Annotated in this window: 46 protein-coding genes (1 of these 46 only partly in view); 17 read left to right on the plus strand and 29 right to left on the minus strand. The window is 67.1% G+C overall.

From position 1 onward, the window contains the following. Positions 1-211: 211 nt before the first annotated feature. The gene (locus BLW48_RS26345) at positions 212-2116 is read left to right on the plus strand and encodes an ATP-binding cassette domain-containing protein (protein WP_093178398.1); all 1905 of its coding nucleotides are present in this window, start codon (positions 212-214) and stop codon (positions 2114-2116) included. 95 nt (positions 2117-2211) lie between these two features. Beyond that, positions 2212-3927, plus strand: coding sequence for a phospholipase D family protein (locus BLW48_RS26350; protein WP_093178399.1), 1716 nt, complete (start codon positions 2212-2214; stop codon positions 3925-3927). Between the two features lie 8 nt (positions 3928-3935). On the opposite strand, the gene BLW48_RS36090 is transcribed toward BLW48_RS26350, so the two are convergent. The 4 genes from BLW48_RS36090 to BLW48_RS26370 form a co-directional block, all read right to left on the minus strand. Then, a complete protein-coding gene (locus BLW48_RS36090) occupies positions 3936-4853 on the minus strand; it encodes a copper chaperone PCu(A)C domain-containing protein (RefSeq protein WP_371127571.1) in 918 nt (305 codons plus the stop codon). Between the two features lie 29 nt (positions 4854-4882). Continuing rightward, on the minus strand, positions 4883-7171 hold the full coding sequence (locus BLW48_RS26360; RefSeq protein WP_093178556.1) for a TonB-dependent receptor: 2289 nt from the start codon (positions 7169-7171) through the stop codon (positions 4883-4885). A 116-nt stretch (positions 7172-7287) separates the two neighbouring features. Beyond that, entirely contained in the window at positions 7288-7659 is a 372-nt protein-coding gene (locus BLW48_RS26365) for a DUF2946 family protein (RefSeq protein WP_093178401.1), read from the minus strand. Positions 7660-7668: 9 nt separating this feature from the next. Then, the gene (locus BLW48_RS26370) at positions 7669-8823 is read right to left on the minus strand and encodes a TraB/GumN family protein (protein WP_256330935.1); all 1155 of its coding nucleotides are present in this window, start codon (positions 8821-8823) and stop codon (positions 7669-7671) included. Positions 8824-8992: 169 nt separating this feature from the next. Between BLW48_RS26370 and BLW48_RS26375 the strand changes: the two genes are divergently transcribed. Continuing rightward, positions 8993-9406 carry a VOC family protein gene (locus tag BLW48_RS26375; protein WP_093178403.1) on the plus strand — a complete coding sequence of 138 codons (414 nt, stop codon included), beginning with the start codon at positions 8993-8995 and terminating at the stop codon, positions 9404-9406. A gap of 1 nt (position 9407) precedes the next feature. Next, positions 9408-10583, plus strand: coding sequence for a toxin-antitoxin system YwqK family antitoxin (locus BLW48_RS26380; RefSeq protein ID WP_093178404.1), 1176 nt, complete (start codon positions 9408-9410; stop codon positions 10581-10583). 21 nt (positions 10584-10604) lie between these two features. Here the strand turns inward: BLW48_RS26380 and BLW48_RS26385 are convergent, their stop codons facing one another. From BLW48_RS26385 to BLW48_RS26395, 3 genes are read right to left on the minus strand one after another with little or no spacing between them, the layout of a single operon-like run. Further along, positions 10605-11579, minus strand: coding sequence for a Bug family tripartite tricarboxylate transporter substrate binding protein (locus BLW48_RS26385; protein ID WP_093059945.1), 975 nt, complete (start codon positions 11577-11579; stop codon positions 10605-10607). A 33-nt stretch (positions 11580-11612) separates the two neighbouring features. Continuing rightward, positions 11613-11825 carry a DUF2783 domain-containing protein gene (locus tag BLW48_RS26390; RefSeq protein ID WP_093178406.1) on the minus strand — a complete coding sequence of 71 codons (213 nt, stop codon included), beginning with the start codon at positions 11823-11825 and terminating at the stop codon, positions 11613-11615. After that, positions 11822-13555, minus strand: a complete 1734-nt coding sequence (locus BLW48_RS26395; protein WP_093178407.1) for an FAD-dependent monooxygenase — start codon at positions 13553-13555, stop codon at positions 11822-11824. The genes BLW48_RS26390 and BLW48_RS26395 overlap by 4 nt, the downstream gene beginning before the upstream one ends. 89 nt (positions 13556-13644) lie before the next feature. Here BLW48_RS26395 and BLW48_RS36030 point away from each other — a divergent pair, with 89 nt between their 5' ends. Next, positions 13645-14421: a helix-turn-helix transcriptional regulator gene (locus BLW48_RS36030; RefSeq protein ID WP_093178409.1), complete on the plus strand. Its 777-nt coding sequence runs from the start codon at positions 13645-13647 to the stop codon at positions 14419-14421. A gap of 39 nt (positions 14422-14460) precedes the next feature. On the opposite strand, the gene BLW48_RS26405 is transcribed toward BLW48_RS36030, so the two are convergent. The 3 genes from BLW48_RS26405 to BLW48_RS26415 form a co-directional block, all read right to left on the minus strand. Beyond that, entirely contained in the window at positions 14461-15717 is a 1257-nt protein-coding gene (locus BLW48_RS26405) for a HipA domain-containing protein (RefSeq protein ID WP_093178410.1), read from the minus strand. Beyond that, positions 15714-15956 carry a helix-turn-helix domain-containing protein gene (locus tag BLW48_RS26410; RefSeq protein WP_093178412.1) on the minus strand — a complete coding sequence of 81 codons (243 nt, stop codon included), beginning with the start codon at positions 15954-15956 and terminating at the stop codon, positions 15714-15716. Before BLW48_RS26410 ends, BLW48_RS26405 begins: the two co-directional genes overlap by 4 nt. A gap of 163 nt (positions 15957-16119) precedes the next feature. Beyond that, positions 16120-17196 (minus strand): fumarylacetoacetate hydrolase family protein, encoded by a 1077-nt coding sequence (locus BLW48_RS26415; RefSeq protein ID WP_093178413.1) that lies wholly within the window; start codon positions 17194-17196, stop codon positions 16120-16122. Between the two features lie 141 nt (positions 17197-17337). Here BLW48_RS26415 and BLW48_RS26420 point away from each other — a divergent pair, with 141 nt between their 5' ends. Next, positions 17338-18528, plus strand: coding sequence for a DUF3108 domain-containing protein (locus BLW48_RS26420; RefSeq protein ID WP_093178559.1), 1191 nt, complete (start codon positions 17338-17340; stop codon positions 18526-18528). A gap of 147 nt (positions 18529-18675) precedes the next feature. Further along, a complete protein-coding gene (locus tag BLW48_RS26425) occupies positions 18676-18954 on the plus strand; it encodes a BTH_I0359 family protein (protein ID WP_176929076.1) in 279 nt (92 codons plus the stop codon). Positions 18955-18978: 24 nt separating this feature from the next. On the opposite strand, the gene BLW48_RS26430 is transcribed toward BLW48_RS26425, so the two are convergent. Genes BLW48_RS26430 through BLW48_RS26445 form a run of 4 tightly spaced genes read right to left on the minus strand, consistent with a single transcriptional unit; the run spans position 18979 to position 23134 of the window. Further along, on the minus strand, positions 18979-19512 hold the full coding sequence (locus BLW48_RS26430; protein WP_093178415.1) for a spore coat protein U domain-containing protein: 534 nt from the start codon (positions 19510-19512) through the stop codon (positions 18979-18981). Then, positions 19476-21788, minus strand: coding sequence for a fimbria/pilus outer membrane usher protein (locus BLW48_RS26435; protein WP_177142414.1), 2313 nt, complete (start codon positions 21786-21788; stop codon positions 19476-19478). The genes BLW48_RS26430 and BLW48_RS26435 overlap by 37 nt, the downstream gene beginning before the upstream one ends. Before the next feature lie 37 nt (positions 21789-21825). After that, positions 21826-22593, minus strand: coding sequence for a fimbrial biogenesis chaperone (locus tag BLW48_RS26440; protein ID WP_177142415.1), 768 nt, complete (start codon positions 22591-22593; stop codon positions 21826-21828). Positions 22594-22624: 31 nt separating this feature from the next. After that, positions 22625-23134, minus strand: a complete 510-nt coding sequence (locus BLW48_RS26445) for a Csu type fimbrial protein (protein WP_093059963.1) — start codon at positions 23132-23134, stop codon at positions 22625-22627. Between the two features lie 303 nt (positions 23135-23437). Here BLW48_RS26445 and BLW48_RS26450 point away from each other — a divergent pair, with 303 nt between their 5' ends. Further along, positions 23438-24307, plus strand: a complete 870-nt coding sequence (locus BLW48_RS26450; RefSeq protein ID WP_093178419.1) for a ChaN family lipoprotein — start codon at positions 23438-23440, stop codon at positions 24305-24307. Between the two features lie 68 nt (positions 24308-24375). Here the strand turns inward: BLW48_RS26450 and BLW48_RS26455 are convergent, their stop codons facing one another. The 5 genes from BLW48_RS26455 to BLW48_RS26475 form a co-directional block, all read right to left on the minus strand. Next, positions 24376-29703, minus strand: coding sequence for a beta strand repeat-containing protein (locus BLW48_RS26455; RefSeq protein WP_093178421.1), 5328 nt, complete (start codon positions 29701-29703; stop codon positions 24376-24378). 72 nt (positions 29704-29775) lie between these two features. Then, on the minus strand, positions 29776-31173 hold the full coding sequence (locus BLW48_RS26460; RefSeq protein ID WP_093178422.1) for a CsgG/HfaB family protein: 1398 nt from the start codon (positions 31171-31173) through the stop codon (positions 29776-29778). A gap of 15 nt (positions 31174-31188) precedes the next feature. Continuing rightward, positions 31189-31707 (minus strand): hypothetical protein, encoded by a 519-nt coding sequence (locus tag BLW48_RS26465; protein ID WP_256216883.1) that lies wholly within the window; start codon positions 31705-31707, stop codon positions 31189-31191. A 385-nt stretch (positions 31708-32092) separates the two neighbouring features. Beyond that, complete coding sequence (locus BLW48_RS26470; RefSeq protein WP_093178424.1) at positions 32093-32641, minus strand: methylated-DNA--[protein]-cysteine S-methyltransferase; 549 nt, start codon at positions 32639-32641, stop codon at positions 32093-32095. A 125-nt stretch (positions 32642-32766) separates the two neighbouring features. After that, positions 32767-34101 carry an omega-aminotransferase AptA gene (locus BLW48_RS26475; protein WP_093178426.1) on the minus strand — a complete coding sequence of 445 codons (1335 nt, stop codon included), beginning with the start codon at positions 34099-34101 and terminating at the stop codon, positions 32767-32769. Between the two features lie 69 nt (positions 34102-34170). On the opposite strand from BLW48_RS26475, the gene purU reads away from it, so the two are divergent. Beyond that, on the plus strand, positions 34171-35037 hold the full coding sequence (purU, locus tag BLW48_RS26480; protein WP_093178427.1) for a formyltetrahydrofolate deformylase: 867 nt from the start codon (positions 34171-34173) through the stop codon (positions 35035-35037). Between the two features lie 51 nt (positions 35038-35088). Here the strand turns inward: purU and BLW48_RS26485 are convergent, their stop codons facing one another. The 4 genes from BLW48_RS26485 to BLW48_RS26500 form a co-directional block, all read right to left on the minus strand. Continuing rightward, positions 35089-35460 (minus strand): YXWGXW repeat-containing protein, encoded by a 372-nt coding sequence (locus BLW48_RS26485; RefSeq protein WP_093057657.1) that lies wholly within the window; start codon positions 35458-35460, stop codon positions 35089-35091. A 133-nt stretch (positions 35461-35593) separates the two neighbouring features. Beyond that, entirely contained in the window at positions 35594-36913 is a 1320-nt protein-coding gene (locus tag BLW48_RS26490) for an SGNH/GDSL hydrolase family protein (protein ID WP_093057658.1), read from the minus strand. Between the two features lie 65 nt (positions 36914-36978). Next, positions 36979-40272, minus strand: coding sequence for a carboxyl transferase domain-containing protein (locus BLW48_RS26495; protein ID WP_093178560.1), 3294 nt, complete (start codon positions 40270-40272; stop codon positions 36979-36981). Between the two features lie 13 nt (positions 40273-40285). After that, complete coding sequence (locus BLW48_RS26500; protein ID WP_093178429.1) at positions 40286-41899, minus strand: AMP-binding protein; 1614 nt, start codon at positions 41897-41899, stop codon at positions 40286-40288. A gap of 85 nt (positions 41900-41984) precedes the next feature. On the opposite strand from BLW48_RS26500, the gene BLW48_RS26505 reads away from it, so the two are divergent. From BLW48_RS26505 to BLW48_RS26515, 3 genes are all read left to right on the plus strand, one after another. Next, positions 41985-42674: a TetR/AcrR family transcriptional regulator gene (locus BLW48_RS26505; protein WP_093057660.1), complete on the plus strand. Its 690-nt coding sequence runs from the start codon at positions 41985-41987 to the stop codon at positions 42672-42674. Between the two features lie 25 nt (positions 42675-42699). Beyond that, the gene (locus tag BLW48_RS26510) at positions 42700-43959 is read left to right on the plus strand and encodes a branched-chain amino acid ABC transporter substrate-binding protein (protein WP_093178430.1); all 1260 of its coding nucleotides are present in this window, start codon (positions 42700-42702) and stop codon (positions 43957-43959) included. A gap of 381 nt (positions 43960-44340) precedes the next feature. Next, the gene (locus tag BLW48_RS26515; protein WP_093178432.1) at positions 44341-47559 is read left to right on the plus strand and encodes a bifunctional cytochrome P450/NADPH--P450 reductase; all 3219 of its coding nucleotides are present in this window, start codon (positions 44341-44343) and stop codon (positions 47557-47559) included. Between the two features lie 22 nt (positions 47560-47581). On the opposite strand, the gene BLW48_RS26520 is transcribed toward BLW48_RS26515, so the two are convergent. Further along, a complete protein-coding gene (locus BLW48_RS26520) occupies positions 47582-48226 on the minus strand; it encodes a DUF1444 domain-containing protein (protein ID WP_093178433.1) in 645 nt (214 codons plus the stop codon). A gap of 191 nt (positions 48227-48417) precedes the next feature. Between BLW48_RS26520 and BLW48_RS26525 the strand changes: the two genes are divergently transcribed. From BLW48_RS26525 to BLW48_RS26545, 5 genes are read left to right on the plus strand one after another with little or no spacing between them, the layout of a single operon-like run. Then, on the plus strand, positions 48418-50712 hold the full coding sequence (locus BLW48_RS26525) for a type VI secretion system Vgr family protein (protein ID WP_093078954.1): 2295 nt from the start codon (positions 48418-48420) through the stop codon (positions 50710-50712). Next, complete coding sequence (locus BLW48_RS26530) at positions 50705-51877, plus strand: DUF2169 family type VI secretion system accessory protein (protein ID WP_177142416.1); 1173 nt, start codon at positions 50705-50707, stop codon at positions 51875-51877. Before BLW48_RS26525 ends, BLW48_RS26530 begins: the two co-directional genes overlap by 8 nt. Next, complete coding sequence (locus BLW48_RS26535) at positions 51874-52221, plus strand: PAAR-like domain-containing protein (RefSeq protein WP_093078957.1); 348 nt, start codon at positions 51874-51876, stop codon at positions 52219-52221. Before BLW48_RS26530 ends, BLW48_RS26535 begins: the two co-directional genes overlap by 4 nt. Next, positions 52221-53390 carry a colicin D domain-containing protein gene (locus tag BLW48_RS35670; RefSeq protein WP_218137524.1) on the plus strand — a complete coding sequence of 390 codons (1170 nt, stop codon included), beginning with the start codon at positions 52221-52223 and terminating at the stop codon, positions 53388-53390. Before BLW48_RS26535 ends, BLW48_RS35670 begins: the two co-directional genes overlap by 1 nt. Beyond that, positions 53387-53629, plus strand: a complete 243-nt coding sequence (locus tag BLW48_RS26545) for a hypothetical protein (protein WP_093078958.1) — start codon at positions 53387-53389, stop codon at positions 53627-53629. The genes BLW48_RS35670 and BLW48_RS26545 overlap by 4 nt, the downstream gene beginning before the upstream one ends. A 56-nt stretch (positions 53630-53685) precedes the next feature. On the opposite strand, the gene BLW48_RS26550 is transcribed toward BLW48_RS26545, so the two are convergent. The 5 genes from BLW48_RS26550 to BLW48_RS26570 form a co-directional block, all read right to left on the minus strand. After that, the gene (locus BLW48_RS26550) at positions 53686-54465 is read right to left on the minus strand and encodes an esterase/lipase family protein (RefSeq protein ID WP_093178436.1); all 780 of its coding nucleotides are present in this window, start codon (positions 54463-54465) and stop codon (positions 53686-53688) included. Positions 54466-54554: 89 nt separating this feature from the next. Continuing rightward, positions 54555-55190 (minus strand): TetR/AcrR family transcriptional regulator, encoded by a 636-nt coding sequence (locus tag BLW48_RS26555; protein WP_093057664.1) that lies wholly within the window; start codon positions 55188-55190, stop codon positions 54555-54557. 22 nt (positions 55191-55212) lie between these two features. Further along, positions 55213-55647, minus strand: a complete 435-nt coding sequence (locus BLW48_RS26560; protein WP_093078959.1) for a phasin family protein — start codon at positions 55645-55647, stop codon at positions 55213-55215. 52 nt (positions 55648-55699) lie between these two features. After that, complete coding sequence (locus BLW48_RS26565) at positions 55700-56254, minus strand: hypothetical protein (protein WP_093057666.1); 555 nt, start codon at positions 56252-56254, stop codon at positions 55700-55702. 160 nt (positions 56255-56414) lie between these two features. Next, on the minus strand, positions 56415-56949 hold the end of the coding sequence (locus BLW48_RS26570; protein ID WP_093057667.1) for a WS/DGAT/MGAT family O-acyltransferase. It continues 1154 nt past the right edge of the window; only the last 535 of its 1689 coding nucleotides appear in the window; the start codon falls outside the window, past its right edge; its stop codon occupies positions 56415-56417.

The following is a 56949-nucleotide window of genomic DNA, read 5'->3' on the forward strand; positions in this document are numbered from 1 at the left end:
ACCACCAACAATCAACGCCCCCAGAGAAGCACCAACTGCCTCGAACACCAGTGGCATTCATCAGCGAAGCCCACGAGTATATGACAGATTTGGGGGCGTGCAAGACTAGCCCAAAGAAACTTGAAAAGGGGCCTCTTCGAGCCCCCTCCATACAGAGCCCATCTCCCTGCCGCCAAGCCCTGACATTGGCTCCTCCGATAATCCGCGCCACATGGCACTCATCACACTCCTCGACGCCCAACTGGCGTTCGGTCACGTCCCGCTGCTGGATCATGCGGACTTTTCTCTTCTCGAATCAGAGCGCATCGGCCTGATCGGCCGCAATGGCGCTGGCAAGTCTTCCCTGCTCAAGATACTGGGCGGCCTGGAGAAGACCGACGACGGCACCCTCCAGTTGCAGCAGAACCTCCGGGTGGCCTATGTGGCCCAGGAACCTCTTCTGGATATGGATGCGGACGTCTTCACCGCAGCCAGCCAGGGCCTGGCCCCCGTCATTGCCATCCGCGATCTCTATCTCTCCGGCGCGGACGGCCTAGACTTGGACGCGCTCCAGTCCCAGATCGAAGCCTTCGACGCCTGGAACTGGGAGCAGCGCGTGGAAGAAACGCTGCACCGCCTGCACCTCGATCGCGACGCCCGCGTCGGCTCTCTCTCCGGTGGCACTCGCAAGCGCGTCGCCCTGGCGCAGGCTCTGGTGGCCGCGCCAGACGTCCTTCTTCTCGACGAGCCCACCAACCACCTGGACCTCGACTCCATCGAATGGCTCGAACAGCTGCTGATCGACTTCAAGGGCAGCGTCGTTACCGTCACCCATGACCGCAGCTTCCTGAACCGCGTCGCCACCCGCATCGTGGAGCTGGACCGAGGCAAGCTGGGCTCCTACCCCGGCAACTTCGAGCAATACCTGCTGCAGAAGGAAGAGCAGCTCGCCCAGGAGGCGGTCATCAGCGCCAAGGCCGACAAGCTCCTGGCCCAGGAAGAAATCTGGATCCGCAAGGGCGTGGAAGCCCGCCGCACCCGCAGCCAGAGCCGCATCACCCGCCTGCAGGAACTGCGCGCCAGCCGCGTCGCCCGCCGGGAAGTGCAAGGCAGCGTCAACATGGACGTGGCCTCCGGCCAGTCCAGCGGCAAGATCGTGGCCGAGCTCACCGAGGCCACCAAGTCCTTCGGCGAAAAGACCGTCATCCGCAAGTTCAGCGGCACCATCCTGCGCGGCGACAAGGTCGGGCTGCTCGGCCCCAACGGCGCGGGCAAGACGACCCTGCTGAAGCTGATCCTGGGTGAGCTCGAGCCCGACAGCGGCAAGATCCGCCGCGGCACCAACCTGCAGGTGGCGTACTTCGACCAGATGCGCGACAAGCTCGACCTCGACGCCACCCTGGAAGACTTCATCAGCCCCGGCAGCGAGTGGATCGAGATCGGCTCGCAGAAGAAGCACGTCAAGAGCTACCTCTCGGACTTCCTCTTCTCCCCCGCGCGTGCCAACTCCCCCGTGCGCTCGCTCAGCGGCGGGGAGCGCAACCGCCTGCTGCTGGCGCGCCTGTTCGCGCGCCCGGCCAACGTGCTGGTGCTCGACGAGCCGACCAACGACCTCGACATCGACACCCTGGAACTGCTCGAGAACCTGCTGCAGGACTACGACGGCACCGTGTTCCTCGTGAGCCACGACCGGACCTTCCTCGACAACGTGGTCACCAGCACCATCGCCTACGAAGGCGACGGCAGCTGGCGCGAGTACGAAGGCAGCGTGCAGGACTGGCTGATCCAGTCCAAGCGCGCCCGCGAGATCGCCGAGCAGCGCGCGGCCGCGGCACCCGCCCCGACGCCAGCCCCCGCACCCGCCCCGGCCGCGGCGGAAGCCTCCGCCCCCAAGGCTGCAGGCGCCCGCAAGAAGCTCTCCTATAAAGAGCAGCGCGAACTCGACACCCTCCCCGCCCAGATCGCAGCCCTCGAAGCCGAGCAGACGCGCATCACCGAAATGCTCGAACTCGACGGCGGCGCCATCTACGCCAGCGACGCGTCGCGCGCCGCCGAGCTGGCCGAGCGCCACGCCAGGATCGACGACGAACTGCTCTCCGCCCTGGAGCGCCAGGAAGAGCTCACCGCCGGACGCTGACACCCGTCGGCGCCGATCGTCCGCCCGTCCGACGCCGGGCGGGCGCCGACTAGGCTATATATGCGGCTCACCCTTCCAAGCCCCGGGAAAGCCGCATGCCTTCTTCCTTCCAGACGTTCTTGCGCCGATCCACTGCGCTTCTCGCGCTGCTGATCCTCGGTGCCTGCGCACAGCTGCCCCAGAACGTCGACCGGCCCGTCTCGACCGCTCTCGCCTCACCAGCCGCCGGCACCGCGATGGCCGACCTGGTGCAGCAGCGCCGGCAGACCGACAAGGCCCGCTACGAATCCGGCTTCCTGCTCCTGGGCGGTCCGCAGGCCGCCTACGGCAGCCGGCTCGCGCTGATCGAGGGTGCCCAGAAGACGCTGGACCTGCAGTACTACGCGATCCACGCCGATGCCAGCACCGGCCGCCTGCTGCGCGGCCTGCGCTCGGCGGCCGAGCGCGGCGTGCGGGTGCGCGTGCTGCTCGACGACTTCCACACCACCGGCCGCGACGCATTGGTGCTGGGCCTGGCCTTCATCCCGAACATCGAGATGCGCCTGTTCAACCCGCTGGCCGGCTCGCGCGACTCCACCTTCAGCCGCCTGCTCAACTCGATCGATGACGCCTCGCGCATCCAGCAGCGCATGCACAACAAGCTGTTCCTGGCCGACAACGTGCTCGGCGTCACGGGCGGGCGCAACCTCGGCGATGCGTATTTCGGCAACGCGACAAACGGCAACTTCGTCGATGTCGACGTGCTGGCGGCCGGACCCATCGTGCAAGACCTCTCGCGCAGCTTCGACAGCTACTGGAACAACGAGCGCGCCTACCCGGTGCAATCGCTGGTCACGCGCGAGGAACTGCAGGCCATGCGCGACCGCGCGCGCAAGGCCGACCAGGAGCTGGTCGAAGAATCTGCCAGCCAGCAGAAAGCCTCGGACAACGCCCCTCCCACCGCCGAACAGCGCGCCCGCGCATGGGACGAGAAGCCGCTGGACCTGCGCACCGCCACCTTCGTCTGGGCGCCGGCCGCGATGCTGGCGGACAAGCCCGGCAAGATCCCCGCCGACTCGGGCCCCGAAAGCGCGAAGGCGCCGGGCCTCGTGGTCAGCCGGCCCGGCGACAAGGCCGGCACCTCGCCCGGTGCGGCCTCGCTGGAAGCCGCGTCCGATCTGGCCGCCAGCGGCGACACCGTGGTCGAGGGCCTGCTGCAGCTGATCGGCCAGGCGCGCGCCGACCTGCTCATCATCTCGCCCTACTTCGTGCCCGGAAAAGACATGCTGCAAGCCTTTTCCGCAGCCCGCACCCGGGGCGTGCGCATCCGCGTGCTGACCAACTCGCTGGCCTCGAACGACGCGCCGGTGGCGCACGTGGGCTACGCACGCCACCGCGAGGAGTTGCTCGGAATGGGCATCGAGCTCTACGAACTGCGCAGCGAACAGGCGGGCTTCGGCAACGTCTTCGGCTCCTCGGGCGGCAGCAGCGCCACCGGCGAATCGCGCGCGATGCTGCACTCCAAGGTGCTGGTGATGGATGGCCGTCTGCTGGTGGTCGGATCGATGAACCTCGACCTGCGATCGCAACTGCAGAACACCGAGATCGCGCTGCTGATCCGCAGCAACGAACTCTCGCGCGCCGCGTCCGAGCAGATCGAACGCGGCATGCGCGAGCGCTCGTGGCATGTCGAGCTGGTCGACGGCTCCCTGCTGTGGCGCGCGCCCGAGGGCAGCGGCCTGAAGGACACCACCACCGAGCCCGATGCCAGCGCCACGCTGCGACTGCTGCTCAAGCTCTTCGGGCCGCTGGCACCAGACCAGCTGCTTTAGAAAAAACGTCAGTGCTTGTGCTGATGGGCCGATCCGGCCGCATCGGCACCTTCGGGTGCCCCCACCGGCAGCGTCACGTCCAGCGCGGTCTTCACGCCCTTGGCGTCCTCGAACTTCAGCGTCATCGGCACGGTCGCGCCCTTGGCCAGCGCGCCCTTCAGGTCCATCATCATCACGTGATAGCCGCCGGGCTTGAGCTCGACGGTCTGGCCCGCGGGCAGGTCGAGGCCGCCGGTCAGTTCGCGCATCTTCATGGTGTCGCCTTCCATCTTCATCTCGTGCACTTCGGCAATGCCGGCGGCCGGGGTGGAGATGCTCACCAGCTTCGCGCCGGTGGGCGCAGTGAGCTTCATGAAGGCACCGGTGCCGCTCTGGCCCGGCACCGACTGGCGCACCCAGCCGTCGCGCACGTCGACCGTGGCCACGCCCTGCGCCACCACGTTCAGCTTGGCGGCCGGGCTCTTCAGGCCGGCAGTCGAGCTGCCCGATGCTGGCACCTCGGCCCAGTCGGCCACGCCGGTATCGCAGGTCTGCAGCACCTTGAACCACAGCGTGCCGGGCGTCGCGGGCACCTTGCCGCGCAGCACGAACTCGGCACGCTCGCTGCCGGGCAACGCGTTCTCGGGCTTTTCTGCCGTCCAGCGCACTTCGCCATCACCGTCCTTTGCGCTCTTCTGCACGTCGAGCTTCCAGCCCTTGCGCTCCTGCGCGTCGCTCAGCACAAAGCCCTTGGGCAGGCGCACGGCGAGGCCGGTGGTGGCCTTGGCACCTTCGCAGGCGTGGCCGACACGGAAAGCGGCGTTGTAGTCGCTACCGACGGTGGCACCGCCCGGCGGCAGGGTGACGTGCGCCACGGCGGCGCCCATGCCCGCCAGCATGGCGCAGGCAGCGGCGGTCTTGAGGGCGGTCATCGAAGTCTTGTTCATATCGTGTCCTTGCAGTTGGAGTGAAAGAGTCAAAGGTCGAACTTGAGTTCGGCCACGTAGGTGTGCTGCGGGTACGGGTGGAAGGCCCAGTACTTGTTGTTGTTCAGGTTGTCGATGCCGAAGGACGCGCTCCATTGCTTGTCGATCCGGTAGCGTATGCGCGCGTCGACCACGAAGAACTTCGAGAAGCCCATGTACGCGAAGCCGTTGGGGTCGCTGTTGTCGAGCGTGCCGTACTGCTTGCCGCTGTAGCGCGCGCCGACGGTGTAGCTCCAGCTGGCGTCCGGCCGGTAGGTGGCGAGCAGCGTGGCTCGCACCTTCGGCACGCGCGGCTGGTCGTGGCCGACGCTGGCGGGAAAGCCGCTGTTGGCGGTGATCTTCGAGCGGGTAAGCGTGAGGCTGCCGCCGAGGTCGAGCCCCCGCACGCCCACATCGACCGCATTCATCGCCACCTCGAGCCCGCGCGTGCGGATGGCGTCGACGTTCTGCACCGTGCTCACGAGGTTGGTGAGGGCCTGCGTGTAGAGCGCGTCCTTCGTGTTCTCGAAGAACAGCGTGGTGCGCAGCACGCCGTCGAGCCCCCAGCCCTTCAGGTCGCGCTCGGCGCTGAGCTCGGTGGTCCACGAGCGTTCGGGGCGCAGGTTCGGATTGGTGTTGATGATCTGGTTTCCGCTGATCGAGCCCTGGTAGAGCTCGCTCACCGTCGGCATGCGCACCGCGCGGCCGGTCGAGGCCTTGAGGAGCCAGTCGGACGTGGCCTGCCAGGCGATGGCGGCCTTGGGCGAGTCGTAGCTGTTCTTGCGCGGCGCAAAGTTCAGCAGCGTGGCCGCGCTGCCGAGCTGGCCGCCGTAGGCTTCCCAGCGCTCGTGGCGCAGGCCGAGCGTGGTCTTCCAGTCCTTCGCGAAGCGCCAGGTGTCCTGCACGTAGAGCGACTGCAGCCGGGTGTTGCCGTTGAAGGCCGAGAACGGCGAGACGGGCGATCCGTTGATCCAGTCGAGCGTGTTGCCGACGCTGGTGCGCAGGCGCGCCGTGTCCTGCTGGAAGCCGAAGTCGACCACGTGCGCGCCCACGCCCTCGGCCGAGCCGGTAGGCCGCCAGGTGCCTGCCACCTTGAAGGTGTTCCAGCCGGAGCCGCCCATGTCGGTGGTGCGGCCCGGCCCGCCGCTGAAGGCGCCCGGCAGCGGCGTGGTTGGCGTGCGCGAGGTGTCGCTCGAATAGTCGAACAGGCTCGCCGCCACCTCCCAGTCGAACACGCCGCCGGTGTGGCTCTTCACCGAGAGGCCGTGCATGTAGTGCGTGAGCGCAGTCTCGGTCGGTGCGAGCGCGGCGCTCGGTGAATCGAGGTTGTAGGTGCGCCCGCCGATGTTCACGCGGCCGCCGTACACCGGCCGCCCGAGCGCATCGCGCAGCCAGGTGTCGACGCCGCCGTGCGTGGTGTTGTTCCACGCGCCCAGCGTGTAGGTGGCGCGCACGGTGGGCGAGAAGTCGTACGCCACCTTGAGCTTGGCCTGCTCCTGCGTGGTGTCGTAGATGGTGGAGCCGCCCACCAGCCACCACGGCTGGTTCGACGGGTTCAGCCCCAGCACCGCGCCGGTCACGGGCGTGCCTGCGCTGCCGACCGTGCCCGCGCTCACCAGCCGGTTGCCGAACACCAGCGCCTGCCCCTTGCTGTGAGTACGCGAGGCGCTGAGCCACCACGACCAGTCGCCGCTGCGGCTGCCCAGCGACAGGTCGAGCTGCTGGCCGGCCGGGGAGGAATGGCTGTTGTACAGATCGAAGTTCGACACGAAGCCGCTGAGCTTGATGTGCGCCTCCAGCTGCGTGGGCATGCGCGTCACGTAGTCGACCACCGCGCCCACCGAGTTGCCGGGGTAGGCAGCAGAGAACGGTCCGTAGAGCACGTCGACCCGCTCGATTTCTTCGGGCGACACCATGCCCCAGCGCGGCGCGTAGGTGGCGCCGTTGCCCAGCGGGTTCGACAGCATGATGCCGTCGGCGTAGACCAGCGAGCGTGCGCTGTTGCCCGTGCCTGAAGCGCGGGTGGCGAGCACGGCATGGTTGAAGTCGCCGATGTAGCGCTTGCGCACGACCAGGCTCGGCAGGTACTTGAGCGCGTCTTCGCTGTCGGTGGCGTTGACGGTTTCGACGATCTGGTCGTGCGTCACGCCTTCGATGGTGGTGGGGATCTGCGCCGGCAGCGAGGTCGGCCGGCCGCCGCTCACGGTGACGGTGCTGAGCGAACGGCCACCGGTGCCGCTTTCAGGCGCTTCGGCGGGCTGCTGCTGCGCCAGCGCAGGCGCGCCAAGAGGAAATGCCATGGCGATCGCCAGGGCGCGGGAATGCTTTTTCAAGAGGAACCTTCTCCACGAAACTTCAAGCCAGACAGGCCGCACACGCACTCGGTCGTGCGTATGCAGCTATGGTTTTGAGAGCGTCAGGAGAAAGTCGGGGGCCCGCGCGCCGGCAACGGCGCCGCGGTGGCCGCGGCCAGGCGCGCGGCGGGAATGGACTGGACCACGCGGCCCAGCGGCAAGGGAAGATCGAAAACCGGAACCGCCATGACCGGCGGCGGCGCACCGGTCAGCACGCACAGCGGGCAGTCCATGTGCGAGGCGCCCATTTCCTGCGCGCCGTCTTCGGTATGGACTACCACCTTGATCGAGCCGGCGCTGGAGCACACAAGCTCCATCGACTGCGGATTCACCAGCGGCGACGCCACCGCCACGCCCAGCGACATCACGAACCACAGCAGCACCCAGCGGCCGACGAGGCCGAGGAAGCGGGTGTGGGTTCGCAGCGCGTGCATGGCGGGCGATTATCTGCGCACTTTGCCCTTGGCGGCAGGGGCCGCGCTCTTGGCTGGCGCTTTGGCGGGGGCCTTGGCGCCCCTGGCAGCGGGTGCCGCCTTCGTCGATTTGCCACCCTTCTGCACCGCCTGCCCGCGCTGGCCCTTCACGGCCTTGCCGCCGCGCACGGCCCTTGGCGCGGGCGATGGCGCCGCGAGCGCGGGCATCGGCTGCGCCGTCTGCGCCTGTGCGTTGGTCAGCACCGGCGTCACGGTGAAGCCGCGCGCAGCCATCAGCGTGGGCAACCCCTGCGGGCCGATCATGTGCAACGCCCCGACCGCCGCGAAGACGCCCTTGCCGCCGGCGTGCAGGCGCTCGATGCCATCGGCCAGGTTCGGGTTGCGGTCGTCGAGCAGGCGCTTCATCAGCCGCTGCTCGGCAGGCGTCTTGAGGCAGTCGCACCACTCGGGATAGCTAGCCAGTTTGGCCGCGTCGCTGCGCGCCCAGACATCGGCCAGTTCCTTGAGCTGGCCGCGCAGCTTGCCGGACTCCAGCTCGTCGAGTGCCGCATCGACCTGCTCGGCTTCTTCGGCTTCGGACTCGCCCGTCAGCACCTTGATCTGTTCAGCCGCGTTTTCGAGCGCGACGATCGGCTTGCTGCTGTTGCGGGCGGAGACCGCCAGCGTCTCGTCCACGCCGAATTCCGGGTACAGCCCGTCGGCACGCCCCGCCAAGCCGGCCAGCGCCGTGACCTGCAGGATCGGCTGCAGCTTCGACAGCGTTCCCGGCGGCACGCAGGCTTCAGAGTTCTGGCGCTCCAGCCGGCGGGCGCGCTCGCCGCTGAGCATGCGCGCCAGCAGCTCCGGGTCGGCCGGCCGGGCCATGGCGCGGGCGGTGGCCTCGTCGCGCAGGTCGAGCTCCAGCGCGAGGGTGTCGCTCTGCGCCAGCGCCTTCTGGATGGTCGGGCCGGGCCGCACCCAGTCGCCGCGGCCGACGTGGATGGTGCCGTAGAGCCACGAGGTGCGCCCGTCGCGCTCGATGCGCCAGAGCACCCCGCGGTCGACGCCGTTGCGCACGCCCATGCCCGGCTTCTCGAGGCTGGCGATGGCCGATGGCGGGCAGGCGGCATGCGCCGCCGCGAAGCTGAACACACAGCACGCGCCAGCCAGGATCTGGCGTGGCATGCGCCGGAAATCCGGCGCGGAAGGAAGAAGAGAGAGGATGTCGCGCATCCGCGCGATGACATGCATGCCGCGCATCCGCGCGGCGAGGACCCGGAGTATCCGCAAGGCTTGCTCCACGATGAAAGAAAGTCCGGCATTCTCACAGCACCGCTGCCCATAATCCGAAACCATGCAGAGCATCTTCCACCTTGCCTTCAACGTTCGCGACCTCGACGGCGCCCGCCGCTTCTATGGCGACGTGCTCGGCTGCGCCGAAGGCCGCAGCACCGACACCTGGGTCGACTTCGACTTCTTCGGCCACCAGATTTCGCTCCACCTCGGCGAGCCCTTCGCCACCGCCCGCACCGGCCGCGTCGGCGACGTGATGGTGCCGATGCCGCACTTCGGCCTCGCGCTGGCCCTGCCCGACTGGCAGGCGATGGCCGCGCGGCTCGAAGCCGCCGGCACCGAGTTCGTGCTGAAGCCGCAGGTGCGCTTCGAGGGCCAGCCGGGCGAGCAATGGACGATGTTCTTCTTCGACCCGTTCGGCAACCCGATCGAGATCAAGGGCTTGCGCTCCCTCGAAACGCTGTACGACAAGTGAAATGACCCCGCGCCGGATCGCCCCTCGCGGCGCCGCCGCACTCTTCGCACTCCTCTGTGCCACGGCGGCGCACGCGCAGCTCGACTGCGAGCTCAACGGCCGCAGCGTGAACCCGGCCAACGGCAGCAGCACCGCCGGCAAGACCGGCCTGCTGCGCTGCAAGGACCACGCAACCGGCGAGCTGCAGCGCGAAGAGCAGATCCAGAACGGCGTGTCGATGGGCCTGGTGCGCATCTACGAGAAGGGCAAGCTCGCCAAGGAGCACAGCCTCAACGCCAAGGGCAACCTGCACGGCCGCGCCCGCGAGTTCTCGCCTACGGGCCGCGTGCTGCGCGACGCCACCTACGACGACGGCCAGGAGCGCGGGCTGGTGCGCAACTTCTACCCCGACGGCAAGCTGCGGCGCGCCATCTTCTATCCCGACACCGGCAGCGGCAGCGAACGCGCGTCGGTCGAATTCACCGAGAACGGCCAGCTTTCGGCCCTGCGCTGCGCGGACGCGCCCACGCTCGCGCCGGTGGCGGACGACGCCAAGCTCTGCGGCTTCACGGGCACCGGCCCGTCGCAGGTCGACCTGTTCGACGCGCGCGGCAGCCTGCGTTCGCGGCTTTCTTTCGTGTCGGGCAAGCGGGTGCGCTCGCAGAGCTTCTACGACAACGGCAAGACCGCATCGCTGGACGAAACCGTGGGCAACCAGCGCACCGAGCAGAACTACTCGTCCGAAGGCATCAAGCGCCGCGAGACGGTGTACCTGCTGGTCGAGCGCGCGAGCATCCGCGTGCGCGAGCAGGCCTTCTCCGAAAAGGGCACGCTGGTGCGCGACCAGCGCTGGAACAGCGCGGGCGAGCCGATCGTCGACGACGGCTACTACCTCAACGGCCAGCCGCGCAGCAAGTCGGCATACAGCGGCAGCGGCGACGCGCGTGCGGTCGAGATCACCGAGTTCTACGACAGCGGCCAGCGCGCCGCGCAGGGCCGCTACGAGATCGCGGGCCGCAACCGGCAGATTCCGGTCGGCACCCACCAGCGCTTCAGCGAGAAGGGCACGCTGCTGGCCGAGTCGAGCTTCGACGCCAAGGGCCGCGTGACGCGCGAGCGCACCTGGGACGAAAGCGGCGAATTGCAGCGCGACGACGAAGTCCTCGAAGACGGCTCGCGAAAGGCGTTTACCCGCTAGGGCAAACGCCGGTTGCCGGCATCAGTCCAGCTTGATGCCGGCCTGCTTGATGATCGGGCCCCAGCGCTTCGACTCCGCGCGCGACAGCGCCGCGAACTGCGCCGGCGAGCCCGGCATCGCTTCCATGCCGAAGTCTTCGAAACGCTTCTGCACGGCGGGCGTGCCGAATGCCTTGTTCAGGTCGCCGTTGAGCCTGTTCACCACCGCGGGCGGCAGGCCGGCCGGGCCGAGGATGCCCTGGAACGCGAACACTTCGGTGTTGGGCACGCCCACTTCGGCCAGCGTCGGCACGTTGGGCAGCAGCTTGCTGCGCGCGCCCGAGCCGATGGCCAGCACCCGCACCTTGTTGCTCTGCATGATCGACAGGCCCGAGGCCAGGTCGAGGAACATGCAGGGCACCTGCCCGCCCATCACGTCGGCCATGGCCGGCGCCGCGCCGCGGTACGGAATGTGGGTGATGAAGGTGCCGGTGCGCACCTTGAACATTTCCATTGCCAGGTGGTGCGGCGAGCCGTTGCCGGGCGAGGCGTAGTTGACCTTGCCGGGATTGGCCTTCACGTAGGCCAGGAACTCCTTGAAGTTCTTCGCCGGGAAGTCCGGATGCACCACCAGCGCGAGCGGAAACTTGCCGATCGCGCCGATGTAGGTGAAGTCTCTTTCGGGGTTGAACGGCAGCTTGCTGAACAGGTGCTCGTTGAAGGCCAGCACCGCGTTGTCGGCCGAGAGGATCGTGTAGCCGTCGGGCTTGCTCTTGGCGACCAGGTCGGCGCCGATGTTGGTCGAGGCGCCGGGGCGGTTGTCGACCACGATCTGCTGGCCCAGCGTCTGGCGCATCGATTCGGCCAGCACGCGCGCGATCACGTCGGTGCCGCCGCCCGCCGGATAGGGCACAACCCACTTGATGAGCTGCGCGGGGTACTCCTGCGCGTGGGCGAAAGGCGTGGCGGCCACTGCGGCGCCGGAAGCGAGCGTGGCGAGAAGGGTGCGGCGATCCATGGATCAGTCTCCAGTCGTTTGTAATTTGGAAGGTCAGGAAGCGGACAGCGATGGTACGGGCAGCGCGCGCAGCGCATCGGCCAGCGCGGCGCGGCACCGCGCCTCGTCTCCGACCTGCTCGAACAGCAGCAGCGCGAGCCGCGCGAGGAACAGCGATTCGCGCTCGGCGCCCGCCTCGGTGATAGCGCGTGCGCACTCGGCATAGAGGCGGTCGCGGGCGTCGGGGTTCAGCGGTGTCGTGGTCATGCGAGGGGCTCCTGGGCCGCGCGGGCCAGTGCAGGTTGCAGGGCGCCGGGCGGCAGGCGATGCCAGCGCGCGGCCACGTGGCCATCGGGACGCAGCAGGTAGACCGCGCCGTCTTGCGCGCCGAGCGCTTCGAAGACGGCGGGAGATGCATGCGCGTCGGCGCCGTCGACGCCCGGGGCCGCGATGCTACGCACGACGAAGGGCAGCGCGCCCTGCAGTGCCTGCGCAATGTCGGCTGCAGGCAGCGGGGCCACATCGGGCCGCAGCACCAGCAGCGTGAAGGTCGGCGCGATCCAGTCGGTGAGGTGGCCTTGCGCAAGTTGTTGCTCGGGCATCACCTCGCCCGGCAGCGGACCCCTCGGCAGTTCGTCACCCTCGCTAGACAGTGGCGAATCGGCATAGCGCACGGCCTGCGTCTGGCGCGGATTGATGAGCTGCGCAATGCCGCGATGCGCTTCCGACAGCGACAGCGCCGCCTCGCGCAGCAGGTCGAAGCCCCGCGACGGCGGCGACATGAACTCGGTGCTGCGCATCGCGTTCTCGGCGTTCACGTGGAAGGCCGCGATGCGCTCCTGCGAGTACGAGTCGAGCAGCGCCGCATCTGACAACCCCCTTGTCACGAACGCCAGCTTCCACGCGAGGTTGTCCGCATCGTCGAAGCCCGAATTGAGCCCACGCACGCCGAAGATCGGCATTGCATGCGCAGCGTTGCCCGCGAACACGACGCGGCCGTGGCGATAGCTGTCGAGCGTCATCGCGCCGGCGCGGTAGACCGAGGTCCACACCGTCTTCCACGGCAGGTGGCCTTCGCCGATGGCGTCGAGGTGGCGCTGCACGAACTCGGCCACGGCCGGCGGCTGCAGCGCTTCTTCGGTGCTCTGGCCGGGGCGCAGCTGGTAGTCGATGCGCCAGATGTCGTCGGGCTGGCGATGCATCAGCACGGTCGAGCCGGGGTTCCACGGCGGGTCGAACCACGCGCGACGCTCGGTGGGGTGGCCGCTGTGCAGCTCGATGTCGATGATCACGTAGCGGCCTTCGTAGCCCGTGCCCTCGAGCGTGAGCCCCATCGCCTTGCGCACGAAGCTCTGGCCGCCGTCGCAGGCTGCGAGCCACTGTCCGTGCAGCCGGTAGGCGCTTTCGGCGTTGCGCACGTCGAGCGTCACGCCCTCATCGCTTTGCGCGAGACCGGTGAGCTCGGTGCCCCAGCGGATGTCGATGAGCCCCGGCGTCTGCTCGTTGCGGCGGAAGATTTCTTCCAGCAGATAGTGCTCGGCGTAGTACTGCTCGAGGTTGATCATCGGCGGCAGCTTTTGCTGCGCGTCGTGCGGCATCTCGAAGCGGAACACTTCGGCCGTCTTGTAGAAGCTGCGACCGCCAGTCCACGGCAGGCCCTTGGCCATGAAGCCGGGCAGTACGCCGAGCCGCTCCATGATTTCAAGGCTGCGCCGCGAGATGCAGGCCGCGCGGCTGCCCACGCACACCGTATCGTCGGCTTCGAGGATCACGCTGCGCACGCCGTGGTTCGCGAGCCCCAGCGCGAGCGCCATACCGACCGGCCCACCGCCCGCGATCACCACTGGATGGCGGCCGGGTTCGATACCGCCTTCTTCGAGCGGCGGCGTCCAGGGCTTGTAGCGCGTGTAGTGGAAGGCGCCGACCGACGGCGGCAGTTCAGTGGCGCTGGCCGGCGGAGGCACGGGGCCGCTGGCAGCATCGGGAGAGTTCGTCATCCGACGGGATTGTCCCGATGCGCGGGGGCCGTCAATGTCATAACTTCGTACGAGGTACTTACCCGAACTGCTCTTCTTTTTCTTCACGCATGAGACGCTGGCGCATCCACCCCACCGACACCGCGCTGGCCGCAGCCGTCGTCGGCGACGTGCTCTCCGGCGTGGGCACGCCGCATCTGGCAACCAGCTACCTCAAGGCGATGCAGCGCGTGATGCCGGTGACTTTCTGCACCGTGTTCGTGGTCGATGCCACCGGCCGCATCGAGGCGGTGTCTGCCGCCAGCAGCTACGGCAGCACGGCAGAGCGCACCACCGAACGCTATGTGGCGCAGCGCTTCGACCTGCTCGACCCGAACATGGCCTGGCTCGCTGCTCGCAAGCTGCCGAAGCGCGCGCAGCTATGGCTGGGCCACCAGCACGCCGACGAAGTGGCCGACCCGGCCTACCGCGCCGCCTGCTATGGCGACGTCGGCATCCGCGAACGAGCGTCGGTGCTGTTGCTGCTGCCCACGGGGCAGCGCGTGGCGGTGAGCTTCTACCGCAGCCTTGCGCAGCCGGAGTTCGGTGTGGAGGACTTCGCGCGCATCGAGGCGCACGCCACGCTGCTGGCCGACGCCACCGCGGCGCATGGCCGCAGCGCTGTGGCCGTGCAGGAGGCGGTGGAGCCCACGCTGGCCTCGCGGCTGCTGAGGCTGAGCCTGCGCGAACGCGAGGTCATCGGCCACCTGATGGCTGGGAAGACGGCGAAAGAAGCGGCGCGCGAGATCGGCGTCGAGCTGACGACTGTGCGCACGCATCAGTACCGGGCGTTCCGGCGGCTGGGGATACGGTCGCAGAAAGAACTGCTGCGCGGTGCGAGTCTGTAGTCCAGCCTGTTAAGGCCGTTAATTGCGCCGTCCTCGCGATCAGCCGCCAATCATCGACAACGCGTTTCGAGCATGAAGCTCGAACACGTGCGTCATTCTTTCCAGCACATGCACTTCGGCATCGTTCGGGTCGTGCGATTTGTCCAGTGACGCGCGGACCTTGTGCCATGCCGGCAACAAGGCACGCGCCATCTTGCCGAACTCGGCCAACGTTTCAGGCAGGCGAAAGCCGCAGTCTTCGCACAGGGCCTCCCAGGAATGGCGGCCCACCGAATCGAAGGTTTCCTCGTCCCCGATGAACAGCGCCAGACCAGTGTCCCCGTACGCGCGCACGCACAGCAGGTCGTAGAACGGCGCGAGCCTGAAGCCCTTGTCATCGACCAGCACCGACACGTTCTTGGCGTGTGCATCCGAATTGCCGATCAGGTAGTTGAACATCACCCAACGCTGGAACTGCAGCAGGTCGATGGCGCGCACGCCCAGCCCGCGCAAGACCTTGACCAGCAAGGGAATGCTGACCAGCCCGCCCGAACGCTGATATTTCCAGTCCGCGCCGTGTCCCAGCAACTGGCAGCCGTCGACTTGATGAAGGCTCACGATGTTGCCCGCCGCCAGCAGCCGGTCGTAGCGTTCGACCACGTAAGCCGCCTCGGGAATGCGAAGCAGCCAAACCTCCGGCACCGGCAACCGAAGCGCTCGTGCCAGCGTCATGCAGGCAAATTCGTTGACTGCGCTGGGGTGGTAGCGCGCTTGGCGCGTGTCAGGCTTGAGGATGTGCGTGGTGGGTGACTGGCCAATGCTGTCGCTCAGGCGCTGGCCTGCCGGGTCGAAGCGCAGGCCGATCTTGTCCTGCGCGCCGGCCAGCGACATGGTCGCCTGGGTGTTGGACAGCAACAGCGGCGTGCGGTCGCGGCCGGCCAGCCGTCGACTCAGCTCCTCGAACGGTAGCGGACGGTATTCCTGCGCCGGCACTGGCCGCGCCTCGGGCGGCAGCAGCGAGAGCACACCGGGAAGCTCCGCGCCCAGGCGGCCCAGCAACTCGAAGGATGAAGCGCCGCGCAAATGAATGGCGCTGACGATGTCGTCGAGCGCCTCGCCCTCAGGGAGCAGATTCTCGAAAAAAGACCGGACCAGGTGCCCGGTGTAGCGCTCGGCCACCAGCGGAAATTGCGGTGCCAGCACGTAGTGCCCTGGCTGTTCCAGCCATTGAGGGTCGTACTCGAAGAAGTAGTCAGCGGCAACATGGCCGAACCACCCCATCGGACGGGCGTTGGCCCAGATGCGCAGCCGGATCATTCGGCGCTCGCCTCGGGGTCGCCCTGCCAACCGCCAAGGCTGGCTTTGAGTCCGAGTCCGGTCGCGAGGAGCAGCAATTTCACCAAGGAACAGCGCCCCGGATCGCTTTCCGCGTCGCGGATGAACGAGGGGCTGACGCCGCACACCGAAGCGGCTTGCGCGCGCGACAAACCCTGGCGCTTGCGCTCGGCCGTGAGTCGCATGGCCAGTTCAGAAAGATTGTCGGGAGTGAGGTACATGAATTGACCTGATAAGAGCATTATTGCTTAACGCTTGATCAAATCAATCTTATTTGTCTCTATAGGGTCAATTTGAAGCGATATCGATTTTTGACCCAGAAGGGTCAAAATCTCAAATCAAACGCGGGCAGACAGAAGTATTGACCTTGAAAGGTCAAGCCGCTCAATCTTCAGCAGCTTCTTCCAGACCGCCCTGCGGCTTCACCAGCGACACCGGCGCCTCCTTCGGCCGCCCGGCCGTCGACACGATCTCCTGGTCGATCGCACCGAACAGCGAACGCCCGTCGAGCCCCTTCATCTCGATGCGGATCGTGTCGCCGAACTTCATGAAATCGGTATACGGCTGGCCGGTCTGGATGGTCTCGATGCAGCGCTTCTCGGCGATGCACGAATAGCCCTTGGGCCAGTCCATGTGGCCGTTTTTCTCCACGCCCTTGTTGCTCACGGTGCCGCTGCCCACGACGCTGCCGGCGCGCACGTTGCGCGTCTTGGCGATGTGGGCGATGAGCTGGCCGAAGTGGAAGGTCATTTCCGGGCCGGCGTCGCACATGCCGACCTTGCGGCCGTTCCAGCTGCTTTGCAGCGCCAGGTGCACGCGGCCGTCCTGCCAGGCCTCGCCGATCTCGTCGAGCGTCACGGCCACGGGGCTGAAGGCGGTGGCGGGCTTGCTCTGGAAGAAGCCGAAGCCCTTGGCCAGCTCGGCCGGAATCAGGTTGCGCAGGCTCACGTCGTTGGCCAGCATCACGAGGCGGATGCCGTCGAGTGCCTGGTCGGGCGTGGAGCCCATGCGCACGTCGCCGGTGATGACCGCAATCTCGGCCTCGAAGTCGACGCCCATGGCTTCGCTGGGCACGATCACGTCGTCGGTCGGGCCGAGGAAGTCGTCGCTGCCGCCCTGGTACATCAGCGGGTCGGAGTAGAAGCTCTCGGGCACTTCGGCGTTGCGCGCCTTGCGCACCAGCTCGACGTGGTTGATGTAGGCCGAGCCATCCGCCCACTGGTAGGCGCGCGGCAGCGGGGCCATGCACATCGACGGATCGAAGGGGAAGGCGTGGCGCGCGCGACCGGTGTTGAGGGAGTCGTACAGGTCCTGCAGCTGCGGGCTCATGAAGCCCCAGTCGTCCAGCACCTGCTGCAGCCGGCTCGCGATGCCGGTGGCGTAGTGGGCGAGCGTGAGGTCGCGCGAGACAACGACGAGCTGGCCGTCGCGCGAGCCGTCCTTCAGGGTGGCGAGTTTCATGATGCGGTGCGTGCGTGATGGCGCGGGACACGGCGCGTGCACGAGGCCGGGCGCCGCTCCCACTTAAACTGGTTGAACGGGCGGCAGTGTACCGAGGTGGTCTTCGTGAACCTCCGGGCCGGCGCCTCACTCCACACACTGATGTCGACGCTCGTCGCCCCTCCTTCTTCCTTGCTGCCTCCCGGCCTGCCCGGGCGTCCGTCGTGGCGGGTGCTGATCGGTCTGACGCTGCTGGTGGCGCTGATCCACCTGCTGGTGCTCGGGCTGGCGCCGGTGGCCATCGGGCCGGAACCCTCGCCACTGGCGAGCAAGTTCAGCACGCGGACGATCGTGATCGCGCCGCCGGCTTCTGAAAAGCCCGCTGCGCCGGCTGCCGCCCCAGCGGAAGCCAAGCCAGCACCGCCGCCCAAGCCGCGCCGGCCCCGCGAGCCGTCGGCGCCCCGTCCGAAGCCGGCTCCTGCGGCCGTTACGCCAGCGCCGGAGCCAGACACTTCCGTGCCCCCTGCTCCGGAAACACCCGACCTGACGGCCCAGGCTGCTCCCGATTCAGGAGCAGCACCGCCCGAAGCAGCCGCCAGCGCCTCGGCTGGTGCGTCTTCCCCTGCCGGTGGCACGGGCAGCGGCACCAAGACGGCCGGCGGCAGCGAAGCCTCGGGAACAATCGCCGGCACCCAGGCGCTGAGGATCCCCGGTTCGGTCACGCTCGATTTCGAAGCCACGGGCCAGGTGGGGGCCTCCCCGCAGCGGGGCGTGTTCGGTGAGCTCGTCTGGCTGCAGGATGGCTCCCGCTACGACGGGCGGCTGACGCTCAAGGCGGTGTTCTTCACCCTGCTCAACTGGCACAGCACCGGCCGCATCGGCCCCTCCGGCCTAGAGCCCGAGCGGTACTCCGAAAGCCGCAAGGCCGAGGTGGCGTCGCATTTCGTGCGCGATCAGGGGCAGATCGTGTTCAGCAACAACACGCCCCCCGTGCCCCTGCTGGCCGGCGCGCAGGACCGCATGAGCGTCATGATGCAGCTCGGCGGCCTGCTGGCGGCCAGCCCGGATCGCTATCCGGCGGGCACCCGGATCTCGGTCCAGACCGTGGGGCCACGCGATGCCGACGTCTGGGTCTTCGTGGTCGGCGAGGAAGAAAAGATAGCCCTCCCGGCCGGCGAATACACCGCGCGCAAACTCACCCGCAACCCGCGCCGGGATTTCGATAGAAAACTGGAGCTCTGGCTTGCGCCAGCGTACGGTTATCTGCCCGTGCGCATCAGGCAGACGGAAGCAAACGGCGACTTCGCTGACGCCCAATTGCGCAAACCCCTACCCGCGGGACCCTCGAATTGAGGAGAAAGTCACACTATCGAAGCAAAAGGTCCTGGAGATATGCCGATTAGCCTGTTGGTTTTACAAATAGACAACCTATCTTGAAACTGGCGCGTTGATTGCTATCTAAACCCCATGAACGCCATCGACATACTCACAGGGCCCGCCATGAACATGCTTTATGACTCGGAGTCTTTCGTCGTCGTACACGTGCAGCCCAATGAAGGCGAGGAGCCCGCGCAGCCGAATGTGCCGGTTCTGGAGCGCCATGGCTTCGAGATCGTGGACAAGCGTTCGGGCAAGGAGGTGTACCTCGACGGCTCCTGGGCCGAACTGTTCCAGCAGCAGATCGCCGCCTGGCAGCTCAACACTCCCACCCAGGAAGAGGTCGAAGACACGCTCGAAGGCTACGCCGAGCTGGCCCACACCCCCGTGTTGGTGCACTGAGCCGAAAACCCCGGAAACAACAACTCAGTAGGTCACGGTCACCGTGATGGTGTCGGTATAGCTGCCCGGCGCAGCCGTGTACTGGCCGGCAGGCAGGCGACCGTAGACGGTGTGCGTGGTGCTTGCCGTCCTGGTCCCGAACCCACCTGAGGCGGACGCGCTGCCCGACACCGTGCTGGTCGCCCAGACCGTCCCATAGGTCGAACTGGTGTACAGGTTGTAGTTCAGGGTGTAGCTGCCATAGCTCATATAGCGGCTCGTGGTCGTTCCCGAATTCCCCGCACTGAGGCTGACCGTATAGCTCAAGGTGCTGGTTCCGAAGACACTTCCTGAAAACGTGGCCGACACCGTGATGGTGCCGGTACTTGTGGTCGCACTCGTCGTGGCCGCGCTGTAGTTTCCGAAGCTCAGGGCCGTCGCGCTGATGGAGGCCGAGCAGGTCGGCGTCCCGAGCCCCGTCGACGTGCATGACGCATGTGCCGACGTGGCAGCCAGCGCGCCAATCAGTCCGGCAACCCAGATCAGCGCGCTGTAGTAGTTGAAAGCATCGTTTCGCATGTGTAGGGCCCGATTTGTGGCAGCGTGCCGGTGGTCGGAATGGGGCCGACCGTGAAACTGCAATGGCCAGTGCGCCAGTTCGCCTCGAGGCGTTCGCCCGCACGGGGGCGATCGAGCTGCAGCGTGCCGCCGTAGCCGGTGATTAATGGAGACGGACGGTTCTCGCCGACAACGTCGATGCCAGCCGGCAGCGGCGACCCGTCGGGCAGCCGGATCTGCATGGTGGCGCTCAGGTCGCGCGAGATGTCGAAGGTGGCCGCCGCAACGCCCTTGTACGACGGCACGACCTGCAGCACGTCGGAGTGCACCTGCGCCGAGATCGGCAGATCGCCGTTGTCCACGCTGATCTTGTTCAGCTCATGGGCACGCAGCCCGGTCACGAGGGCATGCCCCTCGCCGTCGGTCGTCGTCGCCAGGTTGTTCTCCCGGTAGATCTTGATGCCGGCCGCGCCAGGCACCGTCACCAGCGCAAAGCCGTCGCTGGACGATTGCGCCGCGAAGAACATGCCCGACGTATAGCCCAGTGAGCCCTCGGCAAGCACCCTGGCGCTGGTCTCCTTGTTGAGGTCGACGACCTGCGCATTGAAGCTCGCATAGGGGGTCCGCCAGGTTGCCTCGGCCTGGGCGCGTTTTGTCTCGCCATTCGAGGCCGCGACGCGCCAGCCCAGCCCCTCATCGCTCGGAGTCGCCTGGCTGACGTCGACCGTGGTGGTGGTCTTCCCGTTCTGCCGGTTGGTCGTGGCCGATGCGGTCTGCCGGTCGCCCAACGGAAGGGTCAGGCTCAAGCCGACCGATGCGACACGCTGGCGATTCGCCGTGGCGCCCGAGTCGGTGCGCGCCACATAGGTGTTCAGGAACACGGCACCGAGTTGAATGGAATGGTTGAGCGAAAGCACCTTGGCCTCGTCGCCGCCGCTGTAGCGCAATGCCGTGTAGGCCAGGCCCAGGCTGCCATAGCGGCGGCCAAGGGAGCGCCCCAGGAACAGTTGGGTCTGCCCGGTCGTGTGCGTCTGGCTGTCCAGCCATGCAACCTGCATGAAGCCTGCGCTGGCGGATTGCCGGCTTGCCGAGAAGCTCCACTCAGGAGCGATGTGCGCGAACGAGACGCGCCCGAGCGTTCCGTTGCCCGCGTCCTGCGAGCGGCTGGCCGCGCCGTGCAGTCCGAACTCCCCCAGCGGCGCCCACACCCAGGTCAGGCCGGCGCCGGCAACCTGAACCTGCGCGCCGGCCTCGCCATGCAGTTCCACGGTGGCCGTCTCGCTGAGTCCGCGGCGCCAGTTGCCGGCAGCGAACGGGCTGCCGTAGTCATTGCTCTGAAGGCCATAGTTGAGGCGGCTCCACCCCACGTTGACCGAGTAGTCCGACAAGCCCGCGCGCAGCAGATTCGTGCTCACGTAGTAAGGCGTCGTGACGGTGCGCCGCACGCCCAGCGCGTCGGACACCGAGAAGCTCATCTCACCCGCGCCGCTGAGCACCGGCACGTTGCTCAACGAAAACGGGCCCGAATCGACCTGCCCCTGATAGTGCAGCGTGTTGTTCACATAGGCTTCGAGCGTCGATGCGACGGCCGATCCGCCCGTGAGCGACGGCACCGGATAGCTGATGTACCCAGGGCTCAGGCCGAACTGCGTGCCGAACTGCACCCCGGCAAAGCGCGACGGCGTGGACCACGCGGCGTTCTGCGTGATGGCGTCACCAACCGTCAGCCGCGTCAGGCGATCCGGGTCGTCGTAGCGGTAGTAGCTGTCGAGCCGGACCATCTTGCTCAGCGACGAAAGGCCCGTCGCATTCTGATAGGCCGACTGGCCGACGAGCACGCTGTTCGCCAGCAATCCCCATTGGCCCGAAACCGTGCTGTCGAGCAGTCCCGATGCGGCAGTGCCGTTGCTGTCGTGCTGCAGCGCCATGCTGTAGTTGACGAAGGCGGCATTGACGGAGGGCGTCAACGACGGCCGGTTCGCGGCCTTGCCGCTGAGCGCATTGGCCACGAACGCCGTCACGGGCAAGCGCACTTGCGCCGTCTGCGTGCTTTCTTCCAGCGCCACGCTGCCATTGGGCAACGCAGCGGGGTCGTAGTAATCGGCCCCCTCGACCACGGCCGTCGCCTGGGCGGGAACGATGACGCGCCAGGCCTGCAGGTCGGCACGGCTGAACAGGAGCTTGCCCCCGTGCCGGAGCGCAGAGCGTGCAGGCCCCTCTGCCGTGCCATTGACTTCGACGTCGATGATTACCGGGGTGAACACCCGGTCGTCCGCGATCACTTGGGCCTGCGCCATGTGTGCCACCGGCAGCCAGCAAGCGAAAGCGACCAGGCTACTGAGCTGCTGCAGCCGTCGCACCGGGAACTTGCAGGAAGACGGGGGACAGCGGCACGTCGGAGTCCGCCTGCGCCTCGAACTGGAGTCTGGCGCCCGGCGGCAGTGAAGGCAGTGCGACCGGCAACCTAGCGCTTTGCTGCGGCAGCACGTAGACCGACATACGTTGACGCAAGAGTTCGCTGCCATCCGCATGGCGCACGGTGACTTGCGTGATCTGGATGTGCTCGCGCCCCAGGTTGTCGATGGTCAGCGCCGACGCGCTCAGATGCCACGCGACCGAAGGCGCTCCCGCAGGGGACGAAGGAGGCACGAAGATCGGCAAGACCAGCTGCAGCAGCGTCTGCAATTCAGCGCCCGCCCCCTCGGTCCCCGTTGGCAGCGCCTTGTCGCGCGGCAGCTGCCTCAGGAAGATGCGGTAGCTGCGCTCGTCGGCCAGCGCGGGCACCTGCAGGCCGAGGCGCACGATCTGCCGGCCATTGGCCGGAATCCGGAAGATGGCCGGATTGACCAGTACCTCGCGCGTAGGCGCATAGACATCCTGCTGGTCCTTCTGCGCCCAGCTCATGACCTCGGCCTGCATCGAGATCTCGCTGGCACCGTCGTTGGTCACGACCAGCGAAGCGACCGGCCGGTTGGGCTGCAGCACGACGCGGACCGGAGCGATCTGGATGCTCGCGGCCCGAACGTCGACAGGAACGGCCGAGACGGCCATCGCCGCCGCCGAACCGAGGATGATCGCCGCGCGCGCCAGGAGCTGACGCATAGCCCAATCGAGGGACATGGACCGTGAACGCTCAGTAGGTGAGCGTCAGGGTGATCGTGTCGGTGTAGTCCGTTGCGGGCGCCACTGCGTACTGGGCGGCCGGGACCTTGCCGTAGACCGTATGGGTCACGGCCGAACCTGTGCCGGTGTAGTCCGACCCCGTCGTGCTGTTGCTCCAGTTGGTCGCATACGAGGAGTCCTTGTAGAGACCGTACGACAGGCTGTTGTAGCCGCTGGTCGCCGTGGCGCTCGTCATGGTCCGGGCCGTCACCGAGCCGCTGGTGCCTGCGCTCATGCCCAGCGAGTAGGTGGTGCCGTAGGTGCACTGCACGGTGAACGAGGTCGCGCCGGTGAGCGCAGTGCCCGGGGTGAAGCTTCCGAACGCGAGCGTGTCGGGCGTGGCCATGGCGCAGGAGCTGAGCACCGTGGCCGTCACCTTGAAGGTCGTGGTGGCCGTCGTGGCGTGTGCGGACTGGAGCGGCAGCACGGCAAGCGCCACCAGGGCCGTGGCAATGGCGCCACCGAGTCTCAAGTTATTCATATCTACCCCGTAAGTGTCGGAAATTGAACCTCCGGATAGATGGATATCCGGCCCGTATCGCGAGTCACATGTGGTCTTTGGTATGACTTGTTCGCGACGGGCCGAGTAAACCCAAAGACTTAGTAAAAAATTAGCAGGCTGTCAGTTAAAAGTTTCAGAGGTGTTCAACGGTAAATCCACTGGAACTTCGGCGGCGGTTGCGCGGCCAGCGCGCGAACCAAAAAAAGCGGGAGGGCACGGACGACAGGGACAGGGGGAAATGGACGGCACTGCGCGCGCGTGCCGAGGGCATACGATGGCGCGATGCCTCCTCCAAACTGGCCCGCCCGGGCCTCCCGATTCCTGCTGTTCCCTCTGCTCGCCGTCACGGCGTTCACGGGCTGTACGGCGCTGTCCTCTTCCGGCGCCGATGCGCCCGACGCGCCCATCGCACGCCGCGTCGCAGCGCTCCAGCCGGTCGATGCCCTGCTGCTCGGCGAGCAGCACGACGCGCCCGAGCACCATGTCATCGAACGCGAAACCGTCGAGGCGCTGGCCGCGCGCGGCCACCTCGCCGCGCTGGCGCTCGAGATGGCCGAGGAAGGCCGCAGCACCGCGCAGCTCACGCCCACCGCCACCGAGGCCCAGGTGCAGGCCGCCCTCGACTGGAGCGACAAGGCCTGGCCCTGGGCCAGCTACGGCCCCGCCGTGATGGCCGCCGTGCGCGCGGGCGTGCCCGTGGTCGGCGCCAATCTGCCGCGCATCCGCATGAAAGACGCCATGGCCGACGTCTCGCTCGACGTGCAGCTCAACGGCGAGGCCTACACCGCGCAGCAGGACGCCGTGCGCGATGGCCACTGCAGGATGCTCCCCGAGTCGCAGATCGTCCCGATGACGCGCATCCAGGTCGGCCGCGACCGCGCGATGGCGCAGGCCATCGTCAAGGCGAAACGCCCGGGCCAGACGGTGCTGCTGATCGCCGGAGCCGGCCACGTCGTGCGCACGCTCGGCGTGCCGCAGCACCTGCCCGACGACGTCAAGGTCGCCACGGTGCGGCTGATGGCCGCGCCGGCTGCTCCTTCGCCCGAAGCGGTGGCGGGCGACTACGACCGCACATGGCGGACACCGCCCCTGCCCGAAAAAGACTACTGCGCAGAGTTCAAGCGGCAGGCAAGACCGCAACCGAAAGCCTGAGCGCCCCATCGACAAGAAAAAAGCCGCGAGCCCAAAGGCCCGCGGCTTTTCTTTCAGTACGCAGCAGCTCAGCGCGAGGTAATCGCCGACACCGCCGAGTTGCCCGCGGCCGATGCCGTGATCTGGTTGCCCGTGGTGCGCAGCGTGCTGTTGCCCACAGCGCCCGACACGCCGACCCCGAAGTTCACGCTCGTCACCGTGGCCGTCACCGCGCCGGTGTTGACCTGGTAGTTGCCGATGGCCGCGCTCGGCGCGCCGGTGTTCAGCGCCGTCTGCGTCAAGCGGTTGGTCGCGCTGTTACCGACGGCCTGCGCCGCCAGTGCGTTGCCCGTGACGCCGACCGAGCCGCTCGACACGCCAGCCCCGGTGCTGTTGAGCGCCACCTGGTAGCTCGTGCCCACGCTGGTTGCCGACACCGCGCCCGAGTTGCTTTGGCTGTTGAGAATGGCCGCGCTCGCACCGACGTTGAGCGCCAGCGGCGTACCCACCAGGCTCGACGAACCCACCGTCGCCGCGCCGCCGTAGCTGCTGCCGCCGCTGGATTCGAGCACGTTGGTCGCCGCATTGCCGCGCGCCAGGGCAACGGTGGTGTTGCCGTCGAGCGAGACGCTGCTGCCGTTGAGCGGCACCGCGCCCGCCAGCGTCGCATTCGCCACCGTGCTGGCCGTCGCCGTCACGCCGGCCGTGCTGCCCTGCACATTGACGATGCCGACGCTGGCCCCCTGCGTCGCGCTGCTCGCCACCGTGGCGGTGTTGGTCGCGCGGTTGGCCGAAGCCTCTGCAAAGGTGCTGTTGCCCGAGATGGTGAGCGCGCCGTTGATCAGCCCCGGCGTGGGTGCGGCGTTGTCGTCGTTGTGGATCGACGTATTGGCCGTGCTGCTGACGGTCGATGCGGCCGACTGGCGGTTCGACAGCACGTGGTCGCCGGTGGCCACCACGTTGTCGGCGCTGCCGGTCTCGTTCAGCGTGGCCGAACCCGTCGCGCCCGGCGGCAGGGTGTTGACCGCGCTCACGCTCAGCGTGTTGGTCGCGTCGTTCATCACGCCCAGCGCCGTATTGCTGTTGCCCGAGAGGCGCACTGTCGAGGCGGTGGATGCGGCCGGTGCAAACAGCTCCTGCGTGGACGTTGCCGTCACCGCGGCGGTGCCCGACTGCGTCGACTGCAGCGCCGAGCGCGCGCCAACGTTGGAGCCCGCGAGCGTCACGCTGTTGAGCGCCGTGTTGGCCACGGCCTTCGCGCTCTGGCCGTTGTTCGTCACGCCCAGCGTCGAGGTACCGACGATGGATGCCGGTGCCGTGTCGATGCCCACGATGCCCGTCGCGGTGGCCGACACAGGCCCGGTGCCCATCTGCACGTTGGCCAGTGCGTGGTCTGCCGTCACTGTCACCAACAGCGCCGGGCCGGCTGCGGCCACGGCCGGCAGCGGCGTGCTGCCGGCGATGGTGCTGCTCTTCACGTCGATGCTGTTGGTGGCAGCGCTGCCGGTGGCGGCTGCGCTGGTGATGTTGCCGTCGAGCGTGGCGCTGCTGCCGGTGAGCGCGTTGGGGCCGGTCAACGTGAGCCTGGTCACGTTGTTGGCGTTGGCTGCCACGGTTGCGTTGCTGTCCTGCGCATTCAGCACCGCAGTCTTGGCCGACTGCGATGCGCCGCCGGTCAGCGAGGCAGCGTTGGTAGCGCGGTTGGCCGCTGCTTCCGAGGACGTCGAGTTGCCCGAGGCGGTGAAGCTGCTGTTGACCAGGCCTGCGTTGGCGGGCACCAGGCTGTCTTCGTTGTAGATCGCGGTGTCGGCGGTGCTGGTGGCCGAGGTTCCGGCCGACTGGCGGTTCACCAGCACCTGGTCGCCCAGCGCCGCGGTGTTGCCGGGCAGCGCCCCCTGAAGAATGATCGCGGGAACGAAGGATGCGACAGACGAGCCGCCCGCAACGGCGACCTTGTTGTCCACGTCGTTGATCACGCTCAGCGCCGAGTTGCTGTTGTTCGAGAGCTTCACCGACGAGCCCGTCACCGAGGCCGGCGCAAAGGCCTGCATGAACGAGCGCGACTCCACCGCCGCCGTGCTGCCCTGTGCAGACAGCAGCGCGGAGCGGGCCGACACATCGGTGGCCGCGAGCGTGATGGCGTTGCTGCCCGTGTTGGCCACGGCCTTCGCGCTCTGCGTGTTGCCGGAGGCACTCAGCGTCGATCCGGAGATCACCGCGCCGACCGCAGTGTCGACACCGAAGGCGGCCGCCACCTTGGAAGAGATCGTCGGGCTCGTCACCAGCTGGATGCTCGACAGCGCATGGTCGCCGACCGCACCTGCCAGGCCCGCGAGGCTGGTCGCACCGGCAAGCGGCAAGCCGTCGCCCACGGCGATGGTGTTGCCTTTCACGTCGATGCGATTGACGGCAGCGTTGCCCGTGGCCGAGCCGCCGGCGGCGTTGCCGTCCACGGTGACCTGCGAGTTCTGGATGCTCGCGCCGCCCAGTACCACCTGCACGCCGTCCTTGTTGTTGAGCAGCGCGCCTTCCTGCCCGGTCAGCGAGCTGACCGCCGCACTGGTGAGCTGCAGGTTCTGCACTGCGGTGGTGGTCGATACGCCGACTGCATCCACGCTCACGCCGTTGACGGCGCTGTTGCTGGTCGCGCCAGCCAGCGTGGTGTTGCCGCTGGCGTCCACCTTCGAGTTGCTGATGGCACCGGTGACGGTGGTCTGCACTTCAGGCCCGCCGCTGCGTTGCGCCGACACCGTGCCCTGGCCCGACTGCGCGTTCTGCACGCTGAAGGCGGCGGTGGTGGCGAGCACGTTGCCCGTCAGCGTCGCACCCGCCAGCGAGAGGCCGGAGGTGTCGATGTTGTTGCCCGTCACCTTCACCGTGTTGCCGGTGGCGCGGCTGCCGTAGGCCAGTGCCTGCGCCGCGTTGTCCGAGCTGGACACCGAGCCGTTGCTCAGCGTGCCCGTGACCGTGGTGCGCGCCACGATGCCGCCGGCCGCGATGGCGGAGATGACGGTGTTGGTGCCCGCCACAGCCTGCGTGTTGGTGACGTTGGCGATCGAGGCATTCGAGCCGCTCACGTTGTTCAGGCCCAGCGTCACGCCGCTGGCTGCGTCGTTGCCGTAGGTGGCTGCGACGAAGGCGTTGTCGCTGTTCGCGACGCTGGCGCCCGAGACATTGCCGTTGACGTTCGCCGCAAAGGTGTTGGAGCCGGTCGCCGAGCTGCCGATGTTCCCCTGCACCGACTGGTCGTTCAGGATGCCGTAGGCCGCAGTCACCGTCGGCAGGGCGCCGGCCGCGTTGCTGAACGGCAGTCCGCTGAGCACATCGACCGTGACGGTCGAGGCCGGTGCGCCCAGGAACGGGCCTGGCGCCGCGGCCAGGTTGCCCGCGCTCACGCCCAGCGTGTTCGTCGCCGAGTTGCCGTATGCAATGGCGCGCTGCAGGTTGTCGGTGAGCGCGACCGAGCCGCCCGTGAGGTTGCCGTTCACCGTGATGCGCGCTTCAGGAGCGAACAGCGCCGCGCCGGCACCGGAAGTCGCATCGGACATCTGCACGCTCGCGATGCCCGCGCCCGTGCCGACCGAGTTGCCGCTGAGCGTGAGCGTGTTGGTGGCCCCGCTGCCGAGCGCCACGGCTTCCTGCCGGTTGTCGGTCAGCGCCAGCGTGTTGTTCGCGACCGGTGCGCCGCCACCGCTGGCGGTCAGCAGGATCTGCGAGCCGAAGTTGAGCGCCGCGGGGCCGCTGCCGTTGTAGTTGCCCTGCAGGTTGGTGAGCGTCGCCGCGCCGCTGGCGGACACGCGCCCGTCGGAGTTGGTGCCGCCCGTGAGCACGGCGTTGCCGTTGCCCAGCGCTACCGTGGCTGCCTGGATCGCCAGGCTCTGCGTGATCTGGTTGCCCTGCGCGGTGGCCGCCGATGTGTTGCCGGACACGGTGACCGAGCTGCCGCTGGTCTGCCCCGTGCCGGGCGACTCGCCCGTCTGCGCCGAGATGACCGACGGGAGCAGGAACGCCGTCAGCGGTGCCGCCGAGTTGGCCTGCTGGTTCGACACCGCCGCCGTGCCGGTGAACGAAGCCGCGTTCTTGCCGCTGGCGATCGCGCTCGACGCCGTGTTGCCGGTGGCGTCCGCCGTGATGCTGTTGTCCGCGAGCGTGACCTGGCTGTTCTTGCTCGACTGCACGCCGGCCAGGATCTGTGCGCCCGCGGTCTGGGCGAAGGTGGTCACGCCGATGTTGCCCTGGCTGTTGACGATGGCCAGGTCGCTGTTGACGTTGCTGGTCACGCCCACGCCGTTGTGGATGCTGTTGTTGGCCGCGGTGGCTGCCGTGCCAGTGCCCGCGATGGTCACGTCGTCGATCAGGATGCGGTTGCCCGCCGTGCCGGCGGTGGCGCCCAGCGCCTCGTTGCCCGTGGCCGCGCTGGAGATCGCATTGCCCCGCACCGACAGCGAGCCCTGCAGCACGTTGGAGCCGCCGGCAGGCACGCCGCTCACGAGACCCGTGATCACCGAGCCCGTATTGGTTGCGCTGTGCGTGGCGGCGAGGATGCCGTTGCCGTTCGCCTGCAGGTTCGCGACCACCGCCGAGCCCGCGAAGGCCGGCGCGCCGCCCGACTGGATTTCGGCCGTGCTGGTGGCGCTGTTGGCCTTGAGCACCGCGGAGATCGAATTGCGTTCGAGCACGGCTGCCGTCGTCAGCGTGATGCCCGGGCTCGCCGTCAGCATCAGGTCGACCGTGTTGCCCAGCACCTGCGCGCTGGAGCTCGCGCCCGTGGCCGACTGCAGCGAGGTCACTACGATGTTGCCCTTGGCATCGAACAGCGGTGCGCCCGCCGGATAGGTCAGCACCGAGGTGCCGGCCTGCGGCGAGGCGCCGACCGCGGCGGCGCCCGAGACCACCGAGCTGCCGCTGTTGAGCGTGGTGGTGGCCGAGATGGTGTTGTCCGCGTTGACCACGCTGGCGGTCTGCAGCGTGCTCGATTCCACCGCCAGCTTGCTGCTGCTCACTGCGCTGTTGATCACGCCGGTGTTGGTCGCCACGCCCAGCGTGGCGGCGTTGTTCACCGGCGTGCCGAGCGCCGGCTGGATGCTGTTGGCAAAGCTGTTGCCGGTGGCGCTCGCGCCGACCAGGTTGCCGCTGGTGCTCATCGCCACCGGGTTGGGATTCAGCGGCGTGCCGGTGGAGGTCGTGCCCACGGTGGCGCTGGTGATGGTGGCGTTGACGGCCCCGGTGTTGTTGATGTCCGAGTTCACCGTCGGCGTGCCGGTGGCGGTGCCGTTGTAGGCAGCGTCGACCGAGGTCTCCGCGGCTTGTGCGCCGGAGGCTGCTGCAATCAGCGCCATCGCGACGGCCGTGCCGATGCTGCTGCGGCTGAACATGGGCGCGCGTACGGCCCGGCTCTGGATCTTGCGTGCATTCATGCGTGACTCCTCGGATGTTGTGGAAGCGGTCTGGGTCGGAAAGTGGATGCGCGATGCGCGCGGAACGGCAGGTCAGTCGCCCTTGACTGCGCCGTCGGAAGAAGAGGTTGGCGTGGCGCCGCCGACCACCGCGCTGCCGATACGCAGCTTGGCGATCTCCTGCAGGCCCGGGCCGTCGCGGTGGATCGACGTGTCGGCGGCATCGGGCCGCCATGTGAGGCTGATGGCGCCCGGTGCCACGCCGCGGTTGGCAAGGGCCGAGGTGACGGCAGCGATGCGCTGGTCGGTGAGCTCGTCGCGCTTGCGGGCGTCCCAGTTCTCGGTGTCGCGCGCCACCAGCACGATGTCGGTCGAGCCCTTCTTGGCCAGGCCCGCGATCTGGTCGATCAGCGCAAGCGAGCTGCCGCCGAGCGTGGTCGCGCCGAAGTCGAAGGACACCTGCGTCGCCGTGCCCGTGAGGCGCGCGCCGCCCTGCCCCGCGGCATTGACGGCCACGCCGCTCTGCACCACGGGCGAAGTCACGGCTGCGCCGCCCACGGTGGCATCGCCCGGGTTGTCGACCTTGCGCAGGTCGGCCGCGGGCACGACAGGAATCTGCTCGCCGGCGCCCGGGCGCATCGTCATGCAAGGCCGGTGGTCGACCTGCGTGACGGCCGCCATGAGCCGCACCACTCCCTCTTCCAGCGCCGCGCGCACGCCCATCTGCACAGGCTCCTGGCCTTTGGCGCCGATGTCCACGTCGTACAGTTTGCTGCCGAAAAAGCGGAACACGTTCAGGCCCACTTCGTAGCCGTTGAACTGCTTGGTGAGGCTCACCGTGCGCACCACCATCAGCGACTTGGTGTCGACGATGCGCAGGTCCACGCTCACCGACTGGCTGAAGGTGCGCGCCTTCACGCCCACCTGGTTCACCGCGAACTCCGCGCCGCCCGAGTTGATGTTGTAGTTGAGCTCGGTGATGCCGCCGACGATGAAGTAATCAGACTTGTTGATCGTGCCGCCGAAGTACGGCAGCCACGGCACCGCCTGGCCGCCGTTGGGGCCGCCTACCTGGTGCGTGCGGCCGTCACCGAGCTGGCGGCGGTCGGCGTACGCGAGCTCACGCTCGGCGATCACCGGGTCGAAGCGCTCGGCGATGCTCACTGCGCCGCCGAGCTTGCCGAGTGCCGAATACACCATCAGCGCGCCGCCCTGCGTGATCGCGTTGCCTTCGTTGATGCTGTACTTGCCGGTGTAGTCCTTCACGTCGCCCACGCCGATGACGATGGGCGGACGCCGCGTGGCCGCGATGTGGTCGGCGTAGCAGGCGAGCACCGCCTCCATCGGCGTGATGTTGTCGCGCACCGAGGGGCCGAGCACCACGGGTGCCTCGTTGGGCGCAAAGCGTTGCTGCGGAGCGGAGACGCAACCGGCGAGCGCCACCGTGGCGATGGCTGCGAGCGCGAAGGTGCGGGTGATGGGGTATTGCATGTCGCGTGCCCCCGTTCAATTGAGCACGCCGAACGCGCACGCCGAGCTGCCGCCGACGCTCGCGGTCTGCGCACCCGAGTTGCTCTGATTCGAGTTCAGAGCCTGGTTGGCCGCTCCCTGCACCTGCGTGCTGGTGCCGCCCACGATGGCCGAGCCGACCGCGCCGGAGTTGGCTTGCGTGGTGCCTACCGTCGCGCCGCCGAGGGTGCCTACCGCGGTGCGGCTGTCATTGCCCGAGGCATTCGAAGTCGCGCCCGAAGTGGAAGGCGAATTCGCGACCGTGCTGTTGTTGCCGTCGTTGCCCGTGGAGGTCGCGGAGACGTTGCAGTTGTACTGGCGACCGATGTTGTTGGTCGTGTTGTAGACCGGCGCCGAGTAGTAGCCGCTCTTCTGCTTGCGGATCATGTCCTGGATCGCGGCCTGGTTCACCTTGTCGGTGCTGGTCTGGAACTGCCATGCGGCGTTCTCGCCGACGTTGTTGGCGAGCGCAGCCAAAGGCGCACACACCAGTGCCATAAGAAATACACGTTGCATGACGGTCCCTCTCTGGAAGACGCACTTGATGAACTCATAAGTGCTACGTTTCGGGAGGGGATGCTAGGGATCGACGGCCACGGCCGGTATCCCGGGAACCGGTAGGAGGTATCCCGGGAACCGGTAGAAATGAGGAGGGCAACCCAAGGGCTCGCGCAGGCCGCAGGGGTCGCAGGCGCGCATGCAGGTGTGCGCGTCAGCAGGTCAGGCTAGTCGCCGAACCAGAACAACAACCAGGCGGTGACAGAGCCGAGCGTCACCATCACGAGAGCGACCTGGCGACCCGCAGGAAGTGGCCGGCTCATCCATCGCTCGATGTTTTTCGACATCTTCGTCCCCCGTTCTTCTAGTGAGGACCGAAGCGTGAAGCGCTCGCCGAGTTCTGTCAAAGCAGAAGAAATGCTTCATCGACTTTCCCGACCGCAGCCGGCAGCGCGCCTTCGTGCTGCAGCAAATGCCGCTTGCGGGCGACGCCGCCGGCGTAGCCCTTGAGGTCTCCGTTCTTGCCGATCACACGGTGGCACGGCACGACGATGCTGATCGGGTTCGACCCGTTGGCGGCACCGACATCGATGGCCGCGCGCGGATCGTCGAAGCCGAGTTGCCGCGCCAGTTCACCATAGCTGGTCGTGCGGCCTGCAGGAATGCGGCGAAGCGCCTCCCAGACCTGCTGCTGCAGCGCATTGCCCAGCCTTGCGACGGGCAGCGTTTCGATGGCCGTGAGATCGCCGTTGAAGTAGCGATCGAGGGCATCGGCCACCGTTTGCGGCGCGGCGCCTTCGGTCAGCTCCACCTCATCATGAAGTTCCCTCAGAAGGCGATGCAGGCGGGCGCGATGGTCCGCGAAATCCAGCGCATGAATGGCACCGGCAGCGTCGGTGACCAGCAGAAGTTCGCCCATCGGCGAAGCCAGATGGCTCAGTTGCAGCTTCATGTTCGTGTCCTCACAAAAGAGAAGGCGGCAGGGCCGCGAACATTCACATGCTGCGCGTTCCCCGCCGCCTTCACTCGCCGTATCCGGACATCGATCTCCGGCTCACGCCGGCGCTGCCTTCCCGCTCAGGCGTGTGCCTTGATCGAATCCGCCAGCGTGTTCACCAGCGTGTCGATGTGCGACTTCTCCACGATGTACGGCGGCGCAATCACCAGCACGTCGCCCGCTGGCCGCACCAGCGCGCCCTTGTGGAAGCAGTCGAGGAAGATTTCATAGGCGCGCTTGCCCGGCGTGCCCGCGATGGGCGCAAGCTCCACCGCTGCGGCAAGGCCGAGGCTGCGGATGCTGATGACGTTGGGCAGGCCCTTGAAGGTGCTGTGGAAGGCATCGCCCAGCACCTTGCCCATTTCACCGGCGCGCGCGAACAGATTTTCTTCCTTGAAGAGATCGAGCGTGGCAATGGCCGCTGCGCAGGCCACCGGGTGGCCCGAGTAGGTGTAGCCGTGGAAGAACTCGACCACGTGCTCGGGCGCGTCGGTCTTCATCATCGCGTCGTATAGCTTGTCACGGCAGATCACGCCGCCCAGCGGAATGACGCCGTTGGTCACGCACTTGGCGAAGTTCAGCATGTCGGGCACCACGCCGAAGTAGTCGGACGCGAAGTTGGTGCCCATGCGGCCGAAGCCCGTGATGACCTCGTCGAAGATCAGCAGGATGCCGTGCTTGTCGCAGATCTCGCGCAGGCGCTTCAGGTAGCCCTTGGGCGGCAGGTACCAGCCGGCCGAACCGGCCACGGGCTCCACGATGATCGCGGCGATGTTGCTCGGGTCGTGCAGCGGCAGGATGCGGGTTTCGAGCTCGACCAGCGGGTCTTCGGCCCACACCGGCTCCTCGTTGTGGATGTAGGCGTGGTTCACCGGGTCATGGATGAAGCGCATGTGGTCCACGCGCGGCAAAAAGGCCGAGCCGAACACCTTGCGGTTGCCCGGAATGCCGCCCACCGACATGCCGCCGAAGCCCACGCCGTGGTAGCCCTTCTCGCGGCCGATGAACACGTTGCGGTGGCCTTCGCCGCGCGCGCGGTGATAGGCCAGAGCCACCTTCATCGAAGTGTCGGCAGCTTCGGAGCCCGAGTTGCAGAACAGCACCTTGTTGAGATCGCCGGGCGCAAGCGAGGCGATCATCTCGGCCGCCTTGAAGGCCTTGTCGTTGCTGACCTGGAAGGCGGTGGCGTAGTCGAGCGTGTCGAGCTGCTTCTTGATCGCCTCGTTGATGGGCTTGCGGTTATGGCCCGCGCCCACGCACCACAGCGACGAGATGCCGTCGATCACCTTCTTGCCGTCGTGCGTGGTGAACTCCATGCCGTCGGCCGCGACGAACACCCGCGGGTCTTTCCTGAAGTGACGGTTGGGGGTGAAGGGCAACCACTGGTTGTCCATGTTGAAGTCCTGGAAGGCCATGCGTGTCTCCTGCGGTTATGTGGTCGAGGAAAATCGCGATTCTGGCACCCCTGCGACAATCACGCCCTGATGACGACCTCTACGCCTACCTCGCCCGCCTACATCCTGAACCTCTCCTGCCCCGACCGGACGGGCATCGTGCACGCCGTGTCGGGCTTCCTGCTCGAGCGCGGCGCCAACATCGAAGAGGCCGCCCAGTACAACGACCACGACACGGGTCTTTTCTTCATGCGGGTGCGCTTCGCCTGCGGCGACCAAAGCGAAGCCACGCTGCGCGAAGAGCTGAAGACCTTCGCCGCCGGCTTCGGCATGACGCTGCAACTGCACGCCGCCGCCGAGCCGATGAAGACGGTCATCCTGGTCAGCAAGGAAGGCCACTGCCTCAACGACCTGCTGTTCCGCTGGAAGAGCGGCCTGCTCGCCATCGACGTGCGCGCCATCATCTCGAACCACCGCGACTTCTACCAGCTGGCCGCCAGCTACAACGTGCCCTTCCACCACATCCCGATGACGGCGGCGACCAAGGCACAGGCCGAGGCGAAGGAGCTTGAAATCATCGAGGCCGAAGGCGCCGAACTCGTGGTGCTCGCGCGCTACATGCAGATCCTGAGCGACAACCTGTGCCGCAACCTGGCCGGCCGCGCGATCAACATCCACCACTCGTTCCTGCCCAGCTTCAAGGGCGCCAAGCCCTACTACCAGGCACACGACCGCGGCGTGAAGCTGATCGGTGCCACCGCCCACTACGTGACGGCCGACCTCGACGAAGGCCCGATCATCGAGCAGGACGTGGCCCGCGCCGACCACACCGACACCGTGGAAGACCTCACGGCCCGCGGCCGCGACACCGAGAGCCAGGTGCTGGCGCGTGCAGTGAAGTGGCACAGCGAGCACCGGGTGCTGCTGAACGGGCACCGCACGGTGGTGTTCCGCTAGGCCTCCGAAAAAAGCATGCCTCCGCTTGGGAGGCATGCATCCCGGTCAGCGTCAGTTGCGATTCGGGTTGTTCGGCCGACGGTCGTAGCGGTTCGGCACGCCATCGCCGTCACGGTCCCAGCGGCCTGCGTTGTACTGCCAGCGTCCGCCTTCCTCGCGCCACTCCGGCGCACGGTAGGCATAGCCCGGACGGGCACGCACCCAGACGCCGCGGGTCCATACATGGCGCCCACCGCGCCACTCATAGTGCCCCGGCGCCCACACATAGCCGCGGCGCGGCGGGGGCACGCGTTCGGAGCGCGGAGGGGGCGGCGCCACCTGTATGACCACGGGTTGCGCCTGCGCGGCCGTGGGAACAGTCAATGCGCCCACCGACAGAAGCGATGCAGCGCCGACGGAAAGAGCCAATGCGAGTTTTTTCATGAAGGACTCCTCATGAGTTGTTGGAGGAGCCTTCATGCTGCCCAGTCCATGTGAACCGCCTGTAAGCAATGCACGAAGTCTTGTGTAAAGCTGTGACTCGCCTTTGAGCGCCTTTGAGCGCCCCGGCGAGCGCTCACTCCTGCAATTCGCGCAGATCGATGGCCGTGGCCATCGCCGCATGGCCGGCCTTGTTGGGGTGCAGGTGGTCGCCCGAATCGAACAGCGGATTCAGCGCCTTCGGGTCCGCAGGGTCGCGCAATGCCGCATCGAAATCGACCACACCGTCGATGTCCTGCTGGCCGCGGATCCAGCGGTTGACGGCTTCGCGCATGGCCTCGTTGCCCTCGCTCCAGTAAGGCGTGTTCCTGAATGGCGGCACGGTGCCGAGCAGCACCTTCACGCCCTTGGCGCGGGCCTGCTTGACCAGTTGCTCCAACCCCTCGGTGATGCGCTCGGCCGTCGGCATGTCGCGCGGCTTCAGCTCGGCGCCCGGCACCTTGGCGAACAGGGTGCGGCCGATGTCATTGGTGCCCATAAGGATGATCGCGTGCGTCACGCTGCTCTGCCGCAGCGCATCGAGCTCGAACCGGGAGAGGCCGCTGGGCCCCAGGCCGTTGGCCAGCAGGCGATTGCCGCCAATGCCGGCATTGAGCACCGCAACGTCTTGCCCTTCGCGCTGCGTATCACGCAAGCGAGTGGCCAACATGTCAGGGTAGGCCCCGAAGTTGCCCTCCGAGGTGCCCATCGTGATCGAGTCGCCGAAGGCCACGACGGTGCGCACGGACTTGGTGGTGAGCACGTCGAGCCCGGTCACGATCTGGTTCAGCACCAGCGGCGAGGGGTTCTTCAGCTTCGGTGCCATCACTGCGTTGCCGGGCGCTACCCATGTCGCGCCCGGCTCCAGCATGGAGACAGTGGCAAACGGCGTGGTGCGGTCGAAGAAGGCGCTCACGACCACCGTTTGGCCCGCCTGCACCGGCAGGTCGATGCCGTCGCTCCAGGCGTCCGCGCCGGGCGCAACGGTCATGGTGGTGCGGCCGCCGAAGCGCAGCACGCGCAGCGTGGTCGGCGAGAACGCATCGGCGCCGGTGCCGCGTGCCGCGCTTGCGGCGGCAATGCGCAGCGGTGTCTTGCCGAAGCGGTTCGAGAAGCGGATGCGGATGCGCTCGCCATCCAGCGACAGTTCAACCTTCTGGCGCAGTGTCTGCCCGCGCAGGTCATTGCCGGCAGGCGACGAATAGTTCGCACCACCGGGGGCTGCGGCCATCTCCGTGAAATCGACCGGCGCCACGGCCCAGCTCGCAACCCAATGCGCCTCGGCGGGCTGCCGCGGATGGTCGTCGGGCGTCACAGCCTGCACGCCGACGGCCAGCACTGCGAGGCAAAGGGCTGCCACCCAGTGCGCGACGGTCACGTCGCGCAGGCGCTCTGCCCAAATGGAAACCAGTTTCATGCGCGCAAAGCGTCGCAGTGTACGGAGCCACTGTTCCCCCGCGCGTGACGAGGTCTAAGGCCGGGTTACCAAGTGTCTACGTAGGGAGCAGCAACGCTCGAGCCCTTCGTGGCAGAAGACAAGCCACGCACCAACCAGGTGCGCGTCTCGGCCGGATCGATCACCGCGTCGATTTCCAGCGTCTGCGCCATGTGGATCGCTTCGCCGTTCGCATACTGCTGCGCGACGAGTTTCTTGAACAGCGCATCGCGCTCCGCACCCTCGGGTGCAGCGGCCAGTTCCTTGCGAAAACCCAACCGCACAGCACCCTCCAGCCCCATCGCGCCGAATTCGCCGGTGGGCCAGGCCACGGTGAAAACCGGCGCGTCGAAGCCGCCCGCAGTCATCGCCTGCGCGCCCAGTCCGTAGCCCTTGCGAAGCACCACGGCGAAGAACGGCACGCGCAGATGCGAGGCCACCATGAACATGCGGCACACATGACGCACCTGTGCCTGCGCCTCGATTTCGGGCCCGACCATGAAGCCGGGCGTGTCGCACAACGAAACAATTGGAAGGCCGTGCGCATTGCAAAGCTGCATGAATCGCGCGGATTTGTCGGCCGCTTCCACATCGATCGCGCCGCCGAGGTGGTGCGGGTTGTTGGCCATCAGTCCGACCGGCCTGCCCTCGATGCGCGCGAGCGCAGTGACGATGCCCGCGCCGAAACCCGCGCGCAGTTCGAGCAGCGAGCCAGTGTCGGCCACGCCGCGCATCGCGGCACGCACGTCGTACACGCGCAGGCGGTTTTCGGGCACCACATGGCGCAGCGTGCGCGGGTCGGCGCATTGCCAGTCGATGGTCGCGCCCTGGAAGTACGACAGGTATTGCTTGGCAGCAGCGACGGCAGCAGCTTCGTCTTCCACCAGGATGTCGATCACGCCGTTGCGCGACTGCACGCTGCTGGGCCCGATCTGCTCGGGCGCGAAGGTGCCGAGCCCGCCGCCCTCGATCATCGCGGGGCCGCTCATGCCGATGTTGCTGCCCTTGGTGGCGATGATCACGTCGGCACACCCCAGCAGCGCCGCATTGCCCGCGAAGCAGCGCCCATGCACGATGCCCACCACGGGCACCTTGCCCGACAGGGCCGCGAACTGGCTGAAGGTGTGGTTGTTCAGGCCCGCGACGATCGGCATGTCGGTGTCGCCGGGACGACCACCGCCGCCCTCGGCGAACAGCACTACAGGCAGCTTGAGCTGATGCGCCACCGCCAGCAGGCGGTCGGTCTTGTGGTGATTGCGCATTCCCTGCGTGCCGGCCAGCACGGTGTAGTCGTAGGCCAGCACGGCGCAGCGCGACACCTCGGGGCCGAACTGCTTCGCGTTGATGCTGCCCAGGCCCGTGACCATGCCGTCCGCGGGCGTGTTGGCGATCAGGTCTTCGAGCGTGCGCCGCCGCGTCTGCGCAGCGATGGCGAGCGCGCCGTATTCGATGAAGTTGCCGGGGGCGGACTCGGTGTCGCACAGGTCGGCGATGTTCTCGCGCGCGGTGCGGCCGCCCTGTGCGTGCCGCTTGTCGACGGCGGCCTTGCGGTTGGCGTCGAGCGTGGGCGCGTGGCGGTCGATGACCTTCTGCAGATCAGGGCGGATCGCGTCCAGGTCGTGCTCGGCGCGCGCCTCGACCTCGACGGCCTGCGCATCGACGGCTTCCAGCTGCAGCAGCGACTGGCCTTCGACCAGGTAGTCGCCGGGCTCGGCCAGCAGCGCGACCACGCGGCCGGCCACCGGTGCGTGCAGCAGGTGTTCCATCTTCATGGCCTCGAGCACGCCGAGTTGCGCGCCGGCGGGCAGCACGTCGCCGACGGCAACTTCGAACTGCACGAGGCGGGCTGGCATCGGGGCCTTGACGGTCAGCTCGTCGGAGTCGTCCTCGGTGACGACCGCTGGCGCTACGGGTGCCACCACCGTCTTCTTCGCATGCTTTTCAAGCGCTGCCGCAACCGCCAGCAGATCGCCCAGATGCGCCTCCACGAAACGCGTATGCACCGCCTGCGTCGCAAACTCGGGCCGCGACGCGATGGCGCGCAGCAGCGACAGATTCGTGGCGATGCCGTCGATATGGCATTCGTCCAGCGCGCGCAGCGATCGGCGCAGTGCGTCTTCGAAACGCGGCGACGGCGAATGCACGATGAGCTTGGCGAGCAGTGTGTCGTAGTGCGGCGAGGGCGCGAGGCCCGCGTAGCCGTGCGTGTCCACGCGCACGCCGGGGCCTGCCGGCAGGTCGAAGCGCGCGAGCGTGCCGCCCGAAGGCCGCGCGTTGCCTTGCGCATCGAGCGTCTCCGCGTTGATGCGCCACTGCACAGCAAAGCCGCGCTGCGGTGCGGTGCGATCGGGTTCAACACCAAGTTCGCCCAGCGACTGCCCCGCTGCCACGGCGATCTGCAGCTGCACGAGATCCAGCCCCGTCACTGCTTCCGTCACCGTGTGCTCGACCTGCAGACGCGGGTTGGCCTCGATGAAGACGAAGGGCAGCGTCGTCGATGCCGCATCGACCAGAAATTCGAAGGTGCCGAGGCCGCGATAGCCCACCGTCTTCGCCATGCGCAGCGCAGCCTGCGTGACCTGCGCGCGCAAGGCCTCGGGCAGCGAAGGGCTCGGCGCGATCTCCACCAGTTTCTGAAAGCGCCGCTGCAGCGTGCACTCGCGCTCGCCGAGGCTGGCCACGGCGTGGCCGTCGCCCAGCACCTGCACTTCGATGTGCCGCGCATTGCGCATCAGCCGCTCGACATATACGCCCTCGATGCCGAAGGCGGCCTTGGCTTCGGACATGCAGCGCGCATGCGCCTCGGGCAGTTCTTCAGCGTTCAGCACCGCGCGCATGCCGCGCCCGCCGCCGCCGCCGATGGCCTTGACCATCACGCCCGCGCCCTGCGCATGCTGCTCGGCGAAGAAGGCCTGCGCCTGTGCGAGTGTCACTGCGCCGGCGCTGCCAGGCATCACGGGCACGTCGCATTGCGTTGCCAGTGCGCGTGCGCGGGCCTTGTCGCCGAACAGGCCAAGCTGCTCCGGCGTGGGGCCGATGAAGACGAGGCCGGCGTCCGCGCAGGCCTGTGCGAAATCGGCACGCTCACTGAGAAAGCCATAGCCGGGGTGCACCGCATCGCAGCCCTGCGCCTTGGCCATCGCGATGAGCGCCGCGACATCGAGATACGCCGAAGGCCCGGTCGCATCGAGCGCGACTGCTGTGTCGGCCAGCTGCACATGCAGCGCTGCCGTGTCGTCGCGCGCATGCACCGCCACGCTGGCAATGCCCAGGTCGCGCAGCGCGCGCACCAGGCGCACCGCAATCTCGCCGCGATTGGCAATCAGAACTTTGGAGAACAGCAAACGGAACCTCTCAGCTTTTGTCTTTGAGCAAGCGGCGCAGCACCTTGCCCGCGCCGGTCGTCGGCAATGCGTCGATAAAACTTACCGCGCGCGGCGCCTTGTAGCTCGCCATGTTGTCGCGCGCCCAGGCGATCAGCGCTTCGGCATCGAGCCCGGCACCTGGCTTGCGCACGATGAATGCCTTCACGACCTCGCCCTTCTCTGCATCAGGCTGCGCGATGACGGCCGCCTGCGCCACTGCCGGGTGCTTGATGAGGATGGTTTCGACCTCTTCGGGGAACACGCTGTAGCCCGAGACCTTGATCATTTCCTTGAAGCGGCCGATGAAGGTGAGATAGCCATCGGCATCGAGCTTGCCCATGTCGCCGGTGTGCACCCAGCCGTTGCGCAGCGTGGCAGCAGTGGCTTCGGTCTTGTTCCAGTAGCCCTTGAAGGTGCCTGGGCTGGTGAGCACGATCTCGCCGACTTCGCCCACCGGCATGTCGGCCTGCGTGTCCGTGTCGATGATGCGGATGGTCACGCCCGGCACCGCGATGCCCTGCGTGCCCCAGCGTGGCGCATGGTGCGGCGTGTAGGTGTCGCAGGTGTGGGTTTCGCTCAGGCCGTAGGCGGCCTCGAACGAAGTGCAGTTCGGTGCGTGCGTGCGCCATTGCCGCGCCAGCGGCTCGGTGAAGGTGATGCCGAAGCTCGTGACAGGATTCATCTTCAGGCTGCGCAGGTCGAAGCTGTCGATGTCGCTTACCTGCATGCAGGCCACGTTCATCGGCGCGATGCTGTACCACCAGCTCACCTTGTAGGCGGCAATGGCCTGCAGCACGGCGCGCGGGTCGAAGCGGTGCAAGAGCACCGATGCCGCACCGGTCAGCACCGGCACGTTGACACCCATCAGCATGCCCGCGATGTGATACAGCGGCGCGATGGACAGCAGCACATCGCCCGGCCCCACGCCGTTGCAGTCGGCCGCGGCGCGCGTCTTGAAGAGCGCGTTGCCGTAGCTCAGCATCGCGCCCTTGGGCAGGCCCGTGGTGCCCGATGTGTAGGTCATGAGCGCCACGTCGTCCATGTCGATGACCACGGGCTGCGGCTTGGCGTTGCCGCGCATCACGGCCAGGAAGTCTTCGCAGTCTTCGGGCACGCTGCGTTCGGCCTTGCGCTCTGCGGCCAGTTCGGCCGGCAGGTCGAGCGACGACGGGTCGGGCAGCAGGTCGGCGTAGTGCACCACGAACACGTGCTCGAGCGCACTCTCCGGCTGCACCTTGCGCACCACCGGCAGCAGCGGCGCGGCCGCGACGATCACTCGCGCCTTCAGGTCGTTGACCTGGTAGGCCAGCTCGTGCTCCTTGTTGAGCGGGCCGCTCGGGCAGACGATGGCGCCGATCTTCTGGATGCCGAAGTGCGCGACCAGGTACTGCGGACAGTTGTTGAGAAAGAGCACCACGGGCTCGCCCTTCTTCACGCCCAGCGCCTGCAGGCGCGCCGCGAAGGCGTCGCTGGCGCGGTCGAGTTCGGCCCAGCTCATCGCATGGCCGTACCAGAGGCAGGCGGTGCTGCCGCCACGCTCGCGTGCGTGGGTGCGCAGGTACTCGTGCAGCGGCTGCTGCGGGCGGTCGGGCAATGTCTCCATGGCGTCACTTTCTCAGGGTTATCGATAGCCGCCTGCACCGGGCAGGCGCTTGCCAATGGTGCATGGTGCACGAACAATCCTACCCATGGGTATAACTTCCGCGACACGGCACAAACCCTCTGGAGACCAGAGCGACACGACGGCGCAGCCGCACATGCCCCAGGGCACTGGCCGCCAGCGCGCGGCCACGCAGGGCACCGACCTGCAGCGCGAGCGCATCCTGCAGGCGGCCGCGCAGCTCTTCGCCGCGCAGGGCTACGCCAACACGACCATGGCGCAGATCGTGCGCGCACTGGGCGTGACCAAGCCCTTCGTGTACTACTACTTCCGCGACAAGCAGGAGATCTTCGAGACGCTGTCGTGGCGCCCGGCGGTCGACTGCTTCACCGCGCTCGACTTCGCGGCCACCGATCCGCGCCGCGCGAGCGAGAAGGTGCTCGAAGGCATCGAGCGGTTGATTCGCGCGACCATCACGCACCACCCCGTCGCCTTCTTCCCCTACCGCGAGCCGCAGGTGTACCGGCCGGAGTACATCGCGGCGCAGAAGAAGCTCGCGCACCACTTCTACGACCTGCTGTGCCCGCTGCTCGAAGAAGCGCGGCGCGACGGCGACCTCGACTTTGCGGAAACCAAGATCACCGCGCTCGCGGCCTGCAGCCTGCCCGGCTTCCTGTACAGCTGGTATCGCCCGGGCGGACGCCTGTCGCCCGACGAGGTGGTTGCCGAGCTCACGAAGCTCGCGAGCCGCGTGATCGGGCTGCAAGCGAAGAACTGACAAGACAACCACCAGGAGACAAACCATGAAGTTCAAGAAGGCGCCATTGGCGCGGATCGCCCTTGCCTGCCTGCTGGCCGCTGCCGGCGCCGCGCAGGCGCAAGCACAGCAGACCTACAAGATCGCCTACATCGATCCGCTCTCCGGCCCCTTTGCCAACGTCGGCGAACTGATGCTGATGCACACGCAGTACGCCATCGAAGACATCAACGCCAAGGGCGGCGTGCTCGGCGGCACGAAACTGCAGCTGCTGCAGTTCGACAGCAAGCTCTCGGCGCAGGAGAGCCAGAGCGCGCTGCAGGCGGCCATCGACCAGGGCGCGAAGGCGATCGTCACCGGTGGTTCGGGCTCGTCGGTGGTCACGGCGCTGGTGCAGTCGGTGGCACGCTGGAACCAGCGCAACCCGGGCAAGGAGCTGATCGTTCTGAATCACTCTTCCATCGACCCCGAGATGACGGGCAAGGGCTGCAGCTTCTGGCACTTCCAGACCGAAGCCAACACGGCGATGAAGATGAAGGCGCTGGCCAACTACATCAAGAAGACGCCCGATGTGAAGAAGGTCTACCTGCTGAACCAGGACTACGCGCACGGCAAGCAGTGGGCCAGCTACGGCCGCCAGCTGGTGGGCCTGGCGCGGCCCGACATCCAGTTCGTCGGCGAGGCGCTGCACCCCATCGGCCGCGTGAAAGACTTTGCGCCGTACATCGCCAACGTGAAGCAGAGCGGGGCCGACTCGGTCATCACCGGCAACTGGGGCCAGGACATGACGCTGCTGCTGAAGGCCGCGGGCGACGCGGGCTACAACCTGCGCTACTTCAACCACAGTGCGGGCTCGGTGCCGGGCACGGTCACTGCGGTGTCGCAGGCGAAACTGGGGCAGTTGACCTGGGTGGCCGAATGGCACCCTGGCGAGGCCGATACGCCGAAGGTCGACGCTCTGGCCAAGGCCTACAAGGCCAAGACGGGCAAGGACTTTCTCGCGCCGCGCATCGACATGACGCCTCGCCTGCTGGCCGCGGCCATCAACAAGGCCGGCAGCGCCGACACCATCAAGGTGGCGCGGGCGCTCGAAGACCTGACGTTCGACTCTGTGGTGGGGCCGGTGCGCATGCGTGCCGAAGACCACCAGTTGTTGCTGCCGCAGGTGGTCAACACCATCGTGCCGGTGGACGGCAAGACCGTGAAGACGGGTTGGGAAGGTACTAACTACGGCTTTCGTACTGACGCGGTCTATACCGGGAACGAGCTGGCGCAGGGGACTGAGTGCAAGATGGTTCGGCCCTGACTCGCTGACTTTCAGGGGGTGTGCGAAGAACACCGGGTACTCCCCTCCGCGAATGTCCCCCGCCTTCGGCTCCTCCTTTATTTCGCTGCGGGGAGCACCCGGTGCTCTTCGCACAGGGGCACGCTGCTGGTGATCTCGCGATGAACCACCGCTCTGCCCAACGCTCACGCCGATGGGGTGCCTTGCGCAGCGAAATAAAGGAGGAGGCCGCAGGCCGGGGGACATTCGCGGAGCAAGGCACCCCGTCGGTGTGAGCGCGCCCTGAATGAACTCCCCAGCCTAAGGGAAACCCCGTCCTGCCTGCCCCCCATGCCGTCGGGATACTCCGGTTGTTACATCCCGGATATCCGAAGCGGGTCCATTCCAAAGGCACAACAACCCATGGCAGGCAAAAACTCGCTCTACCCGATCCCGCATCCGGCGAAGAAACCCTTCGTCGGGAACCTGCTGTCGATCGGGTCCGACTCTCCCGTGCTCGACATGTGGAAGATCGCGCAAGACCTCGGTGGTATCTACTGGCTGGACATGCCGGGCATGCCGGTGATCGTGGTGTCGTCGCCCGCGCTGGTCGACGAGCTCTGCGAGGAGCCGCGCTTCGACAAAAGTACGCGTGGCGCATTGCGTAGGCTGCGCGCCGCGTCGCACGGGCTCTTCACCTCCGATACGCACGAGGAGACCTGGTCCAAGCCGCACAACATCCTGCTGGCCAACTTCAGCCAGCGCGCGATGCAGGCCTATCACCCGATGATGCTGGACATCGCGGGCCAGCTGGTCACCAAGTGGGAGCGCCTGAACTTCGACGAAGAGGTGGACGTGGTGCGCGACATGACAGCGCTCACGCTCGACACCATCGGCCTGTGCGGCTTCGGCTATCGCTTCAACTCGTTCTACCGCGAGGGCTTTCATCCCTTCGTCGACGCGATGGTGCGCACGCTGGAGACGGTGCAGAACCGCCGCGGCCTGCCGCTCGAAGAGCTGATGCTGAAGAAGGAGCTGGCCCAGCAGCGCAAGGACATCCGCTACATGCACAAGATGGTGGAAGACATCATCGAGGAGCGACGCACGAGCGGAGCCGACATCGCCACCAAGCCCGACCTGCTGAGCTACATGATCGCGGGCGTGGACAAGAAAAGCGGCGAGCAGCTCACCGACAAGATGATCCGCGACGAGTGCATCGAATTTCTCATCGCGGGGCATGAAACCACCAGCGGCCTGCTGTCCTTTGCCATCTACTTCCTGCTGAACAACCCCGAGGCCATGGCCAAGGCGCAGGCAGAGGTCGACAACGTGTTCGGCCCCGACGCCACGCAGAAGCCCACCTATGCGCAGGTCAACCGCCTGCAGTACGTGATGCAGGTGCTGAAGGAATCGCTGCGCCTGTACCCGACCGCGCCCGCGATCTCGATGCGCGCCAAGGAAGACACGAAGATCGGCGGCCAGTACACGATCAAGAAGAACAACATGATCATCATGCATGCGCTGGCGCTGCATCGTGACAAGGGCATCTGGGGCGAGGATGCCGACCAGTTCAACCCAGACAACTTCACGCGCGAAGCCGAGCGCGAGCGGCCAGTGAACGCATTCAAGCCCTTCGGCAATGGGCAGCGCGCCTGCATCGGGCGGCAGTTCGCCCTGCAGGAGGCTGTGCTCACGCTGGGCATGATCCTGCAGCGCTTCAACCTCGTGGACCACACGGGCTACAAGCTGAAGATCAAGGAAGCGCTGACGATCAAGCCGGAGAACTTCAAGATCAAGGCGCTGCTGCGCGATCCGGCCACGCGTCCGCGCGGCAACATGACCGACGCAGCCGCAGCCCCCGTGCAGCCCGTGCAAGCTGCCGCGCGCAAACCCCAGGCTGCACGCCACGGCACCTCGCTGCTGGTGCTGCAGGGCTCCAACCTCGGCACGGCCGAAGACCTTGCGCGCCAACTAGCCGAGGCCGGCGAAATGCGTGGCTTCTCCACGCAGCTGGCCTCGCTCGACGACTATGCCGAGCGGCTGCCGGCCAACGGCGCGGTGGCCATCGTCTGCGCCTCGTACAACGGCGTGGCGCCCGACAACGCGGCCGAGTTCCATCGCTGGCTCGACAAGGCCGACGATTCGCTCAACGGCGTGCGCTTCAGCGTGTTCGGCTGCGGCAACACCGACTGGGCCGCCACCTACCAGGCCGTGCCGCGCCGCATCGACGAACGGCTCGAGGCGCTCGGTGCCACGCGCGTGCATTCGCGCGGCGAAGGCGATGCGCGCGAGGACATGGACGGCGCCTTCCAGGACTGGAGCGACGCGCTCTGGCCCGAGCTGGTGAAGGCCTTCGACATCAAGACCGGCGCCGACACGCCCGTGCAGAGCGAACCGCTCTACACGCTCGAAGAGCTGCCGCCGCCGCAGAAGAACGCGATCGTCGATGCGCTGGGCGCAGTGGCGCTGCGGGTGATCGAGAACCGCGAGCTGCAAAGCGGAGGCAACGGAGAAGCCGGCCGCTCCACCCGCCATGTCGAACTGATGCTGCCCGAGGGCCTGATCTACCGCGCCGGTGACCACCTGAGCGTGGTGCCGCGCAACAGCCCGGCGCAGGTCGAACGCGCGATGGCACGCTTCGGCTTCGACCGCACGGCCCATGTGCGCCTGCATGCAGGCGCGGGCCGCAAGGCAGCGCTGCCGGTGGAGCAGGTGATTGCGGTCGACCGCCTGCTGGGCGACTACGTCGAGCTGCAGGACGTGGCCACGCGCAAGCAGATCGCCACGCTCGCGGCATATACCGAGTGCCCGTTCACCAAGCCCAGGCTCGCGGCGCTGTCGGGCAGCGACGAGGCTTCGCAGGCGGCATACAAGGCCGACGTGCTCCACAAGCGCAAATCGCTGCTCGACCTGCTGGAAGAGCACCGCGCCTGCCAGGTGCCGTTCGCTGTGTTCCTCGAAATGCTGTCGCCGCTGTCGCCGCGCTACTACTCGATCTCTTCGTCGCCGACGATGACGCCGGGCAAGTGCAGCGTGACGGTGGGTGTGGTGAGCGGCCCGGCCAAGTCGGGCATCGGCACCTTCGAGGGCGTGTGCTCCAACTTCCTGGCGCGCGCGGAAGCCGGCGACACGGTGCACGGCGTGGTGCGCGAAACCACGGCCGAGGGCTTCCGGCTACCGGACGATGCGAGCCGGCCGATCATCATGGTCGGCCCCGGCACTGGCCTCGCGCCGTTCCGTGGCTTCCTGCAGGAGCGCGCGGCACAGGTCGAGGCGGGCAATGCGCTCGGCGAGGCGCTGCTGTTCTTCGGCTGCCGCCATCCCGAGCAGGACTTCATCTATGCCGACGAACTCCAGGCCTGGGCGCACCGCGGCGTGATGAAGCTGCACACCGCGTTCTCGCGCGCGGGCGAGCGCAAGGTCTATGTGCAGGACCTGATCCGCGAGCAGGCGGCCGAAGTGTGGAAACTGCTGGAGGCCGGCGCGGTGGTCTACGTGTGCGGCGACGGCTCGCGCATGGAGCCCGACGTGCGCCGCACGCTGAGCGACCTTGCGCGCGAGCACGGGCAAGACAGCACGGCGTGGATGGACAAGATGATTGCCGACCAGCGCTACGTGCTGGACGTGTGGGCCGGCAGCTGAAAGGAAGACTGCGCAGGCCTCGTCAGGCCTCCAGTGCCGACGCGTGGTCCTCGAAGGTGCCGCGAACGTGCCAGCCGTCCGGGGTCAGCGCCATCACCTTGTCCGAGAGGCCGTGCGGCCCTGCCTCGGCCTTGACCTCGGCGGCAGCCGAGCACATGAGGCCCAGCATGGTCTCGGCCGTGATCGACTTCCCCCGGGCCTCGAAGCTCGCCCCGCTGTCCATGAAGTAGATGACGCTGCGGCTCGGCACCACGGCTATCAACTCGCCCTTGAACCCTTGTGACAACTGCTCCCAGAGGTCAGGCAGCAGCAGCATGCAGGCCTCGAAGCCGTCGCCCGTCACCAGCGCCTTGTACATGACGAGGTCCTGCGTATCGAGGTTGTGCGCCACCTGCCGGAGCATGTTGTCGATCGCGAGTTCGTACAGCGACTGCGGGTCGAGCCCCGTTTCCTCCATGCCCTCCTGGGTCAGCGTGATGAACTGCGTGGGCGTGTCGAGCGCGAAGGTCATCAGCAGATCGGATTCGCCGGCGAAGGGGTAGGCCACGGGCGTCTGCGCCTCGCGGTTGCCGCCCCGCGCCTCGATCTGGTCGAGCATCGGCTGCACGGCCTCGAGGAAGTCGACGTGCTTGATGCGGGGGTAGACGGGCGGCAGGTCGGGGTACATGGCGCCGCTATTGTTTTGGGCGGGGCCGCTGCGGCACAAGTGACGGAAGTCATGGTCGCGCGAGCCGGCTTTGCAAAACGCCCGCCCGGTCCCACCAGATTGTTGGGGCGATAGCAATCTATCGTGCTACTGGCGTTTCAGGCTCGAATTGCTACGATTTGCTTCGTCAGTCAGAACACCAGGGAGATTTCATGCCAATAGGCACCGCGCAGCTTGCGCGTGTTCTCACCGCTTCCTCGTCTGCAATGCCTGCGTTCGGCAACGAGCCGGCACTGGAGCCCATCGCGATTGAAGGCGAAGAGGGTTTGAGCCGTCTTTTTCGCTATACCCTGACCCTCGCCACCCCCGAACAGCAGGGCTACAACGAGCGTCAGGCGGCCAATGTCGCCATCAAGCAGTTGATCGGCGAGACGCTCACCACGCACATCGTTCTGGATGGCAGGCCCGGCTCAGGTCCGGAGCAGCGCCACATCTCAGGGCTGGTCACGCGCGTGCGCTTCCTGCGGCTGGAAAATCGCCGCGCGCTGTACGAAGCCGTCGTCGAGCCTTGGCTCACTCTGGCAACGCGCACGAGCGACTACCGCATCTTCCAGAACGAAGACGTGCTGGGCATCGTCAAGACTGTTCTCGGCAAGTACGGCTTGCCCTTCGAGATACGGGCCACGCGAAGCTATCCGGCTCGTGAGTTCCAGGTCCAGTACGGGGAAACCGACTACGACTTCATTGCCCGGCTGCTGCACGAGTGGGGCCTGTACTACTGCTTCGTGCACGAAGAAAACAACCACAAGCTGGTGATCGTGGACGACATGGCCTCTCACCAGCCCTTCGCGCACGCGGGCTATCAGACCATTCCTTTCCATGCCGCCGACGCGACCGCACGCGAAGAACGCTGCGACCGCTTCAATGCGCATGAGGAATTGCAAAGCGGCCGCTGGGTCACCGACGACTTCGACTTCAAGCGCCCCAAGGCCGAGTTGCAGCAAGTCAGTGCCATGCCGCGCAAGACCGCGCAAAACACATGGGAGCACTACAGATGGCCGGGCGACTACGTCGTCGAATCCGAAGGCGAGCAATTGGTGCGCACGCGCATGGAGGAGGTCGGCAGTCAGGGCGAGCGTGCCAGCGGCTCGGGCAACCTGCGTGCGGTGGTGCCGGGCTGTCTGCTCACGCTGGAGCGCCATCCTCAGAACGAAGCGAATCGGCAGTACCTCGTGACGAACACACACCTGCGACTGCAGGACGTGGGCGATGCAAGCTCGCAGCAGGAGTTCGAATGCCGGGTGGACTTCGAGGTCATCCCGACGAGCAAGGTTTTTCGTGCGCCAGTGCCGCCGGAGCCAAGGCCGCGCACCACAGGTCCGCAGACCGCCATCGTCACGGGCCCGGCGGGCCGCGAGATCTGGACCGACGAATACGGCCGCGTGAAACTGAGCTTTCACTGGAACCGCTATTGCACCAAGGACGAGAACAGTTCGTGCTGGATTCGTGTTTCCTCGCCTTGGGCAGGTACCAACTTCGGCGGCATCCAGATCCCGCGCATCGGGCAAGAGGTGATCGTCGACTTCGAGAATGGCGACCCCGACCGGCCTATCGTGACGGGCCGCGTCTACAACGCCGACAACATGCCGCCGTGGAGCTTGCCCGACAACGCCACGCAGAGCGGCCTGCTCACACGCAGCTCCGAGGGCGGCAGCGGTGCCAACGCCAATGCCTTGCGCTTCGAGGACAGGAAAGGCCAGGAACAGGTGTGGCTGCACGCCGAGCGCAACCAGGACATCGAGGTCGAGCATGACGAAACCCACTCGGTGGGCCGCGACCGCAGCAAGAAAGTGGGCCGCAACCAGATGGCCACGATCGGCATGGCCTACATGCACAACGTGGGCCTCGCCAAGATGGTGAATATCGGCCTGGCCTACTCCTTCAACGTCGGCATGCTGCGCAACACCGTCGTCGGCATGATGGACAACACCATGGTCGGCAAGACCCAGACCACCAAGGTCGGCGAGAAGTACCTGCTGTCCGTGGGCGGAGACAAGGGTAGCCACATCGAGATGGACGGCAAGACCATCTCGTTGCGGGTGGGCGCGTCGGTGGTGCAGCTCAAGGCCGACGGCTCGATTGCCGTCACGGGCAAGAAGATCAATATCACGGCGCAAGGCGACGACGTGACCGTCAACGGCGAGCACATCTGGCTCAACCCCATGGGCGGTGGCGCCGCTCTGCAACCCAACGCGGTGCCGACCCCACCGCCGGCCGAGCCGCCGGGCAGCCCGCTGGCGAGCCTGGGCGCACTGATGGGCGGCAACCCCGCCGACCTGCTTGGCAAGGCGGGGCAGCTCGCCTCGATCGCCCAGCAGGTGGCCGGGGGCGGCGGTGGAGGCGGCGAAGCTGCAGGCCATGCGACACAAGTGCTCGGCACTGTCTCGGCCGCGGTCTCCGCCGGCGTCGGAATGCTGGCGGCGGACAAGGGCAACGCCCATGGCTGAGCCCGCGCCGCCGATCCCCGCGCCGCGCCTGAGGCAATTGCGCAACGGCACCCCCTTTCCACACTTCCAGTTCGACAAGATGGGCAAGGGGCGGCGCTTCCACGACGTGGTGGTGGTGTGCGCGAGCTTCGTGCTCGCGCCCGGCCGGCTCGAACCGGCGGCGTTTCATCGCGGCCCGGTCTTCGCCGACGAGTCCTGGGATGCCGCGCACGCCACGCTGTCGAGCTTGCGCATGGCGACCGACGTGCTGCTGCTCAAGCCCGACGCCGATGTCTACGTGACGGGCACCGCGCACGCCCTCGACTGGACGCCAAGGCGCGATTGGCGCGCGGAGCTGCAGGTGCACAGGCACCATGACGCACCGCTGCTGCACAAGGCGCTGCGTCTGACCGGGCCGCGCCACTGGGACTGGCAGCCGGACGCCGCGCAGCGCAGCCTGTCCGACGCGCAGCCCACGCTCGCCGTGCCGCTGCGCTACGAGCTCGCCTACGGCGGATGGGGATTCGACCAGGGCGACGACGAATCGGCCCCGCCCCGCACCCACTCGGCCAACCCCTGCGGCACCGGATGGTTCGGTAGCGCAGCCCGCGAGGATCATCCCGGGGCGCGCCATGCCGCCGGACAGCCGTTCCCCGGCCCGCAGATCGAGCACACCGATGCACCGCTGCAGCACGCCAACCACAAGGACGCCCAGCCCGTCGGCTTCGGGCCGGTCGCGCGCTTCTGGCAGCCGCGTGTCGCGCTGGCGGGAACCTACGACGACGCCTGGCGCGAACGCCACGCTGGACAGCCCTACATGGACTACGCCGACGATTTCGACGAACGCTTCTTCCAGTACGCCCCCGCCGACCAGGTCGTGGCCGGTGGCCTGCGGGGCGACGAATCCCTTCGCATGAGCGGCTTCTTCGCCTCGACGCCCTGCACCGAGACCCAGCTCCCGCACCTGTGGATCGAGGCGCTGTGCAGGAACGGGGACGGCATCGAGCGCAGCGAAGCCATGAAGCTCGACACCGTGCACATCGACCTCGACGAGATGCTCGTGCACCTGACCTGGCGGCTCACGCTCGACCAGGCGCTCGACACGGTGGCGGTCGACCTCTTCGAGCGGCCAATCACCGAAGCCATCGCGGCCGATGGCGCCGCGCGTCAAGGGATACCGGCATGAGCGCCGAAAAGCACATCGCAGATGCGGAGTCGCGGTTCATGGTGGTCAACGTGGCGCCGGACTTCTGCATCGTCGGCAACCAGGTCGTTCCCTTCGACATCGTGTCGATCCTTCCGCCCGAGAAAGCGGCCTACTCGCACACCGTGTTCGCGCGCAGCGAGAAGGTGCTGATGGTCGACAGCATCGTCAAGGGCGTGGCGGGCAACGCGGGCAGCGGCGTGCGCTCGGGGGTCTCGCTCGGCGCGGGCAACGTGAAGATCATCTCCGGCTCGCAGACGGTCTTCGTCGAGAGCCGCCCCGTGGCCCGCCACGGCGATCTCTGCGAGATGAACGGGGCCGCCTGATGAGCTCGATTCCCGACGACAAGAAGACGCTGGGGCAGGTGCTGTCCACGTCTTCCTCGTCGTCGCCCTCTTCCTCCTTCTCGCCCCCCTCTTTCAACAGCAACGGCACGCTCGGCAGGGTGCTGACCTTCGAGGTGCCCAAGGGGCCGATGGTGCGGCGCCGGCCCGGCATCTGCAGCGAGCGGTACGAGCGGGAAAAGGCAGACTTCGAAAAGATACCGTGGTACGAGCGGATGTGGATCGGCACTGGTCGCGACGCGCGCCTTGAGCCCACGGATGCGCTGCAGGCCGCGAAGACATTTCAGCAGGCATGCGAAAAGATGCCAGATGAAATCCCCAAGTCGGCGCTGGACGACAAGCTCCAGCAGCTGAACGACCACTACACCGGCAAGAACCCCTTGCCGCCCGAACAGTCCTTGGAGCTCAAGAGAAGAGTCTCTTTCCTGCAGGACGTCTATACGCCGGGGCCACGCTGGGAGAACGGGCTTTCCGGCAGCGAAAGTGCCTGGCTGAGTGCGCAGAACCTGCGCTTCGGCAACACGCTGGGCATCGCCTTGCTGGGTCCGATCTTCGGCGCCCCCGGTGCGGCCACGCGTGTACTCGGAGGAAGCGAGGAGCAAGTAGCGGCGGCCAATCAAGTCGGCGCGGCCGCATTCGACATGGCCGCTGCGCATGTGGGTCTTGGCGGAAAGAAGAATGCCCCCGAGCCTCTGCCAAGACCCGGGGAGAACGCTCGCGGCGCCCCCCTCGAACCGGTCGGCCGGCCCGTCGGAGGAAAGTCTTCGACGCAGAATCCGCCACCGGAGCCCCCGGCACAAGGCACTGTCGTTCGACGCCTCCCGCCTCCCCCTCCAGCACCACCGCCAAGGCCTACGGTTCAGTACGACAAGAAACAACTACAGGCCAAGTACAAGCACGCCAAGGACTTCGGCGTGAACGATCCTTGGGGCAAGAATGCGGCCGCAAACTATCAATCAGCCTTGGAAGCGCACGTGCAGGATCCGGGCACACAGATGTTCAACGGAACGTATCGTGGCGACCCTGTCATCCACTACCTCAATCCCTCCACGGGCCTGAATGTCATGACGGATACTTCTCACAACTTTCTTTCCGGGTGGCGGCTCAATCCGGCCCAGATCAACAACGTCCAAACACGAGGCAGCCTGTGACGAACGACAAGTACGACTTCGACAAGGAAGTGAACATCACTCTGCCTCAAGCCAAGATGGCCATCCTGATGGAAATCTGTACCAAGATTGCCCAGTTTGGTCTCTCGCCGGAAGAAGAGCATGTCCTGAGAGAGATCGAATCCGCAGCCGAGTCAGAAATCGATTTCATCTTCGACCCGGACTACAAATCGGTGATGGAGAGCATCAGGAGAAAGCTCAGAGCCGAGCTTGACCTTTAGGCGTAGCCGCTCGGCTGCGCTTCCCGGATCTGACGAAGACCGACAGACAACCTCCTTCAGCTCTCTCGATCAGGGTCCGGATAAACCAGCGGCCCCAGCACTCCGCGATTGAAGGGCTTCCACTCACCCTCCGGCTGCGCCAGCCGGTCGGCCACGGCATAGAGCACAGCCGGGTGCGCACCCAGCCCCAGGTGGCTGGCGATGACTTCGATGTTCTCCGATTGCGGGCCGGTCTTCTCGATGCTGCAGCGCCATGCGACGACACCGTCGGTGCGGCTGAAGATCGAAGTGGTCGGCACGGGCGGCGTGGGCTGCACGAACTTCATGCGGCGCGGGTCGTGCGAGCTCTGGCCGCTCACGCCTTCGTACACGCGCCATGCGTTGGTGGCGCGCGGGCTGCCGGAGAACGGGCTGCCCAGCGTGATGACGTTGCGGATCATGGGCGCATAGGAAGACGCCAGCAGCCGCGCATACACGCCGCCCAGGCTCCAGCCGATCACGCTGACCTTCTGGCCGCTGTTGTCATGCAGGGTCTTCAGCAGCTCGACCATGCCGTCTTCCACGCCTTCGCGCGGACCGAAGTTGCGGCCCAGGCCCCAGCCGTGCGCGTCGTAGCCTCGGCTGCACAGGTAGCGGCGCAACAGCAGCGTGGAGCCGTCGCCCGCCACGAGGCCCGGCAGCACGAGCACCGGGTGTCCGTCGCCGCGCGGCGTGAGCTGCAGCAGCGGCCACATGGCGATGCCGGCACCGGTTTCCCAGAGCGCGCGGGCTTCAGCCAGCAGCAGCAGGCGCGACGGTGGCGCGACAGGTTCCTTGGCGTGGGTGGCGGTGGTCATGATGATGGATGGATCCCTTTTGGTTTTTATCTTCTTCAAGACGAACATGAGGCCGAAAGAATCAATGCCCCGTCGGACAACAACGTCATTTATCCGAGGTATTTGCCCCTCAGGTAATCAAGGTAAGCCCTCGATTCGCTGGAAACATACGGGGAAACCAGCGTGAGCGTGTAGAAAGCCGCCAGACCGGGGTCGGCCTGCGCCAGCGCGTCGCGCCCCGGCACGAGCCGTTCGAACGACAGCCAGCAGGTGGTGGTGAAGACCATCTGCAGCGCCAGGATGCGCGCCTGCTCCGCGCTGGTCTCGATCACGCCCGAGGCCACCAGGCCTTCGCACAGCGTTTGCGCGGCCAGCAGGTTCTGCGCGGTGAGGGCCTGCGCACGCTGGCCCAGCGCCGGGTATTCGCTGGCCAGGAAGGCCATGTCGCGGTAGATGAAGCGGTATTCGTCGATGGCCTCGAAGCGCAGGTGCAGCGCGAGCCAGAGGTCGTCGATGGCCGCGATCGATGCCGACGAGCCGTTCAGGGCCTCGAGCCGTTGCTCGAAGCGCCGGAACAGCCATTCGACGATCAGCTGCTTGGCCTTGAAGTGGTAGTGCAGGTTGCCCGGGCTGATGCCGAGCTCGGCTGCGATCTTGTGGGTCGACACGGCCGCGAGGCCTTGCGCGTTGAACAGCGCGAGGCTGGCCTGCAGGATGCGGTCGCGTGTGGTGTTGGAACTGGCCACAACCGGCTTGTCGGGTTGTCGCTCAGCGTTTGGCGCTGCGGCCACGGGAGGTGGCGGCGCCGGTGCCTTCGCCTTCGAGTTGCGCCACGCGTTCGCGCAGTTGCGCGATCTCGTCGCGCAGGGCCTGCACTTCGGCGGGGCCGGGCATGCCCAGGCGTTGCATGGCAGTGGCGACGCGCTGGTCGAACACGTCCTCGAACTTGCGGATGCCGAAGCTGTCGAGGCTGGGGACCTTGCCCTGCCCGATGCCGAGCAGGCCTTCGATCACGTTGGCCTGGCGCTTGGCGACGTCGTTGCGCACGTTGTCCAGCGCCTTGAGGCCGGCGCGCAGCAGGACTTCGGCCTTGCCGGGCTCCGCGGGCTTCTTTGCCGCGGGCGCCTTCTTCGCGACCGGCGTCTTCTTCGCAGGCGCCGCCCTCTTCTTCAACTTTGCAGTTTCGTCAGGACGGGTCGCCATGCAGTGCTCCAGATACCGGAAAAAAGAAAAGGGGCGCAAAGCGCCCCGGGGGTCAGGCCGCCTTGCGGGCAGCAGCGCGGCGAACCGGCTTCTTGGCGGCGGCAGCCTTGGCCTTCACCGTGCGAACCGGCTTGGCTTCTTCGGCGCCGCTCACGCGGGCTTCGATCTGCTTGGTGCCGGCGACGATCTTGTCGGCGATCTGCACCGAGACGGTGGCGATCGGCTGGTTCAGCGCGCCCAGGGCGTTGATCACCGAGGTGGCGACCGGCGATTCGACGCGAGCCACGCGGCTGGCGACCGATTCGATACCGCTGGTGGTGCCGGCGGCAACGCGGTCCATCACGTTCACGATGCGGCTGGTGTCGATGTCCAGGCGGTTGGCCAGGAAGCCGTTGATCTTTTCTTGCGCGCCGATCAGGTTGGCCTTGACCTGCTCGCTCACCAGCGGAATCTGGCGGCTGCCGAGGAAGTTGCTGTAGCGCGAAGCTGCGCCGCCCAGGAGGCGATGCACGCCGGTGCGGTAAGCGCCGACCAGGGTCTTGCCAGCGTCGTTGTATTGGCCGACGACGTGAACAGCTGCGGAAGCGATGGTGGTTTGCGTGGACATGGTGATTTCCTTGAAGTTGAAAGGTTCGCGAAGGAAACGGTATGTCTTTCGCGATGGGCCTATCTTCTTCTGTGGGGCCTAGGCCTGAAAAACTAGAACGGTCGGAAAACTAGTCCAACTGCCCCAATTTTCTTTCAGCAGGCCGGGGCCCGTGCGCCGATCATGCCGCAGCGGCCCTGGGGCTGCCGGAGCGCTTGGCCGGCGCGGCCTTGCGGGCCGGCGGCTTGGGCGTGGCCTTCTTCGCCGCGGTCCTGACCGGTGCCTTTGCAGCTGCTTTCACGGGCGCCTTCTTCGCTGCGACCTTGACTGGAGCCTTCTTGCGCGCGGCAGGTTTCTTCTTTGCAGCGGCGACGGGCGCGTGCCCGGCCTCGTCCGACGGCTCCTCGATCGTCTTCGCAGGCACCGGCGCAGGCGCCGCACCGGCTGCGGCCGGGTGCTTCTGCGTCAGCTCCATCAGCAGCTTGTGCTCGGCCAGCAGGTAGTCGCCGATCTCGGTGATGTCGGGCACGGCGCGGCGGCAGGCGATCAGGCCGTAGTCCATGCGGCCGTTGTAGCTCTGCACCGTGACGTTGAGCGCCGTGCCGTGGCTGGCGATCGACACCGGGTAGTAGCAGGTGACGAGCGCGCCCGCGAAGTACATCGGGAACGGCGCGCCGGCCACGTTCGAGATAGCCACGTTGGCCGCAGGCGGCAGC

Origin of the sequence: Variovorax sp. YR266 (assembly GCF_900107295.1) — a bacterium.
Taxonomy (GTDB): Bacteria; Pseudomonadota; Gammaproteobacteria; order Burkholderiales; family Burkholderiaceae_C; genus Variovorax.

What these genes read in the sequence shown, in the direction of transcription:
- BLW48_RS36090 (WP_371127571.1), bottom strand. Translation starts at nt 4,853, where the DNA reads ATGAACAAGACTTCGATGACCGCCCTCAAGACCGCCGCTGCCTGCGCC.
- BLW48_RS26535 (WP_093078957.1), top strand. Translation starts at nt 51,874, where the DNA reads ATGAGCGCCGAAAAGCACATCGCAGATGCGGAGTCGCGGTTCATGGTG.
- BLW48_RS26405 (WP_093178410.1), bottom strand. Translation starts at nt 15,717, where the DNA reads ATGATCCGGCTGCGCATCTGGGCCAACGCCCGTCCGATGGGGTGGTTC.
- BLW48_RS26380 (WP_093178404.1), top strand. Translation starts at nt 9,408, where the DNA reads ATGACCCCGCGCCGGATCGCCCCTCGCGGCGCCGCCGCACTCTTCGCA.
- BLW48_RS26520 (WP_093178433.1), bottom strand. Translation starts at nt 48,226, where the DNA reads ATGTACCCCGACCTGCCGCCCGTCTACCCCCGCATCAAGCACGTCGAC.
- BLW48_RS26470 (WP_093178424.1), bottom strand. Translation starts at nt 32,641, where the DNA reads ATGAAGCTGCAACTGAGCCATCTGGCTTCGCCGATGGGCGAACTTCTG.
- BLW48_RS26425 (WP_176929076.1), top strand. Translation starts at nt 18,676, where the DNA reads ATGAACATGCTTTATGACTCGGAGTCTTTCGTCGTCGTACACGTGCAG.
- BLW48_RS26365 (WP_093178401.1), bottom strand. Translation starts at nt 7,659, where the DNA reads ATGCACGCGCTGCGAACCCACACCCGCTTCCTCGGCCTCGTCGGCCGC.
- BLW48_RS26420 (WP_093178559.1), top strand. Translation starts at nt 17,338, where the DNA reads ATGTCGACGCTCGTCGCCCCTCCTTCTTCCTTGCTGCCTCCCGGCCTG.
- BLW48_RS26390 (WP_093178406.1), bottom strand. Translation starts at nt 11,825, where the DNA reads ATGACCACGACACCGCTGAACCCCGACGCCCGCGACCGCCTCTATGCC.
- BLW48_RS35670 (WP_218137524.1), top strand. Translation starts at nt 52,221, where the DNA reads ATGAGCTCGATTCCCGACGACAAGAAGACGCTGGGGCAGGTGCTGTCC.
- BLW48_RS26490 (WP_093057658.1), bottom strand. Translation starts at nt 36,913, where the DNA reads ATGAAACTGGTTTCCATTTGGGCAGAGCGCCTGCGCGACGTGACCGTC.
- BLW48_RS26515 (WP_093178432.1), top strand. Translation starts at nt 44,341, where the DNA reads ATGGCAGGCAAAAACTCGCTCTACCCGATCCCGCATCCGGCGAAGAAA.
- BLW48_RS26505 (WP_093057660.1), top strand. Translation starts at nt 41,985, where the DNA reads ATGGGTATAACTTCCGCGACACGGCACAAACCCTCTGGAGACCAGAGC.
- BLW48_RS26445 (WP_093059963.1), bottom strand. Translation starts at nt 23,134, where the DNA reads ATGAATAACTTGAGACTCGGTGGCGCCATTGCCACGGCCCTGGTGGCG.
- BLW48_RS26440 (WP_177142415.1), bottom strand. Translation starts at nt 22,593, where the DNA reads ATGCGTCAGCTCCTGGCGCGCGCGGCGATCATCCTCGGTTCGGCGGCG.
- BLW48_RS26455 (WP_093178421.1), bottom strand. Translation starts at nt 29,703, where the DNA reads ATGAATGCACGCAAGATCCAGAGCCGGGCCGTACGCGCGCCCATGTTC.
- BLW48_RS26370 (WP_256330935.1), bottom strand. Translation starts at nt 8,823, where the DNA reads ATGCCACGCCAGATCCTGGCTGGCGCGTGCTGTGTGTTCAGCTTCGCG.
- purU (WP_093178427.1), top strand. Translation starts at nt 34,171, where the DNA reads ATGACGACCTCTACGCCTACCTCGCCCGCCTACATCCTGAACCTCTCC.
- BLW48_RS26385 (WP_093059945.1), bottom strand. Translation starts at nt 11,579, where the DNA reads ATGGATCGCCGCACCCTTCTCGCCACGCTCGCTTCCGGCGCCGCAGTG.
- BLW48_RS26565 (WP_093057666.1), bottom strand. Translation starts at nt 56,254, where the DNA reads ATGTCCACGCAAACCACCATCGCTTCCGCAGCTGTTCACGTCGTCGGC.
- BLW48_RS26360 (WP_093178556.1), bottom strand. Translation starts at nt 7,171, where the DNA reads ATGGCATTTCCTCTTGGCGCGCCTGCGCTGGCGCAGCAGCAGCCCGCC.
- BLW48_RS26410 (WP_093178412.1), bottom strand. Translation starts at nt 15,956, where the DNA reads ATGTACCTCACTCCCGACAATCTTTCTGAACTGGCCATGCGACTCACG.
- BLW48_RS26530 (WP_177142416.1), top strand. Translation starts at nt 50,705, where the DNA reads ATGGCTGAGCCCGCGCCGCCGATCCCCGCGCCGCGCCTGAGGCAATTG.
- BLW48_RS26450 (WP_093178419.1), top strand. Translation starts at nt 23,438, where the DNA reads ATGCCTCCTCCAAACTGGCCCGCCCGGGCCTCCCGATTCCTGCTGTTC.
- BLW48_RS26550 (WP_093178436.1), bottom strand. Translation starts at nt 54,465, where the DNA reads ATGACCACCGCCACCCACGCCAAGGAACCTGTCGCGCCACCGTCGCGC.
- BLW48_RS26350 (WP_093178399.1), top strand. Translation starts at nt 2,212, where the DNA reads ATGCCTTCTTCCTTCCAGACGTTCTTGCGCCGATCCACTGCGCTTCTC.
- BLW48_RS26395 (WP_093178407.1), bottom strand. Translation starts at nt 13,555, where the DNA reads ATGACGAACTCTCCCGATGCTGCCAGCGGCCCCGTGCCTCCGCCGGCC.
- BLW48_RS26345 (WP_093178398.1), top strand. Translation starts at nt 212, where the DNA reads ATGGCACTCATCACACTCCTCGACGCCCAACTGGCGTTCGGTCACGTC.
- BLW48_RS26475 (WP_093178426.1), bottom strand. Translation starts at nt 34,101, where the DNA reads ATGGCCTTCCAGGACTTCAACATGGACAACCAGTGGTTGCCCTTCACC.
- BLW48_RS26560 (WP_093078959.1), bottom strand. Translation starts at nt 55,647, where the DNA reads ATGGCGACCCGTCCTGACGAAACTGCAAAGTTGAAGAAGAGGGCGGCG.
- BLW48_RS26465 (WP_256216883.1), bottom strand. Translation starts at nt 31,707, where the DNA reads ATGCAACGTGTATTTCTTATGGCACTGGTGTGTGCGCCTTTGGCTGCG.
- BLW48_RS26375 (WP_093178403.1), top strand. Translation starts at nt 8,993, where the DNA reads ATGCAGAGCATCTTCCACCTTGCCTTCAACGTTCGCGACCTCGACGGC.
- BLW48_RS36030 (WP_093178409.1), top strand. Translation starts at nt 13,645, where the DNA reads ATGAGACGCTGGCGCATCCACCCCACCGACACCGCGCTGGCCGCAGCC.
- BLW48_RS26525 (WP_093078954.1), top strand. Translation starts at nt 48,418, where the DNA reads ATGCCAATAGGCACCGCGCAGCTTGCGCGTGTTCTCACCGCTTCCTCG.
- BLW48_RS26500 (WP_093178429.1), bottom strand. Translation starts at nt 41,899, where the DNA reads ATGGAGACATTGCCCGACCGCCCGCAGCAGCCGCTGCACGAGTACCTG.
- BLW48_RS26460 (WP_093178422.1), bottom strand. Translation starts at nt 31,173, where the DNA reads ATGCAATACCCCATCACCCGCACCTTCGCGCTCGCAGCCATCGCCACG.
- BLW48_RS26435 (WP_177142414.1), bottom strand. Translation starts at nt 21,788, where the DNA reads ATGGCGCAGGCCCAAGTGATCGCGGACGACCGGGTGTTCACCCCGGTA.
- BLW48_RS26485 (WP_093057657.1), bottom strand. Translation starts at nt 35,460, where the DNA reads ATGAAAAAACTCGCATTGGCTCTTTCCGTCGGCGCTGCATCGCTTCTG.
- BLW48_RS26510 (WP_093178430.1), top strand. Translation starts at nt 42,700, where the DNA reads ATGAAGTTCAAGAAGGCGCCATTGGCGCGGATCGCCCTTGCCTGCCTG.
- BLW48_RS26430 (WP_093178415.1), bottom strand. Translation starts at nt 19,512, where the DNA reads ATGCGAAACGATGCTTTCAACTACTACAGCGCGCTGATCTGGGTTGCC.
- BLW48_RS26415 (WP_093178413.1), bottom strand. Translation starts at nt 17,196, where the DNA reads ATGAAACTCGCCACCCTGAAGGACGGCTCGCGCGACGGCCAGCTCGTC.